Source organism: Chryseobacterium sp. S0630 (assembly GCF_024158915.1).
In the GTDB taxonomy this organism is placed as follows: Bacteria; Bacteroidota; Bacteroidia; order Flavobacteriales; family Weeksellaceae; genus Chryseobacterium.
Map to the genome: position 1 here is coordinate 1 of NZ_JAMZGF010000043.1, position 45,090 is coordinate 45,090.

Below are 45,090 nucleotides of genomic sequence, written 5' to 3' on the forward strand. Positions count from 1 at the left end.
GGAATCCAGACACAGAAAGCTTGTGATAATGAATGAGGATAAAATAAGAGTTTAGATTCCTGCGGAATGACAAGGTGAGCGCTTATTTGTGCGTGTGTGTACGTGTACATAGTTACTTGCTTCAGACATAATATAAACTATTCGCTTAGACTATCCACAACGTTTGTCATTCCGTAGGAATCTCAATATAACACGTTTAAGTTTAGGCTAAAGCCAAAGGAATGTTTTCTTATTAAAATGGGCTAAAGCCCATTTCTATTGAATTTCTACTACAGACTAAGAGAGAAGAGTGCTGTCGAATCCAAACTCCTACGCCCTTCATAATACTTTAACACCCTTTATACCCTCTCCCCCGATAAATTTTCGTTCTTTTGCAAAAAGTTTTAATTTTTACCTAACCGCATGTCTAAGTTTGATGAAATCCGGTATTTCTATGATCAGGAAGTGAATGAGAGATTACAGAGCATAGCCCGTGATCCCATGATGAAAGCCTTTATGAATTTTACTTTTCCTGATACAAATGAGCAGGTTTGGCTGGAACAGTTTAAGAATGTTCATTCCATCAGTGATTTTCAGCATCAGTTTGTAGCCTTTGCCGTTCGCCAGATTCTTGCAAAAAGTTCTGATGGCTTAACGACTTCAGGATTTGATAAGCTGGATAAAAACACCTCTTACCTTTTCATCTCGAACCACAGAGATATCGTTCTGGATACTTCACTGCTTAATCTGGTATTGCTGGAAGGTGGTTATGTAATGACGGCTTCTGCTATTGGAGATAATCTTGTCCGCAAGAACTTCTTAAACGTACTGGCTAAACTGAACCGTAACTTTCTGGTACAAAGAGGTCTGCCGCTTCGTGAACAACTTACCAGTTCACAGACGATGTCTGAGTATATTAAAGAGCTGCTTCTTCAGGAAAACCGTTCTGTATGGATTGCCCAGCGTGAAGGCCGTACCAAAAACGGTAACGATTCTACCCAGCAAGGTGTTTTGAAAATGCTTGCCATGGCAGCCGGAGACCAATCATTGATAGATTATTTTAAAACATTAAAGATTGTTCCTATCTCTATCTCCTATGAATATGACCCTACAGATTCGTTAAAAATGCCTCAGCTGCTGGCACAACACAGGGATGAGGAATATATTAAAGGGAAAAATGAAGATTTCACCAACATTATCAGCGGAATTCTGGGCCAAAAGAAACGTATTCATCTTCATGCCGGAGATGTTCTGGATAAAGAACTGGATGAAATAGCAGCCACCATTGATAATAAAAACAAACAGCTGCAGGCCATTGCACAGGTAATTGACCGTTCTATCATCAGTAATTATAAGCTTTGGCCTACCAAGTATATCGCATACGATCTTCTTCATAACACGAATACGTACGCTTCCGAATATACGGAACAGGAAAAACAGTTATTTGCCCGCAGACTTGAAATGCGCATTGATCCGTCGGATCCTGTTTCCAGAGAATATTTCCTGGCCATGTACGCCAATCCTTTGGTGAATAAACTGAAGGTTGAAGAAGAATCTAAAAACTAGTTTAGGATACTATAAAGATAAAAAACCACTGTTATTGAGCAGTGGTTTTGTTGTATTCTTTCAGATTTTTATTTGGATTGCGACATGGAGTCTACTTCTATGATTGCATCTGCAAACGCTTTTGGAGCTTCCTGTGGCAAATTGTGTCCAATTCCTCCCGTGAAAGTATGGTGCGCATATTGACCTGTAAATCTGGAAGCATAACTTTCCGGGGCAGGAAATGCAGCTCCGTTGGCATCGCCTTCCAGGGTAACAGTTGGAACTGTAATCGATGGAGATTTTGCCAGTTTCGCTTCAAACGCATCGTATTGCTTTTCTCCTTTTGCTAATCCCAGACGCCAGCGGTAATTGTGAATTACAATATCCACATGATCAGGATTATCGAATGCTTTAGCAGAACGCTCGTAGGTCTGGTCATCAAAAGCCCATTTTGGAGAAGCCGTTTTCCATATCAATTTGTTAAATGCCATAGTATTCGCTTTGTACCCTTTATACCCTCTTTCTGTTGAAAAATAATACTGATACCACCATAAAAATTCAGCGTTGGGGGGAAGAGGTTTTTCGTTTGCTTTTGGGCTTCCTATTAAATATCCGCTTACAGCCACCAAACCTGTACAGCGTTCAGGCCATAGTGCTGCCATAATATCTGCGGTTCTTGCACCCCAGTCAAAGCCGCCAATGATCGCTTTATCAATTTTCAGAGCATCCATAAAAGCAATGATGTCCAATGCAACAGCACTCTGCTGACCATTTCGTTTGGTATCCGGTGAGACAAAGGTAGTGGTTCCATAGCCTCTTAAATAAGGAACTAACACACGGTAGCCTTTTTCAGCAAGTATAGCGGAGGACTCTTCAAAACTATGGATATCATAAGGCCATCCATGAAGAAGGATCACAGGTTTTCCATTGGCTGGACCTACTTCTGCATATCCAACGTTCAACAGTCCGGCTCTTATTTGCTTTGTATTCTGGAAAGCAGTTTTTACAGCTAGGTTTTCGATGTTTTTCCCACCAGTGGTATACGTCTGTGCTTTTAAAGACAAAAGCCCCATTCCCATCAAAATAAACAGGGATAAAATGGATTGTATTTTTTTACTGAAATTCAATGTAGTATTCATAATAGTGATGTTTTGTGATGGTAAAATTATGGTAAAGCAGAGCTCGAAATAAGGACAACTACTTTGAACAGGTCATATTGAATGGTGAATACTGATTTTCGGGTGGTAAACCGGACAGCTTCCCTACTCTTCTTCACTGGTTTTACTTTCAAAAGAAAGGATTCCTGATGGATAAAAAAATACCACATCTGATAAAAACCTCATGATAATCATCCTATTAAGAGTAAAATTGTTTATATTTAATTAGATATATGCAAAGAATTGTCATGTTGTAAAAGGCAGGATAATTGCAATAATCTACGAAATCACACAAAATAAGACTTATGAATGTACAGTTAGACCCACAATCTAAGACTGAAGAGAATGCTGTTGATCATTTCCGTTCAGATGTTTTGAACGGACTCCAGAATACTCCTAAAAAATTATCTTCAAAATATTTTTACGATAAGATCGGCGATCATCTTTTTCAGCAAATAATGGCCATGCCTTCCTATTATCTGACCCGTTGTGAACTCGATATTTTCAAAAATAAAACAGATGAACTTATAGATCTGCTTATTCCAGGAAACGAACCTTTTGACCTGATTGAATTAGGAGCAGGAGACGCCATGAAATCGACCTACTTACTTGAACAGCTGATCAGGAAAGGGATTGACTTTACTTACATGCCGATTGATATCTCAGGAAATATCCTTTCCATACTCCACAAAAAACTAAGCAGCCAGCTTCCGGAAATGAAAATTACCTGTCTGGAAGGAGATTATTTTGAAATGCTTCAAAAAACCGCTTCCTTATCGGACCGGAGAAAAGTTGTTCTATTTTTAGGAAGTAATATCGGGAATATGACTCCTGAAGAAGCTGATGATTTCTGCCTGCATCTGAATAACAATCTATCTCCAAAAGATCGTGTATTGATAGGATTTGACCTCAAGAAAAATCCACACATTATTCTGGAGGCTTATAATGACAAAGAAGGAATTACCGCTTCTTTTAACCTAAATCTTCTTACCCGTATCAACAATGAACTGGGTGGTAATTTCGATCTGAAACAATTTCAGCATTACCAGACTTATGATCCGGTTACCGGAGCCTGCAGAAGTTTTCTGATCAGCCTTATCAGCCAGGATGTGACGATTGACAATACAAAGATTTCTTTTGATGAAAACGAACTTATCGACATGGAAATCTCACAGAAATTCTCTCCTGAAAAGATCAGGGAATTGGGCGAAAAATCAGGTTTTACCATCACAGGAGAGATCAAAGATGCTAAAAAATGGTTTGTAGACAGCATCTGGCAGGTAAAATAAAAAAAGATGATACACACAGTACATCTGCAAAAGTGAAAAATAAAACCTCCTTATTTCATTGAAATTCAATCATTAAAAAACTAAAAGACATGACACCAGAGATCACCACAAAAGATATTACTAAAAAGTATAAGGACATCCGCAGACGTTCTGAGGAAATCTGTGCTCCACTGGAAATCGAGGATTATGTAGTACAGCCGATTGTAGATGTAAGCCCTCCGAAATGGCATCTGGGTCATACCACCTGGTTTTTTGAGACTTTCATTCTTACCCCGCATTTTCCGGATTATAAAGTTTTTGATCCACAGTATAATTTTGTTTTCAACAGCTACTATGAGACCATCGGAGCACGGGTGATCCGCACTGACCGCGGAAACCTCAGCCGTCCTTCTGTTTCAGAGGTGTATCAATATCGAAAATATGTAGATGAGCATATGGAAGCTTTTCGAAGCTCTTGAACCGCTTTTGGAACTGGGACTAAATCATGAGCAGCAGCACCAGGAATTATTAGTCACAGACATTAAATATATTTTAGGACATAATCCGCTTTTCCCTGCCTATACAAAAGAAGAAAAACCCAGACAAAACAGCTCCGAAGATCTGGAAATGCTCAGGTTTTCTGAAGGAGTTTATGAAATTGGATATAAAGGAGATGGATTTTGCTTTGATAATGAATTAGGAAGGCATAAAGTATATCTTCCAGACTTTGAAATTGCCAGCCGTCTCGTCACCAATAGTGAATATTTAGAATTTATGAAAGCAGGCGGATATGAAGATTTCAGGCACTGGCATGCGGAAGGATGGGACTGGGTGAAACAGAATGCTGCGAAATCTCCACTATACTGGCATTATATCGAAAACAAATGGATGTATTATACCCTCAATGGCTTACAGGAAATAGACCCTGATGCTCCATTGTGCCACATCAATTTTTATGAAGCCTCCGCTTTCGCCTCCTGGAAAGGAATGCGTCTGCCCACTGAAGAAGAATGGGAAACGGCTTCCGTTTATTTTGACTGGGGAACACGCTGGGAATGGACGAATTCTGCTTATCTGCCTTATCCTCATTTTAAGAAAGAAGCAGGTGCTGTAGGTGAATATAACGGGAAATTCATGATCAACCAAATGGTTTTAAGAGGAGCTTCGGAAGCCACACCTCCGGGACACAGCAGAAATACATACCGCAATTTTTTTCAGCCCAATTTAAAATGGCAGTTCACAGGAATCAGACTTGCTCAGTAATTTTTTACCGATGATCACAGTAGAATCAATTTCAAAGAGTTTTAATGGAAAAAAAGCAGTAGATCAAATTTCTTTTCAGGCATTTGATCAGGAGATTCTTGTTCTTTTAGGAACCAGCGGGTGCGGGAAAACCACCACGCTTAAGATGATCAACCGTCTCATAGAAGCAGATTCCGGAAATATTTTCATAGATGACAAAAACATCCGTGATCAGAAAGCCGAGGAACTGAGAATGGGAATTGGTTTTGTCATGCAGCATTCGGGGTTATTTCCCCATTACACGATTCAGCAGAATATTGCAGTAGTTCCTGAGCTGTTGAAATGGGACAAAAAGAAAACAGAGAGAAAAACGCATGAGCTTTTGGCTAAACTCCATCTTTCTGAAGAGGTACTTTCCCGATTCCCCCACGAGTTGAGCGGCGGACAACAGCAACGTGTAGGTATTGCAAGAGCCTTGATTGCAGATAATCCTGTTTTGCTGATGGATGAACCTTTCGGAGCACTTGATACGATTACCAAGGCTGATATTCATTCTGAATTTAAATCTTTGGAAGAACTTAAAAGTAAAACCATCATACTGGTTACTCACGATGTACAGGAAGCCTTTGAGTTGGGACATAGGATTTGTCTGATGGATCAGGGAAAAATTGTACAGACTGGTACTCCCAGTGAAATGCTTTACCATCCTGAAAATGACTTTGTACTTGATTTTTTTGCTAAAAACCGTCTTTTATTAGAGTATAAAGTAACATCGTTGCATCATATCAGTCCGTTTCTTACGCCTGAAAATTCATACTACAGACCAAACGGTACGGGTAGTACAAGTGTCTGGGATATTTTACAGCAATTGAGTTCTGATCACCAAAACGCTGAAGTGTATGAAGAAGTGGTCAGAGCATTTAATCAGTATAGAAAATCACAGATGGTATGACGCAGCAACAGAGTCTTTGGCAATTTATTGCGGAACAGCACGAAAAACTAACCACTCAGATTATTCAGCATCTTGGGCTTACCTTTTTGTCTTTGCTTCTGGCTATCATTGTTGGAGTGCCATTAGGAATACTTATTTCCAGAAAAAAGAAACTTTCAAGCCCGGTGCTGGGTATTGCCGGTATTTTACAGACTATTCCGAGTATTGCATTGCTGGGATTTATGATTCCTGTTTTAGGCATTGGCCCGAAGCCTGCTATTGCCGCTTTATTGATCTATGCTCTCCTTCCCATTATCCGGAATACCTATACCGGAATTACGGGTGTAGATCCGGCAGTCATTGAGGCAGCCAAGGCCATGGGAATGAACAGAAGCCAGCTTCTTTTTAAGGTAAAGCTACCTTTAGCCATGCCGGTTATCATCGCAGGCATCAGGACAGCTGCTGTTATTAATGTTGGAGTGGCTACTCTTGCCTCTTTTGTGGCAGCAGGTGGTTTGGGAGAGTTTATCTTCGGAGGAATTTCACTCAACAATACGAATATGATATTGGCTGGGGCCATTCCAGCGGCATTATTGGCTGTTTTTCTGGATCAGGTTATTGCCATGATTCAGAAATCGGGGTACCGTTTTTTTCAAAAACTGAAATATATTCTTCCTGTTATTCTTATTATTCTGGGAATAGGATATGTTTCGTTTTTTGGATCACACCGTACGATTAAAGCAGGTTTCACACCGGAATTTATGGGGAGACAGGATGGTGATATCGGACTTCGTTCAGTCTATGGACTCAATGTGAATCCTCTTGTGGTAAGCGATGCGATTATGTATAAGGCTGCTTATGAGAATGAACTGGATCTGATCAGCGGATATTCTACAGACGGCAGAATCAAAGCCTATGATCTGTATGTACTGAATGATGATAAAAAAATATTTCCCCCTTATTATGCAGCTCCCATCATCAAGACCAAAACTCTGAAAAAATTTCCGGAATTGGAAACAACTTTAAACCTACTGGCAGGAAAGTTCAGTGATTCTATCATGACGGATCTGAATTACAGAGCTGATCATCTTCATCAAACCCCGGAAAAGATTGCAAAAGATTTTCTCATCAGAAATAATCTGTATAAAAGTTCCCGAAAAGGAAATTCCGGAACTGTGAGAATTGGTTCAAAAATCTTTGGGGAACAATATATTCTCGCAGAAATGTATACCCTGCTTATTGAAGGATACACAGATTATAAAGTGGAAACGAAAACAGGGTTAGGAGGAACAAAAATATGTTTTGATGCTCTAATGAATGATGCCATAGATTTTTACCCTGAATATACGGGAACAGGGCTTCTGGTCCTTTTAAAGCCTACAGCAGAAGTCATTGGAAATGTTTCGCAAAGTCCCGATAAAACCTACACCTATGTGAATTCAGAGTTTGAAAAGCAATATGGAATTCAATGGCTGCAGCCTTTAGGATTTAATAATGCTTATGCATTGATGATGCGTAGAAAGCAGGCTGAAGAGCTTCACATCAAAAGTATATCTGACCTCAAGCAGTATTTTTCCGGCCCGTAGAATACAGACCTCTGTGGATGTATTATTAATGGTAAAGTAAAAATCATCTCTTTAAAATAAATATTATCTTCGTACAAAATTTGACAAAATGAAGAAAATGCTATTTCTGGCTTCGGCTGTATTAGTTCTCAATTCCTGTGTGGTAAGAACGGCTACAAAAGTAGTATCTGGTGCTGTAAATTTAGGATATAAAGCAGTAAAAGGAACCGTAAACGGAATCAGCTGGGCCGTAAGCAAGGCGAAAGGAAAAATTGATGAAGACCGTGTGGACGGTACTTGGAAAGTAGTAGGTGTGTATCGTGGTTCTTTCGAGGATTTTTCAAAAGATCAGAATCCTGATGGTTCATTTACTTCGGAATGTACGGAAGGTTTTGATCAGATTGTTTTCAGGGCTAAAAAATCTAAATTCAAGCCTGTACATTGCAGCACACAGGATGAAGATTGGGTAAAATATTCTATGGAATTTGGAAAAAATCCTTCCACGAAAGAAAAGGAAAACTATATTGAGTACAATTCCAACAATTATATTTCTGTGATTGATGTTACTAATAAAACTATGGTTCTGGAAGGCAATCTGATGCCTAAATTAGGATTTTCCGGAGCTAAATTATATCTTCTTGAAAAGGTAAAATAGAAATACAGAGGGTGAGGTTATTTCAAAAACTGCTCTGCAATAAAATAACCTCCTCCTACTACCAATAATGGCAAAGCGATAGAAATCAGCACCAAAGGCCACACAAAAATTCTGAAATAAGTATACAAACTTACGGAAGACGGATCGTCAGGATTATAAATAACAGTTTCTGTTTCTCCTACTGACCAGGCTGAAGGATTGGTACCTTCCGGCAGTTCATAGGTATATTCCATATTATTCCGGGCCTGGAAGGTAAACAGAGGGCTAAATACTATTCCATCCGAGTCTTCATATTCTCTCAATGAAGTAACGGTGGCTGTAGCCTTTTCAGCTTTGTTTAAGAATGAAAGAGTGCTTCTGAAGCTCAGCAATGCTGCCACAAACAGAATGACTCCTGCTCCCAGGATGATATAATATTGCCACATAGCTTTCGTGTTATTTCTGTTCATAATTTGATATCCTGGAAACAAATACACACCTATTGCATTTATTTCCAGATTGATACCCCGAATATACAAAGATTTTCATTGCATAAGCAGTTATCGGGTTTCTATCTCAACAATCTTCTTCCCTTCCTTTCCCAGATAATGAAGCACAAGCTTTTCATAAACCTTATAGCCATCATCAATATTGGTGAAAATTACAACTCCTTTACCTGAATTAGGCAATAGGATAGCAATACATTGTGTGCCTTTATCAGCGCCACTGTGTGATAAAGCATAATCACCATTTCCAAGGTCATATATTTCGAATCCCAATCCAAAATATTTATTCTCTTTTGTTTTGACCTGCTTTTTGATCATTTCCTGAAAAATTTCTGGTTTCAGATTTTTCCCTTTCATAACACTGATCATAAAATTTCCGTACTCTTCTATCGTGGTATGAAGATCATCAGCGGCATTGGCTGTATTATTTTTTTCGATGAGGTAAGCTTCCCTTTTTTCATTATATCCTGTTACAAATCTTGCTTCATCAGTGTTTTTATCCCAAATGTAACTGGTATCCTTCATTTTGAGAGGCTGGAAGATGAGTTCCTGTGCCAGCTGCTCCAACGTTTTCCCAAATTTCTTTTCCAGTGCTTTCCGAAGGTATTCAAAACCTTCTCCTGAGTATTGGTATTTGGTGCCGGGATCAAACTGAAAATTCAGCTTTTTATCTGTATTCATCCATCTCCAGTTCGGGAAACCTGTCTGGTGGCTCAGGATCATTCTGGTTGTTAATTTTTGATGCCTAGGATCGTTCGCAATATCAGGATCTATCCAATAGGTATCAAGAGGTTCATCCAGTTTCCACTTGCCTAAACTTATCAGTCGTAAGGCTACCATTGCTGTAACAGGTTTGGTGAGTGAGGCTACATTAAATAAGGCATTATGAGGTGCTGAAATTCCTTTTTTTATTTCACCAAAAACTTTTACCTGCTGTAATTTTCCATCTTCGATAATTCCTAATCCAAGAGCAGGAATATTATTTTCTTTCAACCAGCTTTGCATAGACTGATCGTTATCAAACATGGTTTCACTATCGGTAGTCTGCTTCGGATGATGATTAAAACTCAATGAATTTTTAAGCTTCCACTCATTATTTTCCAGTATCCATAAATGGGTGAATTTTGCTTCTCCCACTAATTTCCCGGCTTGGCTTCCCATCTTTTCATAAAACAGATGATCTCCGTTCTGAATGGCAGCATAGATCTTCCCATCTTTATACATGGGATAAACTTCTGTGCTTTTATCAACCAGTACTCTTTTTATCTGATAGGTTTCCGGGGATTTGCACAATCCGTTTTTAAAATCAATGATAAAGTTTTTCCTGTCCTCGAAACCTCCTTTATCATGATAAAATTCAAAGCTGTCACTCAACAGATTTTCCATCTGCTGTATGTTGCAGGTATTATATCCCACAGAAAAAAACAGGCTGTCTTTCGACATAATGGTTTTATAAAGAGGATCTGTTTTTTCTGTTTGTGCGTGCATGATACTCATGAACAGCATAAAAAAAGGAAGGCTCAATCTTGAAAACTTTGTCATTGTTATTTTTTTGACAAAGATTCAATTTCCTTTCGTTGTTCTGCTAAAAATGAACCCGACAAAAACCCGACAAAGCCATGACAGATTTTATATCATACTGAATTTCAGTCTAAAATAGAGTTTTTTATTCTTATCTATTTCGGCGGCATTGCGAAGGATAATAAACACATTGGAAAGCACAATAAGGATCATCAGGATCAGGGTAAACTGTTTTCCGAACTTTAAAAAGATGCCGAGCATGAAGGTAATAGGTGCCATCACTGTCCAGATCATCTGAACAGAAATAATCTGTCTGGCCAGACTGTTTCTCTGCTTCATACTATGCATGAGAATAAGCGGAACAAAAATGTTCAGTGGCGGTAAAAGGGTAAAGATGAGTGACGAAAGATTAATGATTTTAATGTATGAATAATTGATTGGAGCTTCCTCTTCTTTTACTTCTATTTCAACCTCATCTGTTTCTGAAATTATTTGTGGTTGATCCTGCTGCAATTCAATTTCTTCTATTTCCAGAGTCTGTGCCAGAGCTCTTAACGTATGCCCTTTAGGTTCTGTTCCGGATTCTATCCTTTGAATGGTTCTTACGGAAATCTTGGATTGTTCTGACAGCTCTTCCTGGGTCAGATTTTTTTGTTCTCTTATGGCTTTTAGCTTGGACATCGTTTGGGATATTCTGAAAAAAATGTTTTGGCTAATTTACAGTTTTCCTTATTAAATTTTTTTCTTACCTCCATTGATGTTTAAATTATTATTCATATAAAAAATAAGTGTATTTTTATTTAAAAATAACTTTCTATTTGTCAGTCATTTACAAACATCAACACCCAATCAGTTTATGGAAAATACGATATCCAAATCCGAAATCAGGAAGAATATTGCTACTTATCTGATTCTTACCCTGCTTTTCTGTCTTCCGGTCTATTATATGTGTATCCGTACAGGAAAACTTGGCGGCGGAATGATCTCTTATGCAACAATTGTCATGTGGTGTCCTGCTATTGCTGCATTTCTTACCTGTCGTATCCGGAATATCCCGATTTCATCTCTGGGATGGAAATGGGGACTGACAAAGTACCAGATCATGGCGTATTGCATTCCTATTCTTTACAGTTTAGTTCCTTACCTCATCATCTGGATCAGTGGAGCCGGTGGTTTTTATAATCATGAATTTGTCGCAGAAATTGGCAAAGGAATGGGCTGGAACCTTTCAGATGGTCTCACAATCATTCTTTATGTTATTCTGATGAGTAGTTTTGGTATGGTACGATCAGTAGGCTCTGCATTAGGGGAAGAAATAGGCTGGCGTGGTCTTCTGACTCCTCAGCTGGCCAAAATGAATTCTTATACCGCTACTTCCCTTTGGATGGGTGTGATCTGGTCGATCTACCATTATCCTCTCCTTCTTTTTTCCAATTATAATACAGGTGGGCCTAAATGGCTGGCTCTTCTATGTTTTACGGTTATGATATTTGCAGCCTGTTTTATTTTCACTTGGTTAAGATTAAAATCCGGGAGTTTATGGACAGGCGTTATTTTACATGCCAGTCATAACCTTTTTATACAGTCTATTTTTACTCCTCTCACTGTAGATACGGGAAATACCAATTATTATATTGATGAGTTTGGTATTGCTCTGCCTATTGCAACAGCTGTTGTGGCTTATTTCTTCTGGAGGAAGAGGAAAGAACTGGATGAGGATCGTCTACTTTCAGCATAATCTGTTTATTAAAAAGACAGCCTTTTATTGAAAGGACTGTCTTTTTACTATATTCTTAATTTTGAAAAATCTATTCCGGAGCAATTACTTCAATAAGCCGTATTCTGCTGAGCAGATCCTGAAATATTTCCTGAGTATCTCCGCTCTCACCTAGCGAAATACTTAATCCCTCTCCTTCCTTATCTTCATTTTTAAGGCCTATTCTGCCTGCTTTTTGGCCTTCACTGTTACTTATTTCTTCAAACGGTATTTCGTTATCTTCAAACCATGATTTAATTTTTGCTACCGCAGAATTACTATTCTTTGATGTTCTTTGTAAAACTAACTGGTCCGGCTTTCCAAAGAATCCTTTAGCATTTTTATTCAATACAAACTGCACGAGAAATTTAAACTGATGCCTGTCAGGTCTCGCATACCATCTGGCCTGGCTGTATCCACCCAAATGGTGACGAACAGGTATCTCGTTCGGTATATTATCGTTGGCAAATACCTTTGTATTCATTATTTCATGATGGAAAGTAAGATCAGTTTTAATATTTCCACCTTCTGCCCTATATTTTTCAGCCCATTCACTTATTCCTTTAAACTCTGTTTCTCCCATTGTTCTGTAGAATGTCATCGTCTGGAGATCAGGGCTGCCTTCTGTTCCATTTCTCAATAAACTAAGTCTTTGTCTCATAAATTCTTTACTTTTACTTCCGTTATCCCATCTTCTTTCATGAAATTTTTTGATAAAAAACAATTGCTGCAGATCCCGATATACAGAAGATGTAATAACCTGGGTATTCATGATGATATTAACTTCATACCTTTCCTTTTCGCTGACATCCCCATAATTTTTTTTTCTTTCATTTTCATATTTGTCACTTTCCCACTGATCATGGTTGAATTTATAGTCTCCTTCAGATAAATAATCTGCATTATAAATGTCAAGTACCTGAATGATATCTTTTATATCTCCTCCCATCAGCTCCAGGGTTTCCAGCATCTTTCTTTCGTTTTCCCTGCTGTTTATAAAGTAGGTATTGAAGACCTCCTGCACAGTCATTGCTTTTATCTTTCCGTTTTTCAGCCTGATTCCTATCTTAGCTTTGTTATTTGTTCCTTTTGCACTGAAAAACAAATTGTTGTATTTTCCTATAATGCTCATAATCGTTTTATTTAAGGTTATTTATTTGATTTCTGAAATTTTTCTCTATTCTGACTTCCAGAGTTTTTATCCATATTAATAACACAAATTTCTGCGGAAACATTCTGACTCGTTAAAGGGGAAAAACCCATTTTCAGAAATTCAGGGTTTACCCGTATTCACAGATGATGTATTTGTGTATTTAATTAAGTAAACTTTCATATATAGCAAAGACTCATGCTTAAAATTTCACTCATAGGAGAATTCCCTTATTTTTTAAAATTCCGTTTTTTCCCTTAATGAAGATTTATTTTGTTTGATGAAATTTGTATCAGACAAAAGAGATCAACAATCTCATAGTCAACATTAGATTTTAAAAAAAAATAGTAACCCATTAAAACCAGAATATGGCAGAAACAGTAAACACCCAGACTACAGATGCAGTAACGCAGACTAACGTTACGGTACTTGGTGAGTCTCCCGCACAGGCTATGAGTATGCTTTACCAGATGGCCACGCATGCCAGTGGAATTTCCATTCAGAATTCTGTGACAAACCAGCAGAACTTGAACCAGCTCAACCCTGCGATTGTTGCAGATGCCATTAAAATTTTAAAAGGATAATTTAAAACCTTACCATCATGAGTGAAAACAACAGTGAAACCCAACAATCCCAGGCAGCCAATGCTACCACTCCGGCGGAGAAAGCTGTAGTATTTGTGAACAGTGAGGTATTGGCACCGCCTAAAGCTTCTCCAATGACCGGAGTAACCAAAGTAATGATAGAACAGTCTACAGGAATGATGGTTCAGGATTTACAGTCTTTCTTAAAAGGATTTGAGCAGGTAGGTTTGATTGCCCTGAGCAGGCTGGCCAATAATCTCCTGACCTACGGAACGACTTTCGGGCCGGCTCCGGGCAGTAAAGAAACCTCTGTTCAGATGGCAGAAAACATTCAAGGTCAGGATGCAGGAAAAGGCAATGAGATGATGAAAGACTTATTCAAAATGGTAAGTGATTATGCTGAAGTAAAGGCTAAGATTTCCAATACTATTTATAATGTCAATACGCTTCCTGTTTCAGAAGCCCTTCCTTCTCCCCCATCTTACACGGAAGTTTCTCCTGAAAATGAAGAATTTGAAAAAAAAAACGAGTAGATCCGGTTCCGGAAGAAGTCTCATCAGAAAAAGAAGGTATGAGAAAAAGCTTTATAACGGCTGATCATGGGGGAAAATTAGTATTAAAGTCGGTTAAACTGACACAGCCACTCGTAAAACCAGAGATTAAAGAAGCGGTAATTTCTTCTATAGAAACGGAAGTTAATCCCAAGAAAAAAACAATAATAGCCCAACTCATTGAAAAAATTAAAATAAATAAGAGATGAATTACTCCTCAGCAACCAAACCTGCCAAGATTTTAAACCTGGAAAGTTTAAATGATTTGAATGAAAGACTTTATCTGACCAGAAGCAATGATATTCTTTATCCGAATCCCAAAAGTGCAGATACCAAAAAGAATGATCCTCATGCGGAACGTTTTGTATTTAATCTTCAGACATCGGATATTAATGTTCAGCCTTCCATAAGACTGGTGAACTGTGTCAACAGATTAGGAAAAAGATACAATCATTTTCAGTGTTTTGTGGTAGAACCTAAGGATCAATCAACGGGAATAGCCGTGATTATGGTCAAACTGGATGATCCGAAAGCCTTTTACTGTAATGTGAGAATTTTACCTCTCAGCACTTTAGGTGAAGTGGCTTCTCCCGAATTGGATTCAAAGCTTCTTACCATCAATCTTGAAAAATCAAAATGTATACTCAAAACCGATATTACGATTACACCATCTAATACAGGGGAAGCACAGTATTCGGTACATGATGTGGATGTATCAGCTATTTCGGAACTGGTAAGCCAGAATGAAATCATAGAATTAAAAAGAGAACTGGAGTTTCAGGCCTCGAAACTGATTGCCCATTATTTTCAGGAAATCCTGAGTATTATCGTACACGAAACAACTCTAAATAACGGTACACCTCCCGTGATTCCGGATGATTACATCCTAACGCTTCCTCCTAACCAACTTAAAGAAATGTTATCGGCCAGTGCCATCTCAGCCTGTATTGCCCTGGAGATTACCGGATATAATGTAGTGAAAGAAATCAACCGTGACTGGAGATCTGCTGCTGCATTTATTAATTATCTGCTGTAATAAATAGATATTCTTATCTCATAAAAATACAACTTATGCACAGAAAAAACCGTAAGAAAACTCCCACTCCCAGGCCGCCTGTGCCTGTGACAGAACCTGAAATGGTTGAAAAAGAAATCATGCCTTTTGTTTTAAGACATGAAGACGAAATCATTACTTATATCAAGGAAAAAGCCATCAAAGAGACTATGAAGTCACTGGCTCCTCTTCTTGAAAAACTGGAAGAAGCCGTAAAACAGCATGAAGCAGCTCCTGTTCCTGTGGTCACTCCTCCACCGCCTGAAACTCCTGTAATGAATTATGAAGAACAGCTTAAAAAACTACAGGAAGCCTCAACAGCAAAGGTAAAAGAGAAAGAGCTTAAAATAATGGAGCGAATGAATAAGCTGAATACAAGATTAGGCAACATCCAAACTTAGAACCACCAAAATCAATGAATATGAACGAAATTGATACAATCGTTACAGGAATGTCTACCGCTGTACCTCAGGCTATTTCCGCACAGGTAAGCGCACACTCCACCGGACAGATGCAGATCAATTCTGCATTGAACCAACAACGGAATGCCATAACCGGCATCAGCCATTATGTAATGGGATTAAAAAAAATGAGTCCAAAAAATATAAAGCTCAAACAAATGGAGGCCATTAAAAAAGAACGTTTTTAATCCAGGTCTTTAAAAACTACGGATGCGGTTTATTTCCCTGCAAAGATGAAATCCGGTGCCCTCAGCATAATACAATCAGGTCAACATTTATTTTCGCACCGCTTTCAGATACTGTTAATGTCCAAAAGCAATCATTCAGAATCCGTCTTTAGCCCAAAGGAATCCGGCATTGCCAGTATACCTGCAGCAGGAATTTATTTTTGAGACAGATATTAAAAATAAAGACCGCATCCTTTTACAAAAAAATAGGGTTTAAACTCGCGCAGATTTTACAGATAGGGTTTCAACCATTGTATTCAGAGCCACCCTTCAGATCCAATTTATTCATAACCTGTTAATACCAATGCTTTTGAAGTCTATTCATCTGCAGGATCTGTGGTGAGTTTAAAACTCCAACATAAAACTAGTTTACCTCAATAATTTATTAACCGAGATCAGATCTCAAAAAAACAACTACAATTATGCCAGTTAATGAACAAATCACAGACGCAGTAACGCAATCGAACGTAAAAGTAGTAGGAGAATCTCCTGCAATGGCTTTGGCCAACGTGTATCAATCTGCAGCACATTCTACAGGAATCATGTTTGAAAATGCGGTAAATACGCAAAATCAACAGAACATTTTAGGCCAGGCAGCGACCACTCAGGGAATCCTGCAGATCTATAGCCTGGATACTGTAGCAGACGCAGTTTCTATTGCGAAGATCCTTAAGCCTTAATTTTTAAGCTATTTGATCAAAGCAATTGACCTCAACCGGAAAGCCCGGTTGTTTTTAACCTAATAAACCTTACTCATTATGCCAGTTAATGAACAAATCACAGACGCGGTAACGCAGTCTAACGTAAAAGTAGTAGCAGAATCTCCTGCCATGGCGTTAAGTAATGTGTATCAATCTGCTGCACATTCTACAGGAATTATGTTTGAAAATGCAACGAACGCTCAGAATCAACATAATATTGTTACCCAGGCAGCCACTACTCAGGGTGTGACCCAAATCTACAGTAAAGATACCATCGCTGATGCGCTTTCTATTGCTAAAATTCTTAAACCTTAATCACATTTTGCAGACCGCAGAATACATTAACCCGCCGGAAAACCCGGTGATTTTAACCCAAATAAACAATAATCATTATGCCAGTAAACGAAAAAATCACAGACGCAGTAACTCAATCCAACGTAAAAGTAGTAGCAGAATCTCCTGCAATGGCTCTAAGTAACGTGTATCAATCTGCAGCACATTCCACAGGAATTATGTTTGAAAATGCAATTAACACGCAAAACCAACAAAATATTGTTACTCAGGCAGCCACTACACAAGGGGTGACTCAAATCTACAGCCTGGATACGATAGCCGATGCGGTTTCTATTGCTAAAATCCTTACTCCGTAATCCCATTTTGCCAACAGCTTATATCCTTATCCGAACAGCCGGAAACTCCGGTTGTTTTTTAAACCAAAATAAACAATAATCATTATGCCAGTAAACGAACAAATCACAGACGCAGTAACGCAATCGAACGTAAAAGTAGTAGCTGAATCTCCTGCAATGGCTATGGCCAACGTATATCAATCAGCAGCACATTCTACAGGAATCCTGTTTGAAAACGCAGTGAATACCCAGAACCAGCAAAACATTGTTACTCAGGCGGCCACTACACAAGGTATCGCACAGATCTACAGCCTTGATACGGTTGCCGATGCAGTTTCAATTGCAAAGATCCTTAATCCGTAATCACTTTTTGCGAACAGCTTAAATACCATTATCCGAACAACCGGAAATTCCGGTTGTTTTTTAACCCAAATAAACAATAATCATTATGCCAGTAAACGAACAAATCACAGATGCAGTAACGCAATCGAACGTAAAAGTAGTAGGAGAATCTCCTGCAATGGCTTTGGCCAACGTCTATCAATCTGCTGCCCATTCTACAGGAATTATGTTTGAAAATGCAGTAAATGCACAAAACCAACAGAATATCTTAGGTCAGGCAGCCACTACACAAGGTGTTATTCAGATCTACAGCCTGGATACTGTGGCAGATGCAGTTTCTATTGCTAAAATTTTACATCCTAAATTATAGTGTTTTTAGATTTCTTGTTATCAGGGAGTACAATAATGTGCTCCCTGATTCTTTTTGGATCAAACTATTTATCAAATAATACAATTTCATCCGGATCGATCACCTTATTCTGTACGGCATAAATGACAAGTCCGGCCATATTTTTCACTCCGGTTTTGATCATCAGATTGGTCTTGTGAGTTTCTACTGTTTTGGGTGAAATAAACAATGAATCTGCAATTTCTTTGGTGCTCAACTGCTGGCAAACCAATTTTAAAACATCTATTTCTCTTTCTGTGAGTTCATTTTTGGAGAATGCATGAAACTCAGGAAGCTTATTGGAAAGCTGGGTTCTCATGACATCAATCTGGTCATTGGAAAAATAATGTCCGGTATGATAAACCGTCTTCATAACGGATAATAATTCCTCAAGTTCAATTTCTTTGGGCAAAAAAGCATGGGCTCCCATTTTCAGCATTTGTCCCATGAATGAACGGCGGTAGAAACTGGAAAGAACAATGATTTTTGTTTCGGTTTCTCTGTGAGCCAGTTCGGCCATGACTTCAAGGCCATCGCCATTGGTCATCCTCAGATCCAGAATAAGAATATCTAAAGAGGCAGAATCCTGTTCTTTGAGAAACTGATATCCTCCTGTTGAGGTAAGTACCACCTGATAGTCTCCGTTATTTTCAATATAATTTTTCAAAAGCTGTACAAACAGCAGGTCATCATCTACAATTCCGATTTTAATTTTTGAGTGTTCCATGTTTATTTTTATTGTATAGCCATACAGGCAATGAATTTTGTGCCTTTTTCAGGCTGTGTCTTAAGTTTATAAATTGCTTTAATTTTTTGTGCTCTGGACTGAATATTTCTCAGCCCAATACCTCCCGAATGCTTTTCTATGATAAATCCCCGTCCGTTATCCTCTATGGTTAATATCAAATAGTTCAGAGAGATTCTTAAGGAGACATCCACTCTGGTGGCTTCAGCATGTTTTAAAATATTGGTAATTAATTCCTGAATAATTCTGAAAAGGTTAAGTTTTACAGGATTACTGATGGTTGTCCTTATCGTCATATGGTGGAAAATAACCTCTATATTTTTATTGATCTGATCAAGATAATCTGCAATTAAATCTACCAGCTCAACCTCATCCAGATCAGGTGGCGTAAGGTTATGGGATAACTCCCGTATCAATTGCATTGATTTTTTTAAATCATGATTAAGATCTTCCGGTTTCTTATCATTGAGATTCAAACGGATAAGATTCAATTGTGAAATAATATTATCATGAAGTTCTTCTGCCAGCCGTTCTCGGTCCTGTTCCTGTAAAAGCAGCATATTTTCCCAATATTCATTTTTTGAATTCCGGACCAAACGGGAAACTTTCTGTTTATTTTTCCTTATGCTTTTTAAATAACTAATCACCAACAACGTAACGAATAATGTTGTTAAAGAAAACAATCCAATACCGATCCATATCCATACAACTATCTGATCCTGATTTTCCCAACGCCACATCCCAGATTAATAAATGCTATATAAAAAGACAATAGTAAGATCCCTCTAAAAAGCCAGATAGGTGCTACCCAACTCAGATGATTGCTGATTAAAAAATTAAAGGTAGTGGATATGATACATTCTATAGAAAAAAACAGGAAAACAAGGATGTTCACAATAAACATATCCCTGTCTGCTCTGCCTTCCCTAATGATTTTCATAAAATAAGAAGCGGCATAGCTACAAATAATAATACTGGTGATAATATTGGAATAAAAAGTAATCCGTGTATCGTCTTGCACATATAACAGATTAGTAATCAATGCCAATACAGCATAACAATAGATCATCCATCTTAATTTAAGGGAAAGCTGGATATAGTAATGGTTATAAATCACCGTAAGAATCATCAAACCAAAAAACTGACTCAATGTATAATTGTAGATATTGAGTGTATTTAATTTCATAAGCCGGTCCGTTAAGTCCGTCAGCTCCAGCATCAATTCTCCTGAGAGCAATATAATCACAGGAAGTTTTGTTTTGATCCCTTCTTTTATCAGTACAATCAATCCGGCACATAAGACGAGATTAATTATAATTTGTAAATACAGGGATAGGCTGTTATACGAAAACACTGGTGCTTTGCTTCAGAAGTTGATAATCATTAAGAGTATCAATAATCGTAAAAGGAGGCCTTGGTGTAGAATAATTTTCAGCAGTCTCGCTCATATGATTAATGGCCAGACTTTTCACTGTAATGATTTCGATATGATAAGGGAATCCGGAATCTTTTTTTTCCAGATCATCTGTAAGTCCAAAGAAACTGGTACATGTCTGCCCTTCTGTAATTCCAATATTCTCATAATCTGAAAACGGTATGGAAATCAATTGAAAAATATCTTCTGTTTTCTGAGCCTGCATCCAGGAAGTCCCAAACATATTCCATCTGAAGTTACGGTTAATGGCTGATTCAGCAGTAATGGGAGGAACATCTATCACAATATCATTGCTGCTTTCTATTTTTGATTCACCGAATTCTACTAAGAAATCTTTAACAAGAATGGTATTGAAATGAGCATCTTTATCACTTTTAGAATCAATGAGGAAAAATTTCAGCTTACCTTCATGAATTCCCACATAGGCATGAATCATTGGGAACTCCGTAGTTCCAAGATTTCTTTTCCATTGTTCAATGTCTTCACCTGAAACGCTGAAGTGAGTTCCCTGATTCAAATAATTCAAAATTTCTGCTCCATTTGTATCAATTCCGTTTTTGTAAGAATCAATAAGATGTTTCCATTTTCTGATAGCTTCAAAGATGTTTTCAGTAGTCATGATAATATTTATTTGTGAATGATAATTATTTTATGAGTTGAAATTTACAAAAAAAACAGACTGCTCTATTTTTTAAATCACATTCAGGTGGAAAATAAAATATAATTTGAAAAAAAATACTTTTTCTTGTGTCTCTGATAAAATTAAACCGGAAACACCCCTTATCTTTGCACCGGAAACCTCTTCATTTAAATATGTACTAGCATGATTCCATTTCACGAGCTTATATTTTTCATTCTGGCCGCACTTATTTTAGTAATCAGCCCTGGTCCCAATATGATTTATCTGATTTCAAAGTCTATAACGCAGGGAAAAAAGTCCGGGTTTATCTCATTAGCCGGAGTGGTATGTGGATTTTTATTCCATATCATCATGGTTTCATTTGGTCTTACAGCTGTTTTGCTGGCTGTTCCACTTGCTTATACCGTTCTTAAAACCCTGGGAACTGTCTATCTTTTATATCTTGCTTATCAGGCTATCAAACCTAAAAGCAGAAATATTTTTGATGTTGACAAAAATGTTGCTCATGATAGTCCCAAAAAGCTTTTCACCATTGGTTTTTTAACGAATGTACTGAATCCGAAAGTGGCTGTGTTTTACCTGTCTTTCTTTCCTCAGTTCATCAAACCAGAGTATGGTTCGATATTTACCCAAAGTCTGGAACTTGGGATCATTCAGGTTCTGATCAGCTTCAGCATCAATTTTATCATTGTATTAACAGCTGCAAGAGTTGCCTTATTCTTTTCCAATAATCCGATGTGGATAAAAGTTCAGAAATGGTTTATGGCCAGCGTATTAACCTATTTAGCCATAAAAATGGCATTTTCAAAAGCAAAATAAAATCCGGAACAGGTTTCTTTCTGTTCCGAATTCCGGTGTATATTCATATAAAATCTGACTTGAAGAAAGCATCATGGTTATGCACTGCGAATTTGAGATTAATATTCCGGATGTAAAACCGTGAAAATACGTAATTTTACCGTTGCGTATTATCCTCATCACAACAGGTTTAAAGATGAAACAGACCATTCCCACTTATGATTTAAACGGCATTACCCATCATCAGTTCCATGTCAAAAGGATGGATAAAAGGACTCATGATGCCGAGGATATTCTTCTGGACAAAGGCATACACCGGGACAGTCATTACATTTTCACCTGCATGGAAAGTGGTCATGTAAGAATGATGGTTGATTTTAAAACAGTTGAAGCCAGAGAATCCACTATTTTCTGTGTATTGCCGGGACAGGTACATCAGGGACTTTTAATGAAAGAGGTCTGCGGATGGTTTGTGGCGGTGAAAGCAGAACTTGTTCCTGACACAGTACGTTCTTTTTTCGACGAATCGTTGGGTGAAATACAACCGCTGCCTATGGATAAAAGTCTTGTCAAAAAGATCAATACTACAGCAAGTCTGCTTCATGCTTCCTATACGAACGAAATGCTTTCCACTAAAGAAGGATTTCTCGTCGTTCAATCACTGCTTAATGCTTTTCTCGGAATGTTTGCTCTGATGTATTCCCGGAAGAATATTTCTCCGGCGTCAGATGAAAACCGTGCCTTACAGCTATCCAGAGCATTCAGAATTTTGGTTCGGAAAGATTTTAAAACCATGAAAAGTCCATCTGAATATGCTGCAACTTTGAATATCACAAGAGGATATTTAACAGAAACCGTTCGTGAAGTTACAGGAAAACCTGCACAACACTGGATTCATCAGGAAATTTTGATTGAAGCCAAAAGATTACTTGTCTTTACCAATCTGAGTATAAAAGAAGTGGCTTATGAACTTGGATATAGTGATCATACTTATTTCAGCCGTTTATTTTCCAAACTGGAAGATCAATCTCCATCAGAATTCCGGAATCAGCACCAATAGAGAACTAACCCCGAATAGTCCAATTAATTCCCCGAAACCGCTATCGGTATTTTCTGATTTTGCAACGTCCTTTGCAATAAAAATGATTTATGCCAAGCCTACCAAAATGGATCAATGACACCGTAGAAAATGTTTGGTCCTCCAAATTTAAAGAATGTACCGTTAGCCATATAGAACAGATTACAAATGATCTTCGACTGATACGCTTTGAAACTGAATTACAGGATGTTCCTTATGAACCTGCCTATGCCATTGGAATAAGAATCAACGACAGGGATTTCAGGAATTATTCTCCTTTTAATTTTAACAAAGAAGCGGGAACTTTCGATGTTTTATTTCATTTGCATGATATGTCTGCTGCCGGAAGTAATTTTGTAACCAGACTGACAAAAGGAAATTCTATCAAACTTTTAATGCCCAGAGGAAAACAATTCTTTTCTTCCAATGCAAAAATTCATTTTTCTGTAGGGGATGAAACTTCTTTGGGAAGCTCACTTTCCATCAAAGAAGCTGTAGAAGAATGTGGTTCCCTATTTATTTGCCTTCATGAACTGGATGAGTGTTCTGCTCTTGAAAAGCTTAATTTATATGGATACCATAGTCCTAAAAACAATACCATGAGAATGATTGAAGCTTTGAATGACTTTCTGAGAGAAGAAAAAGAATCTATTTCTGATGATGAAGTTGTGTTTTATCTTACAGGAAACGGAGAAAGAATGTCATTAATCAGAAAATTTCTTAAAGCCAGAGGTGTATCACCAAAATGTATCAAATCACAAGCCTATTGGATTGAGGGCAAAAAAGGATTGTAAAAATGGGAACAAGAGTATTTACTTTAAACTTGTTTAAACTTTTGTTTATTGAACCATTAAGATTGTATTAAGATAAGCTTCGCTTTAAGTTTAAAAATCAGAATGATTCATCTTCATTATACTTTATTTCTTAATCCTTCTTCATGGTTTTAATATATATCCTATATTTTTTGATAAGTTTAAATAATTTCTTTAATAATGAAACTTTATCTGATAATAAAAACAATTATTACCGGATAAAGTTATCATTGCTCAATACCTAGAAATATTGTGCGGGTTATTTCTGTTTCCTTCCTAGTTCCTTCACTTTTCTCAACCATTTGGAACGCTGCTCCTCTTTAGAATTTCTGATAATTCCAATATAAGTCACCTTCACCGGCTTTACCCCACAATATTCAAGGATAGATTTTCTAAGCTGATTCACACTGGGCCTGCCAAAAAACAAGCGGTAATACCATCCCGGCTGGTCTAATGTAGTTATTATATGGGCTGTTTTACCTTTTAAAAGCTTGTCCCACCAGACAGAATTTTCCCGATATTTATAAGCCATTCCCGGTAAGAAAAGGCGGTCTATAAATCCTTTCATCAGAGCAGGAAATCCTCCCCACCAAACCGGATGTATCCAAACCAAATGATCTGCCCACTGAATAATTTCCCAAGCTTTCAGCAAATCCGGCTCAAGCTCCATTCTTTTCTGATATCCAAACTGTAAATTGGGATTAAAGTTTAAATCCCTTATCACGATTTCCTTCACTTCAGCTCCTGCTTCTACTGCTCCCAGTCTGTAAGCTTCTGCAACCCCAAAATTGAAGGAATCTTTATTGGGATGTCCGTTGATAATGGCTATTTTTTTCATGATTTCACATTAATATTGATAGAATCGTAGGCGTTAAGTTGTGCCATTAATGATAAAGGTTCATGCAGCTGATGGCTGAAATACACCTTGTTTTCATGAGGATTTCTCAACAGTTCTTCGGTGTGCAGAACAGCAGATAAAGCGGTTAATTCCGCCTGCCCTTTTTCGCTCTGCAAACTCAGTTTCTTTTGTCCTGACTGATCATCAACTACAATTTCAAAGACTGCCTGATCCCCATTACCACTGGATCCAAAAATCATTTTTCGTTCTTTTAAAGATAAAATATTGTAGATTCTGAGATACTGAAAAGAACCCAACAGCCAGGTAATGAATTTTGAATTATAGGTCATCTTTACACTCACATCAGAAATTCTTTCCACTTTGTTGAGAATATACAGATCCGGCACATCAAAATTATAAGCACTTCTATGCCCAATTCCATAAGAAAAATTGAAGGTTTCAGTATCCAGGAAATGTCTGATTGAAACCGGTTTGTCATTCTTATAATGAACAAAAGGAACGGCTACATTTTCTGCCATAAAGTGAGCCGAACTCTCGCCTGCAAGATCCTTTATGGAATAATAGACAAAGAGTTTTACTTCATTAATATCTCCTGAATCCGAAAGAATATTAGCCAATCCCGGAACAATCCCGCCCATCCATCCTGAACTGAAGACAATTCTGCTATTGATGTCTGATTTCCCTGCAATATCGTAAGCTTTCACCAAAGCCGGAGTAGGTTTTGTAATATCCAGATAATCTATTTGATGGTCAATGGCAAAACGAAGTACATTGTCTTCTTTATCGTTCACAGAAAGAATGATGAGGTGTATCTTTTTGTCGGAAATAATTTTAAAAGAGGAAGGGTCTGTAACATCAATCTTCAGGTCTTTATCTGTTTTTCCGCCTTTTCTTCCCCCAATAAAAACAGTAACATGAGGATTTCGTGATTTCAGGATTCGGGAAATTGTTTTTCCAACCAATCCGTTTCCACCAATAATCAGAATATTTTGCTCCATAACTTTTTTTTGACAAAAGTAGAGCGCTGCTGTTTCAATAAGCAGGACAAATGTCTAAAAAGAAATTTCCTTTCTGATACGGCTCAGGTGTCTTTGGGTAATGCCAAGATAGGAAGCCAGGTACTGCAATGGAATGTTTTGAATATAATCAGGATGATTCTTTACTAATGTTTCGTACCGTTGGGCTGCGCTGTTTCTCTGAAGCTGAAAAAACCGTGTTTCAAGTTCAAGATATTCCTGCTCTGCAATAATCTTTAAAAATTTCGTCCAGTTTATGCTATTCTTCACCAGTTCATCTACCGCTTCTTTTTTAATAATAATCACCTCAGCATTGGTAATAGCCTGCATACTTTCTTTACTGGGACATCCGGATACAAATGAGGAATAGGCAGCGATCATATGATTGGGAAACCGGAAGCAATACGTCATATCTTTTCCTTCATCAGAAGTATAAAAAGAACGGAAAATACCAGACTTCACCAATCCTACTTCCTTACAAAGCTCTCCTTCCTGTATGAAATAATCATTTTTACGGATAAGCCTGAACTCAGAAAATTTCAAAAATTCTTCAATTTCGTCTTCTGAAAACAGATTAAAGCTTCGAAAATAGTCACGTTCCATGATATCAAATAAGTTTCAGCGAAAATAAATAAAAAGAAGGAGGCAATGTTGTTTATAAACGCAAAGTTTTAATTTTTGCAGAGTTTTAATGTAAAGAGGGCAAAGACAGAGACCGTCTCAAAAGTGAAATAATTTGGTCTATGTCATTGACTACGTCGAATCTTCGATTTCTGACGAAGGAAGAATCTCATTAATAACAAATACATGAGATTCTTCACTACATTGTTGAACTACGTTCGCAGACCTTCAGTCTGTGTTCAGAATGACACTTTTGTAGCAGTCACTTTTTAAGTAAGAGCATATTGATAAAATTCAATTAATAACAAAAAAAAATCATCTCAGGACGAGATGATCTACCGTTTTGAATTTACTTGAGTTATTTATGAAGATATGAATGATGTTTTGTTGTAACAAAGATAGGTGAACCCTATTTTTTACGCATCAGTGGAATCCCTAGAATTATATCCGTAAAAATACGGTTGTATAAAAAGAAAAGCCCTGAAGGAAATACCTTACAGGACTTTTGGATTATCTAACAATATTCAGTTTAATGTTTACCATTCAAGGTGTAAAGTTATGATTTCCATTCACTTTCCACCATTGATTGTATTAAAGAGGGCTTACCAGTTGAAGGAACCATTCTTTAACTTCTCCTTCCAGGTATGGAGCAAGCTTTTCCTCACATGTTTTATGATAACCATTCAGCCATGCGATTTCGCTTTCTGAAAGGATCTCTTTCACTACTGTATCTTTGAAGAACGGGCAGAATGTTAATGTTTCAAATTCATAGAATGTTCCGTGAATTGTTTTTTCTGCTTCTTTTACGGCAATCAGGTTTTCGTGACGAATTCCATAGTGTCCTTCAAGATAGTAACCAGGTTCATTTGAACATACCATTCCAGGAAGAAGTTCCTGAGGATTCAGATCTTTTCTGATGCTTTGCGGCCCTTCGTGTACATTCATGAAGCTTCCTACCCCATGTCCTGTTCCGTGGTTGAAATCTTTCCCTTCCATCCATAGCGGAAGTCTTGCAATGGCATCAAGGTGTACTCCTTTTGTTCCTTTCGGGAATTTCACCATAGATAAACGGATTAGTCCCTGTAATACCAATGTTGAATTTCTTTTAAACTCTTCCGAAGGGGTTCCTAAGGCAAAAGTTCTTGTAATATCTGTAGTTCCTTCAAGGTACTGACCTCCTGAATCTACCAGGATAGTTTCCTCATTGGTCACTTCTTTGCTTCCTTCTTTTTTGGCAGAATAATGCATGATAGCACCATTGTCTTTATATCCTACGATAGACCCGAAGCTTTCTCCTACAAAGTTTTCACCTTCTGCACGGAAACCTCTCAGTTTTTGTCCGATAGAATATTCATTCATCGCTTCTTTTCCTGCATTGTGCGTTAGCCAATAAAGGAATTTCACCATTGCTACTCCGTCTCTTACCATTACTGTTCTGAAACCTTCCAGTTCAGTTTCATTTTTCTGAGCTTTCATCAGGTTACCAGGAACCGGAGCTTTGATAAACTGATTGTCAGTTTTTAATGTTTCAAAAATCTGTTGGTTGCTGTTCGGAGAAACCAGAACTTTTTCGTTTTTGAAGGTCTTCAGATAATTGTAGAATTCTTCGTAAGGCATCATTTTTACAAAGGAATCATCCATTTGTTTTCTGGCTGCCACTTCCATTTTTTCTAATCCTGTGAATAAAACAGCATCATTTTTAGTAATCACAATATATCCTAAGAATACAGGATTGCTTTCTACATCACTTCCTCTCAGATTCACTGTCCACGCCACATCATCAAGACTTGATATAATGTGTACAGTAGCCTCCTGCTCTTCCATTTTCTGACGGATCGCAGAGATTTTATCGGATACTGATTTCCCGGCTCTTTCTATCGGATGTACGAAAATAGGATTAGCAGATGGAGTTCCTCTGTCTTTCCAGACTTCTTTTAAAAGCGGAGCATCTGCCAGGGTAATATTTTTGGAATTGAATTTTTGAGAAAGCAGTTCCCAGTTAGCATGAGAAGCTGCAACTGCATTTACTGCCACTTTACCACCAGCTGGAATTTCTGAAATAATCCAGTCGATATAATTGGGAGTTCCTTCCATTCCATCTTTGAAAAGATCAATTCCGGAACCCTCCAGCTCAATAGCAGCTTGTGTAAAGTATCTTCCATCTGTCCAAAGTCCACCTTTATCTTTGGTAATCACCACGAAACCGGCAGAACCTAAGAAACCTGACAGCCAAGCTCTCTCCTGCCATTCTTCAGGAAGGTATTCGCTCATATGCGGGTCTGCAGAATATACTATAAATGCATCAACATTATTTTTCTGCATTTCTTCACGAAGCGCAGCAACTTTTTCCTTTGAAGTCATTCTTTTTATTTTTAACCACCGAAAGTTACAAAAAATTTGATGTCGGAAAGGTAAATCTACCCGCTATTTTGCTTAATAATTCTTTATTGTTAAAGAGGTCTAAAAAAAATCAAACCACTAAACATATTTAATAAAATAAATCATTTTTAAGTAAAAAAAACTACCACATTATCAAAATAATAAATTTTTGGAAGGATTATTGCTGCATTCTACTTCATGAAACAGCAAAACTACAATAACCACAGAAAATTTTATCCGCCACATCATTTTATTTATCTTCCATTGCTTATTATATTGGAGATTTTAGGAATTTATAAAATCTGGGATGATCCCGGAAATCAACTGATCTGGTTACTGTTTTCTGTCGTGATTTTTTTGCTTTTTTATCTGGCATTTATGACAAGGCAGCATTATGCACTGGGACTTCAAAACCGTATGGTAGTTCTGGAATTTAAACAGCGTTATTTCGAGATTTTCAATAAAAGATCTGATGAAACTGCTGAGAAACTGAAATTCGATCAGATTGCTGCATTGAGATTTACTTATGATGATGAATTCAAAGAGCTTTTATACAGAGCGCTTCATGAAAACATCTCAGGAGATGAAATTAAAAGGTCTATCAAAAAATGGAGAGCTGACCGACTCCGAATTTAGCACACCCACAAAAATTGACACCTATGAAAAAATGGAGCTTTTACAGTATTACAATATTAATGTTGTTGACACTTACAAGTTGTGAAGCCGTAGAAACGATTTTTAAGGCAGGAATGTGGTGGGGAATAATCTTAGTCTGTGTGATAGTAGGGATTCTTTTACTGATTTTTTCGAAGGGTAAAAACTCTTAACCATGTTTTATGGAGAAGAATACAGATTTGGAGATGATTTCTCACCTTAAGCCTTCAAAAATTGTTAAAATAATGAAGGACCCGGAAGCTTCTGCAAAGGCGGTACATCTCGTATATACCACCGATGCAGAAACCGCCGGAATTATTCGAAAAAAAACCGGAAAGAAATATTCCTATTATAAAGATGGGGAGAAAATAAAGGATAAAGAAGAAATTACAAGGATCAATAAACTGGTGATTCCGCCTGCCTGGGAAAATGTATGGATCTGTGCTCTTGATAACGGCCATCTTCAGGCAACAGGCTTTGATGCCAAACAAAGAAAACAATACCGCTACCATCCTCTTTGGAGCGCTCTAAGAAATCATACAAAATTTTACAGAATGCTTCAGTTCGGGTATGCATTACCGGACATCCGGCTGCATGTAGAACAGGATCTTGCTCTGAGAAATTTTGAGAAACGAAAAATTCTGGCCTTAATTGTAAGCCTTATGCAAAGAACCAATATCCGTATTGGAAATAATGTATATGAAAAGCTGTACGGTTCTTTTGGTCTTACCACGTTAAGGGATAAACATGTAAAAATAAACGGGCAGAAAATCACTTTTTCTTTTAAAGGAAAGAAAGGTGTCATGCATCAGATTGACCTCAGGAGTAAAAGGCTGGCAAGGCTTATTCAGAAATGTAAGGATATTCCCGGGAAAGAACTTTTTCAATATTTCGATGATGAAGGAAACCGTCATTCTGTAGATTCCGGAATGGTGAACGACTATATCAAAGAGATCAGTGGCGAGGATTTTACAGCTAAGGATTTCAGAACATGGTCCGGAACAGTAAGTGCCCTGATTGCTTTTAAAGAAATCGGATATGCGGAAAATGACACTGAATATAAAAAGAAGGTAAAAGAAGCCCTGGATATCGTTGCAGAAAATCTGGGAAATACATCGGCTGTCTGCAGGAAATATTATATTCATCCTTTAGTCATCAACCTTTATGAGAATAATACCATCAAAAAATATCTTGATGAACTTGAAGTTATAGAAGAAAATGACGGAAAATCTGATCTGACGAAAGAAGAAAGATTGGTTCTGAAGATCCTGGAAAACGAGAGAATGTAGGGAACCCAATCAATAGTGAATGGTGAATTTGCTTCGCAGTGAATTTTTTATTCTATACTTCATCAATTCATTGACTATTCACTTGCGCAGCAAAAATTGACCATTGACATTACACAAATTCGATTCTTTATATCAAACTGAAATCCTACTGTTATTCAAAAACTGGATTCTATATTCCTTTGGTGTAATTCCTGCAATTTTTTTGAAAAGCTGGGTAAAATGGGATGCGGTATGAAAATTCAGTTCGTAGGCAATCTCTGCAATATCTTTACTGGAGTGAAGTAATGCTTTGCTGTAATTGATATCAATCTCATTGATCCATTGTTTTGGAGATTTTTGGGTTACTCCTTTTACACACTTATTCAGATAACTTTCTGTAACGGACAGTTTATCAGCATAAAAAGCCACTCTCTTTTCCCCTACATGGTATTTAAACAAAAGATCACGGAACTGAAGAGACAGTTCCATCGGACGGGTTGCAGATTTGTGATGATTGTCAGAATCTGTGCTGAGCATTTTGATTAAAATAAGATGAAGCATTGTCACTACTACATCATTAACATTGAGGTTATTCAACCACAATTCCTGTTCCATGATCGGGAGAAGCTGAGTAATGGTACCATAGGTCAGGCTGTCAAGATTCAGAAAAGGGGTCATGAAAAAGATACTGCTTTTATGCTTGGGCAGTTCCTGTTCAGACAGAATATTATTTTCATAAGCAAGGAAGAATCCTTCAATATCATCTGATAATTCAACAGTTGCAGTAATTGTTCCCTGCTTAATAAAGATCACGCCTCCTTTTTCAGCATGATATTCTTTATTTTCAAGATACTGTCTGATATGGCCGTTGGTAACGAAAATAATAAAATTGAAAGTGGTACGATACGGAATCACCGGCATCAGAATGCCTTTAAGATAATTTTCTATCCGATACAGCTGTATATCAGCATTGTTAGCCAATATCTTGTCCGCAATATTCGGAAGAAAAAGCTTTTTATATTGAAAATTGGATAATACTTCCATATCCTTGTTATGATTATTTAAAGTTATACAAAATATTTTAAAGCAAAGGAGGCAAGCAAAAGAGTGAAAAAGCTAAAGTGTAAATAGTAAAAACCCCGAAACACGTATCCCAAAACACATAATTTACTCTCTTCAACCCTTCTACTCTCAAACTCTCTCACCCTCTCACTCTCCTCTTTAGAACTTATAATACACTCCTACTCTCACTCCAAAAGGACTTCCCGGGGTATAAGTAAGATCTGTAACAGGTTCTGCTTCTCCTTTTAACTGCGTTTCTGTGGCAAACTGGGCTTCGTTCCATTTTACATTGAAAAGATTGTTCAGCTGAACATTTGCACCCCATTTCTGGCGGTTATAGGAAAGCATCAGATCATTAACAAAATAAGCTTTCGTTCTGATGCTGTTATCTTCTACAGCGGGTCTCGCTCCCAGATATCTGTACTGAAGCCCCAGAGAAAAACCATTCAGGAAATCCCAGTTGACAGAGCCTGTACTGGTGACTACCGGAGCCAGCGGAACGTAGTCCTGACCTTTTTCTTCTTCGGTAAATCTAGCGTGGGAATAATTGATATCTGCATTCAGATAAAAGTTTTCCAACGGCTGGAAACGAACGCCAAGATCTGCCCCGAAACGTCTTGATTTTCCGGAAGGTTCTACCACAGCATCATCGCCTACATACACAAATTCCTGCTGGAGATCCATATACCATAATGCCGGAGTAATAATCAATGATTTGAACGGGTGTAATCTTACCCCGAAATCTGCACCTATAGAGTATGGAAGGGTATTTTCATTCTTATTGGGAACGACCACTCTCAGATCATTGGAGTGAAAGCCCATTCCTGTTTTCAGAAACCACATCACATTGTCATTCTGAGCATAAGAGAAATTCAATTTTGGACTCAACCTTGTTGCTTCTTTTGACTGTCCGGATGGCAATTGTTCCACATCCAGCAGATTGTGCATATTAAAGATAAAATGATCCACTCTCAAAGCCGGATTGATCGTCCATTTTCCGGTTTTCCATATTAATCCTGAATAAGCATGAAGATTAGTTTCTGTTCCCGTCACATCTGATAATCTGTCCAGCAGAAGATCTCTGTGATACACGTGATTAAGCTGTAAGGTATTAATATCATCATTTCTTAATCCGATTCCTGAAGTCCAGTTTAAAGAACTGTTGGCCAAGGAAAAAGTCTTTGTATACTTTACTTCGGCTCCATAAATATTTCTGCCGTCAGTCTGCTGAATTTCATCACCATGCTCTTTATCTTTTAAATTAAAGGTAAAATCAGAATACAGGTTGAAATTGTATTTTGAATAGAAAGCCATTGCATCAATCTGCTCAGAAGGAGAAATAATGTGTTTGAAATTCATCTGAAGGTTTGTTCTGGAAGTTTTTCCACCTTCTGTAGGGTCTATACTTCCCCATCTCCCAATAATTCCTTCGTCTACGGCACGTTCCGGAATTTGTCCGGAAGCATTCCATGAAGAATTGAATGTTGAGAACTGGATGTTGAAATAGTCTTTATCCGTAAGCCACTGGTTGTATTTTCCGAAGATATTGACTCTGTTAAAATTCTGTTTTACATCAAAAGGGCCGTCTGTATAATTGTATTCTGCTGCTATGTAAGCATTTTTTCGTCCCAGATCATCATGCAGAATATTGAACATTCCCAATACTCTTTTGGAGTTGAAAGAACCTCCTTCCAGTTTAACCATACTGTTTTTCAATCCATTGTAGGTCTGAAAATCTACATATCCTGCTGTATTAAAGTCCCCACGATCCATGTAATAGGCTCCTTTTCCAAAATCAATATTATTAACGGTTTCAGGAATTACAAAGTGTAAATCAGAATATCCCTGACCGTGGGCATGGGAAACAATATTTACAGGCATTCCGTCTACATTAACGCTTACATCAGTACCGTGATCGGCATCAAATCCTCTTAGAAAAAGTTGTTCGGCCTTTCCTCCTCCGGCATGCTGTGCAATAAACAGTCCCGGAACTTTCCTTAACAGATCCTGCGCTGAGCTTACCGGAAACTTGTTCAGATCAACCTTTGTAATAGCAGACAGAAATGAACTGTGATTGATGGCTACTTCAGAAATCTGAAAAGGTTTATGCTGTAAAAAAATAACTTTATTTTTATCATCATCATTGGTCACCACCCATTTTACCTCATCGTATCCCTGACGGCTGATTACAAGGGTATCAGGAAGAGATTTTACAGGAACGGCAAATGTTCCGTCTGTTGCAGTATGGGTATGGCTGTTTCCGTGGTCGTATTTCACCAAAACATCTGCAATGGGAAATTTATCATCTGCATCTTTTATCAGCAACTGTTTTTCTGCTTCCTGCGCCATCATTTTTCCACTGAATGCCATAGCCAGAAATACGGCTGCTATTTTTGTTATTTTCATTTTTTAGTTTAATTATATTTAAATTTTAGAAGTTAGAAACTAGAGGTTAGAGGAATATCAATAGTGAATTTTGCTTCGCAAGTGAATTGTCAATCATTGTGAAAAAACTTTAAACTTTAAACTTTAAACTTTGAACTTTAAACTTTGAACTGTCTCACTCTCAAATCCTCACCCCCTCCAACTCTAAGACTCTCTAACTTTTTATTTTTTTGTTTTAAGAAATACTTTTTGAATCAAAAGCGTAATCCATGTTCCCACTACAAAGGGGAAAGTAAATACTCCGCCCACAATATCCAGGCAATGATTGTCTATTAACAGGTCATCAATGGCAATGGTGATAAGAACAGCAATCAATACCCATAAACCATCCGTTTTTTTAACTCCGGAAAAAACGATAGCGGAAAGTACTGCGTTAAAACCAAATAATCCCATGTGTATTTCTTTGATAGGTTCTCCGTTCAATTGTGATAATCCTGCGCCCAAAATAGAGGCTGCCAATCCATATAAAGCGGCCACCGGAGAGCTAATAAAAACAGCCAGGAAGAAAATAATCCCGGAAAGTACTCCTCCCTGAAATATCACTTCTCCAAAACCATTGGTACAGGTAAGAAAGTCATCATATTCTGAAGGAATTACTTCACTGCTTAGCATTGCAGAAGGTGGAATATGGGTAAAGTGATGCAGTGCAAATACCAACACCCACGAAATAATGATGAAAGGAAAAGTAAACACCGGAATTTTCTTTTGAATAAAGAAATGCTGAATAACAGCAGCCAACGCTCCACCCAATACAATAAGAACCCAGATCAGTACCGTTGTCTGAAACAGAAAAGCCAACGCTACTCCCACCAGTGCTGCACTGAAACCATAAAGTCCGGCGTTGATTTCGGATTTGTCATAATTAAGCTTCATTGCAGTGAAAGTTCCGGCTGCTGTTGAAAGCAATACTGCCACTCCACACTGCCAGCTTCCCATAAAGATTCCTATCAGAAACAGAAGTCCGGTCCATCTGTTTTCCTGGAGCATAATCTGCCCGATTCCTTTTAAAACATTGTCTATAAAGGGGAGTTTTTTGAAAAATTCGTCCATAGTTTTTTTAATTTGTATTAATGCTTGTGGATATTAAGATAAGAGACGGATAGATGATAGACGGATAGATAATAGATGATAGATGATAGATGATAGACATTGGAGGCAGAGTCAATTTTGCTTCGCAAGTGAATAGTGAATTGTCAATTATCAGTGAAAGGATAACAACCTTGAACTTTAAACCTTACTTTAAACCTTAAACTTTAAACTTTAAACTTTAAACCTTAAACAATTCATCTCTCAAACCCTCTTACCCTCAAACTCTATCACTCAAATCCCGCTACCATCCAAGAAAGACCATTCCCACACCGCAAACGGTTACTACTGCTCCGCTTACCACGCCCATATATCTTTCCAGTTTTTCTGTATTGAATAATGTTGAGTATCCATAACGTCCCAAAAGAACCATCCCAAGCATCGTCAACACGGTTGTCGCTGTGAAAGAAGTTACCAGTACAGCAATTTCTGACATTGAATGTTTTACTCCTGAATAAAATAATAAAGGAATCAACGGCTCACTTGGTCCCATTACGAAAATCATGAACAGAACAAGTGGTGTTACTTTTATTCTTTTTTGAGGCATTACGATTTCACTGTGATTATGTTCGTATACGTATACATCGTCACCCATCACATCAAAATGTTTATGCGGTTTGTTTCTGATCGCCTGGATAAGGCCGTATACCAGATATACTCCTCCAAAGATCAGCAGTGCCCATCCTGAGAAATTTCCTCTGATATCCTGAAACCAGGAGATTTTATTCAGCTGCCATCCCAGAAAAACTCCGATAAAACCTAAGATCAGAGAACTGAACACATGTCCGAATCCACAGATAACGGTTAAGATGGCTGTTTTCATTCCGCTCCATTTTTTGGATTTTGAAATCACAATGAAAGGCAGATAATGATCCGGCCCTGAAGCTGTATGTATAAAACTTATTGAAACGGCACTCAGAAGAAGCGCCCAAACTGTACTGTCCATTTTCTATTATTTACATTGTTCTATATTAAGTTTTGGCTAAAGCCAATGGAAGATTTCTTTTTGTTAAGCGGGCTTTAGCCCGCTTCTATTGAATATAAGAATCCTTGTCAAGGTTTTGAACCTTGACAAGGGTCTCCTTTTACTCCAATGACCAGAGAATCTCCTGAATATGCAGGAAGAAGTTGTACATCATTTCACCTCCGTGTCCTAAAGCTCTTACCACAAAACCATTGTCTTCCATTGCAGAAACACCTACTTCCATTTCTTCATGATATTGCGCAGCGGCTTCAACGATCTCCTCTATCAATCCGTTTTTATCTACATTTTCTTTTGTACTGTAGAAAATCAGAGTTCCCTGATGAGTATATTGTTCCAGGTTTCCGATACTGCTGATCGGGATCATATCAGGTTGAATCAGAACATTATCTTTTACCACAAGCTTATTATTGTGATAGATTTCCATCACATTCTGAAAACGTTTCAGCTTAAAAACCTCTCCATAATGTTTTCTCCCACAGGTAATGATCTCGCTGATGATGATCTGACTGTTTTTCCCGATATGAATATTTGCTTTACTCTTAAAGTTAGAATCTTCGTGAGGAACAATGGGATGAGGAACATAAGCGAAAGAAGTTTCATCTTCCATAGAAACATTGAGCTCCTGAAGCGCTTTGTCCTGCATATTGAAAAGCCTTTGGTAGGACTGTGACTGCAACTGCAGCGCTGCTCCTTTTTCAAGGGTAACCTCCAAATGATAGTGATCTCCATCCAGAATTCCCGGAGAGGAGCTCATCACCATCTGATAGAGCTTTTTGTCACTTTTTCGCTGTCCTACAGAAACTACTCTGAAAGGAAGTGAGACATAAAGGTCTTTCACATAGGATTCTCCTCCCTTGAATCCTGCAATAATTTTTAAATGACTATCCATTTATCTTACCAAATTCGGTTCTTCAATTTCTTCTAAAAGGGCATATTTTTTAATCCAACCTATTACTTTATCCAGTCCTTCATCTGTTTTCAGGTTGGTGAACACGAAAGGATTTCCTTTTCTCATTCTTCGGGCATCATTCTCCATCACTTCAAGGCTGGCACCTACGTGAGGGGCAAGGTCAATTTTATTGATGATCAATAAGTCTGATCTTGTAATACCAGGACCTCCTTTTCTAGGAATTTTTTCTCCTTCTGCTACGTCAATGATGAAAATAGTAACATCTGCAAGGTCCGGGCTGAATGTCGCTGAAAGGTTGTCTCCACCACTTTCAATCAAAACCAGTTCGATTTCCGGGAAACGTGCAGCCAACTCGTCTACCGCTTCAAGGTTCATACTTGCATCTTCACGAATAGCGGTGTGAGGGCATCCTCCTGTTTCTACTCCGATAATTCTGTCATGAGGAAGAAGACTGTTTTTAGCCATAAATTCAGCGTCTTCTTTGGTATAAATATCATTCGTGATGACTCCAAGATCATAAGTCCCGAATAATTTTCTGCTTAAACGTTCCAGTAATGCAGTTTTTCCTGAACCTACAGGTCCTGCCACTCCTACTTTTATGTATTTTCTATTTTCCATTTTCTTTATTTTTTTTTAACGCTATGAGCGCTAAGTTTTTTGATTGTGAATATTTTTCGATCGCAAGGGCGTTTTACTCAGCAAAGAGCACCTTGTTTCACGTATATTTTTTTATTAATTGAGAATATGATAAAGGGAGCAAAGGCATTTCATTGAGCTAAGAAGCACACCGCTCACCCAGTCATAAATCATTCATTTTCTTAGCTTTACAAGCTTTATTCATCACTTCCCCTTTCCTCCCTTTTATCTTTTTACTTTTACCTTTTTACTTTTGTCTTACGACATATAAAGTCTTGAATACAATCTTTCATGCTGCATACATCTGATATCAAAAGCGGTATTACAAAGTCCCACCATATCCCTATCCAACTCCATGGTTTCCCAGACTGTCTTTTCCATTACGGGATATAGTGAGAATAAAATATCTTGTCCGTCCAATTGCCCAAGGGGAACTAATTTTACAGCATTGGTAATCATTCCCGCAACCGAAGTGTAATAGAACCCTAAAAGGGCTTCATACAAAGGAATTTTCATTAAATAAGCATACACTCCGAACACAATACAGTAATGAGAATTGGCTTCTTTATGCTGAACAGCTTTCTCAAAAGCTTCCATAAAAGGAAAACTTTCTCTTCTTTTGAAGATTTTAATCAGTCTGAGTCCCAGTTTCTGGCTCGCCTGGCGAATTTCCTTTGGACATTTTATCGCATTACATTCATTGTCGAGAAGCAATAATGTTTCTAAATCACTTTTTTCTGCCGCTTCATAAGCCTGTTTCACAAAAGCTCCGTCATTGAATTTAAGATTGTACTGAAGCATATTCTGTACAAATTCTTTCGCTGTTGCCAGATCATGGACAATTCTTTCCTGCACATAGGTTTCAAGTCCGTTGGAATGAGTATAGCCTCCGATGGGAAGTGTAGGATCTGCAAGGTGAAGCAGTCCTGACAGGAAATTTATATTATTCATCTTTCGGAGCAGCCATTTTTAGAATTTTTGTAAAAATTGTGGAGCCCAGACTGCCGTGTCCATGAGGTTCTACATTAGATTTAAGAAGATTCAGCAGTTTCACAGATTGTTTCTCCGGTTTGAAACCACTTGCCTCCAGCCATCTGAACATCGGCATTTCGAAAGGGAGCAAAACTTTGTCATTCTGAATGAAAAGCGGAATATGTTTATTCCCAATCTCATAACATACCGTACCCATTTCCAGCAGCGAAGCTGGTGACATCACAATGGCTTCTGTTTCCAGAACATTGATTGCAATTATTTTTTCTGCATCCTCAAAAAGAATATCTCCTTCACGTAATCGTTGTCCTTCTCTGAGAAATTTGATGGCAATATCAATTCCCTGTCTGGTTTTTTTACGCTGGATTCTTTTGGTGGTTTCAAACCATTCCAGATCAAGATAGTCAATGGTTTTCTCCGAAGGATTTTCAGCAAGATTGCCTATGATTTGATTAATTATCATTTTTGGATTTTTTTCTGAAGTCTAAGTTTTTGGAGATTCCCACCCCGAATGTTGAACCACTGATTCCTGCTACATAGCTTTTCGTCCAGCCTTCTTCTTTTGTTTTAGTCTGAAGCATTGAAAGTTCTGCAAATTTGAATTTCAGTGCCCAGCCTCCTCCTAATACGATTCCGATCAAAGGATAGGCACGAAGACGGAATCCGTTAAAATTCTGCATGGCATCCGCTGCTGTTGAAAGCTGCTGTCCCCAAACATAGTGGGCATCCACCTGACCAATCAACACAAAATATTTTCCAAACATTACTGAAGGACTATACCAGATTCCTGCTTCATTTTGTTTGTATACTACATTGTGGTCAACAGTATTCTGCGAGTAAGCATAATTAACTCCGATAAGATCATTATTATTGATGAAGTATCCTACTCCAAGTGGTGCACTGGAAACGGTACTGCTGCTGCTTGACGGTGTTGTAATTTTAGAATAGTCTAATGAACCATACACCATAAACTGTCCTTTTGGTCCGTCTTCATCACTTTTAAGCCTGTGTCCACCCAGAAACTGGGCATTCAGATGTCCTGAAAGCATAGACACACCCGCTATGGCAAGAGAAAAAACTGTTTTATTTAAATATTTCATTCTAAACTTAGTTCTATAATTGTTTTACAATATGGTCTGATAAATCTTTTTTTGTTGTTAAATAAACCTAACAGGTTTTTGAAACCTGTTAGGTTTTATTCGTAAAATTTATCTTAGAACAAGTAATATAGCTGTGTTAAAGGAAGTGTTTCTGCCGGTTCACAAGTGATGTATTCGCCATCCACTGTTACTTTATAATTTTCAGGATTCACTTCAATTAAAGGTGTCTTATCATTATGGATAAGATCTTTTTTACCAATATTTCTACAGTTTTTCACCGGAAGAATCATTTTTTCCAGTTTATAAGAAGCGATTGTTCCATTGTCGATAGAAATCTGAGAAACGAAGTTCGCGCAAGTACCAAACTTAGCTTTTCCGTGAGCTCCGAACATATTTCTGTAGATAATTGGCTGAGGTGTTGGAATAGAAGCATTGGGATCTCCCATTTTAGCAGCAATAACAAATCCTCCTTTTACAATCATTTCCGGTTTTACTCCGAATAATGCGGGTTTCCAGATTACTAAATCTGCTAGCTTTCCTTCTTCAAGAGAGCCTACATATTCTGAAATACCATGTGCTATAGCTGGGTTGATGGTATATTTAGCCACATATCTTTTTGCACGGTAATTATCATTTCCACTATCTTTATCTTCAGCCAGATCACCTCTCTGCTCTTTCATTTTGCTCGCTGTCTGCCATGTTCTGGTGATTACTTCTCCTGGTCTTCCCATCGCCTGAGAGTCTGAACTCATGATACTGAAAACACCCATATCGTGAAGGATATCTTCTGCTGCAATGGTTTCAGGACGGATACGTGAGTCTGCAAACGCTACATCCTCAGGGATGTTTTTGCTCAAATGATGGCAAACCATTAGCATGTCTAAATGTTCATCAATGGTATTGATGGTGTAAGGACGTGTAGGATTGGTAGAAGCTGGCAATACATTCGGATACATAGCAGCTTTAATAATGTCCGGTGCGTGACCTCCACCTGCTCCTTCTGTATGGAAAGTATGGATTACCCTTCCGTTGATGGCTCTCATGGTATCTTCCAGAAACCCTCCTTCATTCAAAGTATCCGTGTGGATGGCCACCTGAACGTCATATTTATCGGCTACTTTCAATGCGGCATCAATGGTTGCAGGAGTTGCTCCCCAGTCTTCATGGATTTTCACTCCCAAAGCACCTGCTTCTACCTGTTCTTCAATAGGTTCTTCAGCTGAACAGTTTCCTTTTCCGAAGAAACCAAGATTCATAGGATATTCTTCTGCTGCTTCCAACATTTTCTGCATGTTAAATCTTCCGGGAGTAACCGTTGTAGCATTTGTTCCGTCATTTGGACCTGTACCACCACCAATCATTGTGGTAATTCCGCTGTAAAGAGATGTTTCAATCTGTTGAGGGCAGATGTAGTGAATGTGAGTATCAATACCTCCGGCTGTTACGATATACCCTTTTCCTCCGTGAACTTCAGTTGAAGCCCCGATAATCATATTAGGACTTACACCATCCATCGTATCAGGATTTCCGGCTTTTCCGATTCCTACAATCTTTCCGTCTTTGATTCCGATATCTCCTTTTACAATTCCCCAGTGGTCAATGATTACGGCTCCTGTGATACAAAGGTCAAGCACGCCTTCGTCTCTTTTAGCAGTAACATTTTGTCCCATCCCGTCACGCACGGTTTTTCCTCCTCCGAAAACGGCTTCGTCACCATAATGGGTGAAATCTTTTTCGATTTCAATGATAATTTCAGTGTCTCCCAGTCTTATTTTATCTCCGGCTGTAGGACCTAATATATTGGCGTATTGTTTTCTGTCTACGTGTAAGCTCATCTTAATGATTTTTAAAGTTTAACTCTTCAACTTTTGCAAGGCTTACTTTTTTCTGTTCTTCAGAATCTACCTGCCCATCGACAAGATTATTGAAGCCCATTGCTTTTTTGGTTCCTCCTATTTCTACCAATTCCACTTCTTTTTCTTCACCCGGCTCGAAACGCACTGCAGTACTTGCTACAATATTCAGTCTCTTTCCGAAAGCTTTTTCACGGTCAAAACTCATCGCTTTATTAACTTCGAAAAAGTGAAAGTGTGAACCTACCTGAATAGGTCTATCTCCGGTATTGGTTACTTTTATTTTTACAGTTTCTCTGCCTTCATTGCAGATAATTGTACCTTCTTTTACAAAAATTTCTCCTGGTATCATAATCAGTAGTATTAGCGGATTGGATTGTGTACGGTTACCAGCTTAGTTCCATCAGGGAAAGTAGCTTCAATCTGAACATCATGGATCATTTCTGAAACGCCTGGCATCACATCTTCTTTGGTAAGAAGGTTTGCTCCTTCCTGCATGAGTTCAGCTACTTTTTTACCATCTCTTGCTCCTTCAAGCAAAAAGTGACTGATCAGAGCTATTGATTCCGGGTAGTTTAATTTAAGGCCTCTTGCCTTTCTTTTCAGAGCGAGTTCGCCTGCCAGAAATAGCATAAGCTTCTCCGTTTCTCTCGGTGTTAAGTGCATAATATTTTTATTTAAAATTGGACAAACAATATCCGGTTCACCTCTCCGTAAAGGCAAACAGACATGTTCAAAAATGTAAATTGGGAATGATTTTTATGAGTCTGTACTCATGAGAATACAAACCATAGCAGATCATTTAAAAATTAAAAAAGAATTAGCAGCCCGCTATCTGCAGGGAATGATACAGAATGTATCTTGGTGCTGTAATATAAATGCGGTTTTGAACGGCCGCAACCTGTGTATTGTAAGTGTAACCTGCAAAGAAATAGTGCAACCACTGCTGTGCAAGTATTGAGTAATCAAATTTTACTTTCTCCCAGTCATTGGAATCCTGCACATCCTGGACATCTGAAAAACTATAGATTTCAGGTTGTGTTTGCTGATCAGATTTCTGTTGTAAAAGATGAATTTTTGAAAGGACATCAGTGTATGATTGAGTTTTCCCTTTATGTGCAAAAAGACCTGCACACAACGCTGAGAAAAATATCACAAAAGAGAAAAATAAGACTCTTTTTTTCATACCTGTTAATAATGGTGTAAAATTAGAACAATCTTATCCCTCCGGCTATCAAAAAAATTATTTAAAATGTTCAAAATCGCAACAAATGTGAATTTATATAATTTTAACACTCCTCTATAAATCCTTTATTTACAGCAATTAATAACTGTTTTCAAACTATGACAAATATTTTATTGTCCTAATTCCTATAATTATAACAAAACGATGCATTTTTTTCCAAAAGCTAAAGAATTATCAAAACATACCAGGATTTAACAAAATCTATCACCAAAAAAAGCTTAAATATCATCAGAAAACTCATTTTATATTTTATTTGACAAAAACAGATGGCATTTTTTCTTTCTTTATAATTATTGTAAATTTGTATACACATCTTATTTAATTTAATAAAATAATAAAACGTAATATGTCAAAAGCAATTTCGCAAGTACCATTAGCGGTAAACGAGCCTGTAAACTCATACGAACCGGGATCTCCGGAAGTTAAAAGCCTTATCGACACGTATAAAAAAATGTGGGCTGAAAAGGTAGAAATCCCAATGATCATCAATGGAAAAGAAGTAAAAACTGAAACAAAAGTACAGCTTCAGTCTCCACAGGATCATGCTCATGATTTCGGGTTCTACTATCAGGGTGGTATGCAGCATGTGGATGACGCTATCAACGCGGCATTGGCAGCTAAACAGCAATGGAATGAACTAGGCTGGGAACAGCGTGCAGCAATTTTCTTAAAGGCAGCTGATCTTTTGGCTGGTCCTTACAGAGATGTAATTAATGCAGCAACAATGATCGGGCAGTCTAAGAATGTACACCAGGCTGAAATTGATTCTGCTTGTGAGTTCATCGACTTCTTAAGATTCAATGTAGAGTTCATGACAGAAATGTATGCTGAGCAGCCGGTTTCTGACAATGGAATCTGGAACCGTGTTGAATACAGACCATTAGAAGGATTCTGCTTTGCGGTAACTCCGTTCAACTTTACTGCAATTTCAGGAAATCTTCCGACTTGTATGGCAATGCTAGGAAACGTAGTGGTTTGGAAGCCGTCTGACAAGCAGGTATATTCTGCAAAAGTAATCATGGATGTATTAATTGAAGCGGGTCTTCCTGCAGGGGTTATCAACATGATCTTTACTGATGGAAAGGAAACTGCTGAAAAAGTATTGGCTCACCGTGACTTCGCTGGTCTTCACTTCACTGGTTCTACAAAAGTATTCCAGGGAATGTGGAAAATGATCGGTGATAATATCCACAACTACAGAACATATCCAAGAATCGTTGGAGAAACTGGTGGTAAAGACTTTGTTATTGCTCACCCTTCTGCTAACGTAGAAGCTGTAGCTACTGCATTGGTAAGAGGAGCTTTCGAATATCAGGGACAGAAATGTTCTGCAGCTTCAAGAGCTTATGTTCCTAAGTCTCTTTGGGCTGATGTGAAAAAAGTAATGGAAGCTCAGATGAGCACCATCAAAATTGGTTCTCCGGAAGATACTTCTAACTTCGTAAACGCTGTAATCGATAAGAATTCCTTCGAAAAATGTAAAGGATATATCGACAGAGCAAACGCTTCAGGTGAAGCTACTGTAGCTATCGGTGGTAAAGTGGATGATTCTAAAGGATGGTTCGTACACCCAACAGTAATTGAAACTACAAATCCTCAATACGAAAGTATGGTAGAAGAGATCTTCGGCCCAATCCTTTCTGTATTTGTATATGAAGATCAAGACTGGAAAGAGACTCTTAAGTTAGTAGATTCTTCTTCTCCTTATTCATTGACAGGTTCTGTATTCTCACAAGACCGTTACGCAATCAGCGAAGCTTACAAAGCTTTAGAGAATGCATCTGGTAACTTCTACATCAATGATAAACCAACGGGTGCCGTGGTAGGACAACAGCCTTTCGGTGGTGGTAGAGCTTCAGGAACTAATGATAAAGCAGGTTCTAAAATGAATCTTCTAAGATGGACGTCTGTAAGAAGCGTAAAAGAAACTTTTGTTTCTCCAAAGAACTACAAATATCCATACCTAGGGTAATTAATAAGTAATGAGTAATAGGCAGTGAGTAATTGTTGTCTGTTCTTTGAATACAGCCTCGGAATTTCGGTTTCGGGGCTTTTTTGTGGGTGCGAGTTTCGGGGTGCGAGGTGCGAGATGCGGGATTCGAGGTTTGAGAGTTATAGCGTTTGAGAGTATGAGAGTATTTTTGGTAATAAAGTATTTTTTGGACTACGATCAACATTAAACGTTAAACTCGCATCTCGAAACACGCACCCCGAAACCCGATCCCCTTACAACCTAACATCTTTTAACAAACTTTACCGATATTTTACGATTCTTCAGGCC

49 protein-coding genes, 1 pseudogene and 1 riboswitch are annotated in these 45,090 nt (G+C 37.9%); of the genes and pseudogenes, 24 read left to right on the forward strand and 26 right to left on the reverse strand.

Translation table 11 applies throughout. The features are described from left to right. The first annotated feature begins 402 nt into the window (after window positions 1–402). Window positions 403–1,545 carry a 1-acyl-sn-glycerol-3-phosphate acyltransferase gene (locus NK356_RS16940; protein WP_253317533.1) on the forward strand — a complete coding sequence of 381 codons (1,143 nt, stop codon included), beginning with the start codon at window positions 403–405 and terminating at the stop codon, window positions 1,543–1,545. A gap of 68 nt (window positions 1,546–1,613) precedes the next feature. Here NK356_RS16940 and NK356_RS16945 read toward each other — a convergent pair whose 3' ends face one another. Next, the gene (locus NK356_RS16945; protein ID WP_253317534.1) at window positions 1,614–2,663 is read right to left on the reverse strand and encodes an alpha/beta fold hydrolase; all 1,050 of its coding nucleotides are present in this window, start codon (window positions 2,661–2,663) and stop codon (window positions 1,614–1,616) included. 721 nt (window positions 2,664–3,384) lie between these two features. Beyond that, a riboswitch (Fluoride riboswitch) is annotated at window positions 3,385–3,541 on the forward strand. Between NK356_RS16945 and NK356_RS16950 the strand changes: the two genes are divergently transcribed. The 5 genes and pseudogenes from NK356_RS16950 (at window position 3,506) to NK356_RS16970 (ending at window position 8,342) form a co-directional block, all read left to right on the forward strand. Then, window positions 3,506–3,970: an L-histidine N(alpha)-methyltransferase gene (locus NK356_RS16950; RefSeq protein ID WP_253317535.1), complete on the forward strand. Its 465-nt coding sequence runs from the start codon at window positions 3,506–3,508 to the stop codon at window positions 3,968–3,970. It overlaps the preceding riboswitch by 36 nt. An 89-nt stretch (window positions 3,971–4,059) precedes the next feature. Then, window positions 4,060–5,212, forward strand: a pseudogene (gene egtB / locus NK356_RS16955) (ergothioneine biosynthesis protein EgtB). A gap of 10 nt (window positions 5,213–5,222) precedes the next feature. Then, a complete protein-coding gene (locus NK356_RS16960; RefSeq protein WP_034697202.1) occupies window positions 5,223–6,143 on the forward strand; it encodes an ABC transporter ATP-binding protein in 921 nt (306 codons plus the stop codon). Beyond that, window positions 6,140–7,708, forward strand: coding sequence for an ABC transporter permease/substrate-binding protein (locus NK356_RS16965; RefSeq protein ID WP_253317536.1), 1,569 nt, complete (start codon window positions 6,140–6,142; stop codon window positions 7,706–7,708). Before NK356_RS16960 ends, NK356_RS16965 begins: the two co-directional genes overlap by 4 nt. Window positions 7,709–7,796: 88 nt before the next feature. After that, complete coding sequence (locus NK356_RS16970) at window positions 7,797–8,342, forward strand: hypothetical protein (protein WP_253317537.1); 546 nt, start codon at window positions 7,797–7,799, stop codon at window positions 8,340–8,342. A gap of 17 nt (window positions 8,343–8,359) precedes the next feature. Here NK356_RS16970 and NK356_RS16975 read toward each other — a convergent pair whose 3' ends face one another. The 3 genes from NK356_RS16975 to NK356_RS16985 form a co-directional block, all read right to left on the reverse strand. Beyond that, window positions 8,360–8,791 (reverse strand): DUF3592 domain-containing protein, encoded by a 432-nt coding sequence (locus NK356_RS16975; protein ID WP_253317538.1) that lies wholly within the window; start codon window positions 8,789–8,791, stop codon window positions 8,360–8,362. 90 nt (window positions 8,792–8,881) lie between these two features. Further along, window positions 8,882–10,369 (reverse strand): class A beta-lactamase-related serine hydrolase, encoded by a 1,488-nt coding sequence (locus tag NK356_RS16980; protein ID WP_253317539.1) that lies wholly within the window; start codon window positions 10,367–10,369, stop codon window positions 8,882–8,884. Window positions 10,370–10,456: 87 nt separating this feature from the next. After that, window positions 10,457–11,029: a helix-turn-helix domain-containing protein gene (locus NK356_RS16985; RefSeq protein ID WP_034697208.1), complete on the reverse strand. Its 573-nt coding sequence runs from the start codon at window positions 11,027–11,029 to the stop codon at window positions 10,457–10,459. Window positions 11,030–11,204: 175 nt separating this feature from the next. Here NK356_RS16985 and NK356_RS16990 point away from each other — a divergent pair, with 175 nt between their 5' ends. Then, window positions 11,205–12,086, forward strand: a complete 882-nt coding sequence (locus tag NK356_RS16990) for a CPBP family intramembrane glutamic endopeptidase (protein WP_253317540.1) — start codon at window positions 11,205–11,207, stop codon at window positions 12,084–12,086. A gap of 70 nt (window positions 12,087–12,156) precedes the next feature. Here NK356_RS16990 and NK356_RS16995 read toward each other — a convergent pair whose 3' ends face one another. Continuing rightward, window positions 12,157–13,236, reverse strand: coding sequence for a hypothetical protein (locus tag NK356_RS16995; RefSeq protein ID WP_253317541.1), 1,080 nt, complete (start codon window positions 13,234–13,236; stop codon window positions 12,157–12,159). 386 nt (window positions 13,237–13,622) lie between these two features. Between NK356_RS16995 and NK356_RS17000 the strand changes: the two genes are divergently transcribed. The 11 genes from NK356_RS17000 (at window position 13,623) to NK356_RS17050 (ending at window position 18,173) form a co-directional block, all read left to right on the forward strand. After that, complete coding sequence (locus tag NK356_RS17000) at window positions 13,623–13,838, forward strand: RebB family R body protein (protein WP_034697211.1); 216 nt, start codon at window positions 13,623–13,625, stop codon at window positions 13,836–13,838. A 17-nt stretch (window positions 13,839–13,855) separates the two neighbouring features. Further along, window positions 13,856–14,371, forward strand: coding sequence for a hypothetical protein (locus NK356_RS17005; RefSeq protein ID WP_253317542.1), 516 nt, complete (start codon window positions 13,856–13,858; stop codon window positions 14,369–14,371). A gap of 38 nt (window positions 14,372–14,409) precedes the next feature. Next, entirely contained in the window at window positions 14,410–14,598 is a 189-nt protein-coding gene (locus NK356_RS17010) for a hypothetical protein (protein WP_034697214.1), read from the forward strand. Further along, window positions 14,595–15,425: a hypothetical protein gene (locus NK356_RS17015; RefSeq protein ID WP_034697216.1), complete on the forward strand. Its 831-nt coding sequence runs from the start codon at window positions 14,595–14,597 to the stop codon at window positions 15,423–15,425. Before NK356_RS17010 ends, NK356_RS17015 begins: the two co-directional genes overlap by 4 nt. Window positions 15,426–15,460: 35 nt before the next feature. Further along, on the forward strand, window positions 15,461–15,844 hold the full coding sequence (locus tag NK356_RS17020) for a hypothetical protein (RefSeq protein WP_034697217.1): 384 nt from the start codon (window positions 15,461–15,463) through the stop codon (window positions 15,842–15,844). Window positions 15,845–15,864: 20 nt separating this feature from the next. Then, complete coding sequence (locus tag NK356_RS17025; RefSeq protein WP_156106485.1) at window positions 15,865–16,092, forward strand: RebB family R body protein; 228 nt, start codon at window positions 15,865–15,867, stop codon at window positions 16,090–16,092. 461 nt (window positions 16,093–16,553) lie between these two features. Beyond that, window positions 16,554–16,811: a RebB family R body protein gene (locus NK356_RS17030; protein WP_034697220.1), complete on the forward strand. Its 258-nt coding sequence runs from the start codon at window positions 16,554–16,556 to the stop codon at window positions 16,809–16,811. Between the two features lie 78 nt (window positions 16,812–16,889). After that, a complete protein-coding gene (locus tag NK356_RS17035) occupies window positions 16,890–17,147 on the forward strand; it encodes a RebB family R body protein (RefSeq protein WP_034697223.1) in 258 nt (85 codons plus the stop codon). Window positions 17,148–17,224: 77 nt separating this feature from the next. Beyond that, window positions 17,225–17,482: a RebB family R body protein gene (locus NK356_RS17040; RefSeq protein ID WP_034697225.1), complete on the forward strand. Its 258-nt coding sequence runs from the start codon at window positions 17,225–17,227 to the stop codon at window positions 17,480–17,482. A gap of 84 nt (window positions 17,483–17,566) precedes the next feature. Further along, window positions 17,567–17,824, forward strand: a complete 258-nt coding sequence (locus NK356_RS17045) for a RebB family R body protein (RefSeq protein ID WP_034697227.1) — start codon at window positions 17,567–17,569, stop codon at window positions 17,822–17,824. Between the two features lie 85 nt (window positions 17,825–17,909). Next, window positions 17,910–18,173: a RebB family R body protein gene (locus NK356_RS17050; protein WP_034697228.1), complete on the forward strand. Its 264-nt coding sequence runs from the start codon at window positions 17,910–17,912 to the stop codon at window positions 18,171–18,173. Between the two features lie 64 nt (window positions 18,174–18,237). Here the strand turns inward: NK356_RS17050 and NK356_RS17055 are convergent, their stop codons facing one another. The 4 genes from NK356_RS17055 to NK356_RS17070 all read right to left on the reverse strand — a co-directional run bounded on the left by NK356_RS17055 (window position 18,238) and on the right by NK356_RS17070 (window position 20,990). Continuing rightward, the gene (locus NK356_RS17055; RefSeq protein WP_253317543.1) at window positions 18,238–18,918 is read right to left on the reverse strand and encodes a DNA-binding response regulator; all 681 of its coding nucleotides are present in this window, start codon (window positions 18,916–18,918) and stop codon (window positions 18,238–18,240) included. Window positions 18,919–18,926: 8 nt separating this feature from the next. Continuing rightward, complete coding sequence (locus NK356_RS17060; RefSeq protein WP_185103721.1) at window positions 18,927–19,496, reverse strand: sensor histidine kinase; 570 nt, start codon at window positions 19,494–19,496, stop codon at window positions 18,927–18,929. 149 nt (window positions 19,497–19,645) lie between these two features. Beyond that, window positions 19,646–20,122 (reverse strand): hypothetical protein, encoded by a 477-nt coding sequence (locus tag NK356_RS17065; protein ID WP_156106487.1) that lies wholly within the window; start codon window positions 20,120–20,122, stop codon window positions 19,646–19,648. A gap of 154 nt (window positions 20,123–20,276) precedes the next feature. Next, entirely contained in the window at window positions 20,277–20,990 is a 714-nt protein-coding gene (locus NK356_RS17070) for a hypothetical protein (RefSeq protein WP_253317544.1), read from the reverse strand. A gap of 204 nt (window positions 20,991–21,194) precedes the next feature. Here NK356_RS17070 and NK356_RS17075 point away from each other — a divergent pair, with 204 nt between their 5' ends. From NK356_RS17075 to NK356_RS17085, 3 genes are all read left to right on the forward strand, one after another. Next, complete coding sequence (locus tag NK356_RS17075) at window positions 21,195–21,830, forward strand: LysE family translocator (protein WP_034697235.1); 636 nt, start codon at window positions 21,195–21,197, stop codon at window positions 21,828–21,830. A gap of 175 nt (window positions 21,831–22,005) precedes the next feature. Continuing rightward, window positions 22,006–22,869, forward strand: a complete 864-nt coding sequence (locus NK356_RS17080; protein ID WP_034697236.1) for an AraC family transcriptional regulator — start codon at window positions 22,006–22,008, stop codon at window positions 22,867–22,869. 89 nt (window positions 22,870–22,958) lie between these two features. Beyond that, window positions 22,959–23,681, forward strand: a complete 723-nt coding sequence (locus NK356_RS17085) for an FAD-binding oxidoreductase (protein WP_034697238.1) — start codon at window positions 22,959–22,961, stop codon at window positions 23,679–23,681. Between the two features lie 277 nt (window positions 23,682–23,958). Here the strand turns inward: NK356_RS17085 and NK356_RS17090 are convergent, their stop codons facing one another. The 4 genes from NK356_RS17090 to NK356_RS17105 form a co-directional block, all read right to left on the reverse strand. Further along, window positions 23,959–24,537, reverse strand: a complete 579-nt coding sequence (locus NK356_RS17090) for an NAD(P)H-dependent oxidoreductase (RefSeq protein ID WP_253317545.1) — start codon at window positions 24,535–24,537, stop codon at window positions 23,959–23,961. Next, the gene (locus NK356_RS17095; protein ID WP_253317546.1) at window positions 24,534–25,556 is read right to left on the reverse strand and encodes a saccharopine dehydrogenase; all 1,023 of its coding nucleotides are present in this window, start codon (window positions 25,554–25,556) and stop codon (window positions 24,534–24,536) included. Before NK356_RS17095 ends, NK356_RS17090 begins: the two co-directional genes overlap by 4 nt. Window positions 25,557–25,610: 54 nt before the next feature. Then, on the reverse strand, window positions 25,611–26,177 hold the full coding sequence (locus NK356_RS17100; RefSeq protein WP_034697242.1) for a Crp/Fnr family transcriptional regulator: 567 nt from the start codon (window positions 26,175–26,177) through the stop codon (window positions 25,611–25,613). 609 nt (window positions 26,178–26,786) lie between these two features. Continuing rightward, the gene (locus NK356_RS17105) at window positions 26,787–28,556 is read right to left on the reverse strand and encodes an aminopeptidase P family protein (RefSeq protein ID WP_253317547.1); all 1,770 of its coding nucleotides are present in this window, start codon (window positions 28,554–28,556) and stop codon (window positions 26,787–26,789) included. Between the two features lie 216 nt (window positions 28,557–28,772). On the opposite strand from NK356_RS17105, the gene NK356_RS17110 reads away from it, so the two are divergent. Together NK356_RS17110 and NK356_RS17115 are read left to right on the forward strand one after the other, a co-directional pair. Then, window positions 28,773–29,210, forward strand: a complete 438-nt coding sequence (locus NK356_RS17110; RefSeq protein WP_253317548.1) for a DUF6526 family protein — start codon at window positions 28,773–28,775, stop codon at window positions 29,208–29,210. A gap of 200 nt (window positions 29,211–29,410) precedes the next feature. Next, window positions 29,411–30,517 carry a DNA topoisomerase IB gene (locus tag NK356_RS17115; RefSeq protein WP_253317549.1) on the forward strand — a complete coding sequence of 369 codons (1,107 nt, stop codon included), beginning with the start codon at window positions 29,411–29,413 and terminating at the stop codon, window positions 30,515–30,517. Between the two features lie 132 nt (window positions 30,518–30,649). Here the strand turns inward: NK356_RS17115 and NK356_RS17120 are convergent, their stop codons facing one another. The 13 genes from NK356_RS17120 to NK356_RS17180 form a co-directional block, all read right to left on the reverse strand. Next, the gene (locus NK356_RS17120) at window positions 30,650–31,540 is read right to left on the reverse strand and encodes a helix-turn-helix domain-containing protein (RefSeq protein WP_034697247.1); all 891 of its coding nucleotides are present in this window, start codon (window positions 31,538–31,540) and stop codon (window positions 30,650–30,652) included. Between the two features lie 177 nt (window positions 31,541–31,717). Beyond that, the gene (locus NK356_RS17125; protein WP_253317550.1) at window positions 31,718–33,964 is read right to left on the reverse strand and encodes a TonB-dependent receptor plug domain-containing protein; all 2,247 of its coding nucleotides are present in this window, start codon (window positions 33,962–33,964) and stop codon (window positions 31,718–31,720) included. A gap of 201 nt (window positions 33,965–34,165) precedes the next feature. Then, window positions 34,166–35,053 carry an urea transporter gene (locus tag NK356_RS17130; protein ID WP_253317551.1) on the reverse strand — a complete coding sequence of 296 codons (888 nt, stop codon included), beginning with the start codon at window positions 35,051–35,053 and terminating at the stop codon, window positions 34,166–34,168. Window positions 35,054–35,333: 280 nt separating this feature from the next. After that, complete coding sequence (locus tag NK356_RS17135; RefSeq protein ID WP_034697250.1) at window positions 35,334–36,035, reverse strand: hypothetical protein; 702 nt, start codon at window positions 36,033–36,035, stop codon at window positions 35,334–35,336. A 139-nt stretch (window positions 36,036–36,174) separates the two neighbouring features. Next, window positions 36,175–36,963 carry an urease accessory protein UreD gene (locus NK356_RS17140; RefSeq protein WP_034697251.1) on the reverse strand — a complete coding sequence of 263 codons (789 nt, stop codon included), beginning with the start codon at window positions 36,961–36,963 and terminating at the stop codon, window positions 36,175–36,177. Then, entirely contained in the window at window positions 36,964–37,602 is a 639-nt protein-coding gene (gene ureG / locus NK356_RS17145; RefSeq protein WP_034697252.1) for an urease accessory protein UreG, read from the reverse strand. Between the two features lie 276 nt (window positions 37,603–37,878). Then, window positions 37,879–38,571 (reverse strand): urease accessory protein UreF, encoded by a 693-nt coding sequence (locus tag NK356_RS17150; RefSeq protein WP_253317552.1) that lies wholly within the window; start codon window positions 38,569–38,571, stop codon window positions 37,879–37,881. Beyond that, the gene (gene ureE, locus NK356_RS17155; RefSeq protein WP_034697256.1) at window positions 38,564–39,073 is read right to left on the reverse strand and encodes an urease accessory protein UreE; all 510 of its coding nucleotides are present in this window, start codon (window positions 39,071–39,073) and stop codon (window positions 38,564–38,566) included. Before ureE ends, NK356_RS17150 begins: the two co-directional genes overlap by 8 nt. Next, window positions 39,063–39,710 carry a hypothetical protein gene (locus NK356_RS17160; protein ID WP_253317553.1) on the reverse strand — a complete coding sequence of 216 codons (648 nt, stop codon included), beginning with the start codon at window positions 39,708–39,710 and terminating at the stop codon, window positions 39,063–39,065. The genes ureE and NK356_RS17160 overlap by 11 nt, the downstream gene beginning before the upstream one ends. A gap of 113 nt (window positions 39,711–39,823) precedes the next feature. Next, window positions 39,824–41,545 carry an urease subunit alpha gene (ureC, locus tag NK356_RS17165; RefSeq protein ID WP_253317554.1) on the reverse strand — a complete coding sequence of 574 codons (1,722 nt, stop codon included), beginning with the start codon at window positions 41,543–41,545 and terminating at the stop codon, window positions 39,824–39,826. 1 nt (window position 41,546) lies between these two features. Continuing rightward, window positions 41,547–41,915 carry an urease subunit beta gene (gene ureB / locus NK356_RS17170; protein WP_034697259.1) on the reverse strand — a complete coding sequence of 123 codons (369 nt, stop codon included), beginning with the start codon at window positions 41,913–41,915 and terminating at the stop codon, window positions 41,547–41,549. Between the two features lie 11 nt (window positions 41,916–41,926). Further along, on the reverse strand, window positions 41,927–42,229 hold the full coding sequence (gene ureA / locus NK356_RS17175; RefSeq protein WP_034697260.1) for an urease subunit gamma: 303 nt from the start codon (window positions 42,227–42,229) through the stop codon (window positions 41,927–41,929). A gap of 154 nt (window positions 42,230–42,383) precedes the next feature. Further along, a complete protein-coding gene (locus NK356_RS17180; RefSeq protein ID WP_034697262.1) occupies window positions 42,384–42,749 on the reverse strand; it encodes a hypothetical protein in 366 nt (121 codons plus the stop codon). A 406-nt stretch (window positions 42,750–43,155) separates the two neighbouring features. Between NK356_RS17180 and pruA the strand changes: the two genes are divergently transcribed. Continuing rightward, entirely contained in the window at window positions 43,156–44,781 is a 1,626-nt protein-coding gene (gene pruA / locus NK356_RS17185; RefSeq protein ID WP_034697263.1) for an L-glutamate gamma-semialdehyde dehydrogenase, read from the forward strand. Window positions 44,782–45,090: the final 309 nt, after the last annotated feature.

Bases quoted from the DNA above. Each gene is read 5' to 3' on its own strand.
- NK356_RS16960 (WP_034697202.1), top strand. From the start codon at position 5,223: ATGATCACAGTAGAATCAATTTCAAAGAGTTTTAATGGAAAAAAAGCA.
- NK356_RS17050 (WP_034697228.1), top strand. From the start codon at position 17,910: ATGCCAGTAAACGAACAAATCACAGATGCAGTAACGCAATCGAACGTA.
- NK356_RS17020 (WP_034697217.1), top strand. From the start codon at position 15,461: ATGCACAGAAAAAACCGTAAGAAAACTCCCACTCCCAGGCCGCCTGTG.
- NK356_RS17000 (WP_034697211.1), top strand. From the start codon at position 13,623: ATGGCAGAAACAGTAAACACCCAGACTACAGATGCAGTAACGCAGACT.
- NK356_RS16940 (WP_253317533.1), top strand. From the start codon at position 403: ATGTCTAAGTTTGATGAAATCCGGTATTTCTATGATCAGGAAGTGAAT.
- NK356_RS16975 (WP_253317538.1), bottom strand. From the start codon at position 8,791: ATGAACAGAAATAACACGAAAGCTATGTGGCAATATTATATCATCCTG.
- NK356_RS17060 (WP_185103721.1), bottom strand. From the start codon at position 19,496: ATGCTGCTTTTACAGGAACAGGACCGAGAACGGCTGGCAGAAGAACTT.
- NK356_RS17080 (WP_034697236.1), top strand. From the start codon at position 22,006: ATGAAACAGACCATTCCCACTTATGATTTAAACGGCATTACCCATCAT.
- NK356_RS16970 (WP_253317537.1), top strand. From the start codon at position 7,797: ATGAAGAAAATGCTATTTCTGGCTTCGGCTGTATTAGTTCTCAATTCC.
- NK356_RS17070 (WP_253317544.1), bottom strand. From the start codon at position 20,990: ATGACTACTGAAAACATCTTTGAAGCTATCAGAAAATGGAAACATCTT.
- NK356_RS17045 (WP_034697227.1), top strand. From the start codon at position 17,567: ATGCCAGTAAACGAACAAATCACAGACGCAGTAACGCAATCGAACGTA.
- NK356_RS17025 (WP_156106485.1), top strand. From the start codon at position 15,865: ATGAACGAAATTGATACAATCGTTACAGGAATGTCTACCGCTGTACCT.
- pruA (WP_034697263.1), top strand. From the start codon at position 43,156: ATGTCAAAAGCAATTTCGCAAGTACCATTAGCGGTAAACGAGCCTGTA.
- NK356_RS17110 (WP_253317548.1), top strand. From the start codon at position 28,773: ATGAAACAGCAAAACTACAATAACCACAGAAAATTTTATCCGCCACAT.
- NK356_RS16990 (WP_253317540.1), top strand. From the start codon at position 11,205: ATGGAAAATACGATATCCAAATCCGAAATCAGGAAGAATATTGCTACT.
- NK356_RS17055 (WP_253317543.1), bottom strand. From the start codon at position 18,918: ATGGAACACTCAAAAATTAAAATCGGAATTGTAGATGATGACCTGCTG.
- ureA (WP_034697260.1), bottom strand. From the start codon at position 42,229: ATGCACTTAACACCGAGAGAAACGGAGAAGCTTATGCTATTTCTGGCA.
- NK356_RS17125 (WP_253317550.1), bottom strand. From the start codon at position 33,964: ATGAAAATAACAAAAATAGCAGCCGTATTTCTGGCTATGGCATTCAGT.
- NK356_RS17095 (WP_253317546.1), bottom strand. From the start codon at position 25,556: ATGGAGCAAAATATTCTGATTATTGGTGGAAACGGATTGGTTGGAAAA.
- NK356_RS17130 (WP_253317551.1), bottom strand. From the start codon at position 35,053: ATGGACGAATTTTTCAAAAAACTCCCCTTTATAGACAATGTTTTAAAA.
- ureB (WP_034697259.1), bottom strand. From the start codon at position 41,915: ATGATACCAGGAGAAATTTTTGTAAAAGAAGGTACAATTATCTGCAAT.
- NK356_RS16980 (WP_253317539.1), bottom strand. From the start codon at position 10,369: ATGACAAAGTTTTCAAGATTGAGCCTTCCTTTTTTTATGCTGTTCATG.
- NK356_RS17180 (WP_034697262.1), bottom strand. From the start codon at position 42,749: ATGAAAAAAAGAGTCTTATTTTTCTCTTTTGTGATATTTTTCTCAGCG.
- ureC (WP_253317554.1), bottom strand. From the start codon at position 41,545: ATGAGCTTACACGTAGACAGAAAACAATACGCCAATATATTAGGTCCT.
- NK356_RS17160 (WP_253317553.1), bottom strand. From the start codon at position 39,710: ATGAAATATTTAAATAAAACAGTTTTTTCTCTTGCCATAGCGGGTGTG.
- NK356_RS17115 (WP_253317549.1), top strand. From the start codon at position 29,411: ATGGAGAAGAATACAGATTTGGAGATGATTTCTCACCTTAAGCCTTCA.
- NK356_RS17015 (WP_034697216.1), top strand. From the start codon at position 14,595: ATGAATTACTCCTCAGCAACCAAACCTGCCAAGATTTTAAACCTGGAA.
- NK356_RS17035 (WP_034697223.1), top strand. From the start codon at position 16,890: ATGCCAGTTAATGAACAAATCACAGACGCGGTAACGCAGTCTAACGTA.
- NK356_RS17140 (WP_034697251.1), bottom strand. From the start codon at position 36,963: ATGGATAGTCATTTAAAAATTATTGCAGGATTCAAGGGAGGAGAATCC.
- NK356_RS17010 (WP_034697214.1), top strand. From the start codon at position 14,410: ATGAGAAAAAGCTTTATAACGGCTGATCATGGGGGAAAATTAGTATTA.
- NK356_RS17075 (WP_034697235.1), top strand. From the start codon at position 21,195: ATGATTCCATTTCACGAGCTTATATTTTTCATTCTGGCCGCACTTATT.
- NK356_RS17040 (WP_034697225.1), top strand. From the start codon at position 17,225: ATGCCAGTAAACGAAAAAATCACAGACGCAGTAACTCAATCCAACGTA.
- NK356_RS17085 (WP_034697238.1), top strand. From the start codon at position 22,959: ATGCCAAGCCTACCAAAATGGATCAATGACACCGTAGAAAATGTTTGG.
- NK356_RS17150 (WP_253317552.1), bottom strand. From the start codon at position 38,571: ATGAATAATATAAATTTCCTGTCAGGACTGCTTCACCTTGCAGATCCT.
- NK356_RS17120 (WP_034697247.1), bottom strand. From the start codon at position 31,540: ATGGAAGTATTATCCAATTTTCAATATAAAAAGCTTTTTCTTCCGAAT.
- NK356_RS16985 (WP_034697208.1), bottom strand. From the start codon at position 11,029: ATGTCCAAGCTAAAAGCCATAAGAGAACAAAAAAATCTGACCCAGGAA.
- NK356_RS17005 (WP_253317542.1), top strand. From the start codon at position 13,856: ATGAGTGAAAACAACAGTGAAACCCAACAATCCCAGGCAGCCAATGCT.
- NK356_RS16995 (WP_253317541.1), bottom strand. From the start codon at position 13,236: ATGAGCATTATAGGAAAATACAACAATTTGTTTTTCAGTGCAAAAGGA.
- NK356_RS17065 (WP_156106487.1), bottom strand. From the start codon at position 20,122: ATGAAATTAAATACACTCAATATCTACAATTATACATTGAGTCAGTTT.
- ureG (WP_034697252.1), bottom strand. From the start codon at position 37,602: ATGGAAAATAGAAAATACATAAAAGTAGGAGTGGCAGGACCTGTAGGT.
- NK356_RS16965 (WP_253317536.1), top strand. From the start codon at position 6,140: ATGACGCAGCAACAGAGTCTTTGGCAATTTATTGCGGAACAGCACGAA.
- ureE (WP_034697256.1), bottom strand. From the start codon at position 39,073: ATGATAATTAATCAAATCATAGGCAATCTTGCTGAAAATCCTTCGGAG.
- NK356_RS17100 (WP_034697242.1), bottom strand. From the start codon at position 26,177: ATGGAACGTGACTATTTTCGAAGCTTTAATCTGTTTTCAGAAGACGAA.
- NK356_RS17030 (WP_034697220.1), top strand. From the start codon at position 16,554: ATGCCAGTTAATGAACAAATCACAGACGCAGTAACGCAATCGAACGTA.
- NK356_RS16945 (WP_253317534.1), bottom strand. From the start codon at position 2,663: ATGAATACTACATTGAATTTCAGTAAAAAAATACAATCCATTTTATCC.
- NK356_RS17135 (WP_034697250.1), bottom strand. From the start codon at position 36,035: ATGGACAGTACAGTTTGGGCGCTTCTTCTGAGTGCCGTTTCAATAAGT.
- NK356_RS17105 (WP_253317547.1), bottom strand. From the start codon at position 28,556: ATGACTTCAAAGGAAAAAGTTGCTGCGCTTCGTGAAGAAATGCAGAAA.
- NK356_RS16950 (WP_253317535.1), top strand. From the start codon at position 3,506: ATGACTCCTGAAGAAGCTGATGATTTCTGCCTGCATCTGAATAACAAT.
- NK356_RS17090 (WP_253317545.1), bottom strand. From the start codon at position 24,537: ATGAAAAAAATAGCCATTATCAACGGACATCCCAATAAAGATTCCTTC.